Origin of the sequence: Hyphomicrobium sp. (genome assembly GCF_041674905.1) — a bacterium.
GTDB lineage: Bacteria > Pseudomonadota > Alphaproteobacteria > Rhizobiales > Hyphomicrobiaceae > Hyphomicrobium_B.
The window spans coordinates 1-55,977 of record NZ_JBAYUV010000021.1; the positions used below are offsets into that span (position 1 = coordinate 1).

The window sequence follows — 55,977 nt, forward strand, 5'->3', positions numbered from 1 at the left end:
GCGCCGACACCTTGAACACGCGTGAGAAGATCAAAATGAAAAGCCCGGCTGCGATCAGCGCGCCGTGGAAGCTCATGCCGCCTTTCCAGACTTTGACGATCTCGGCCGGGTTCGCGAAGTAGTAGTCGGGATCGTAGAGGAGCACCTGTCCGAGACGGCCGCCGATGATGACTGCGCCGGTGATGTAAAGCAGAAGATCGTCGACGCGCTCGAGCGTCATCGGCGGCTTGCCGTCGAACCAGAGCCTCGGCGTCGAGATCAGGCGGCGGATATAAAGCCAGCCGAGCACAAGTCCCGCGAGATACGCGATGCCGTACCATTTGATCGAGATCGGGCCATACTCGAACGCGATCGGATCGATGTTCGGGTAGGTCAGAAGGGCGAGGGGTGTCATCGATGCTCCAAAGTCAGGTCCGGCCCTTCGCGAGTTGGCCCGCCGAGGGTTGTTTGGGAAGGCACGGTTAATGTCAAGCAGCGCCAACCCCTGCCGCCGCCCTGAATATCCGCTCTCTTGCGGTCCGAACGCGCAATGGCCATAGTCGAAAAGAGCCCTGAACTCTTTGAGACCCGATTATGACCCAGACGACGAATAAATTGTTCGACGACTTTGCCAAGCTGATGACGGAAGCCGCTGGCGCCGCAGAGGGCGTCCGGCGCGAGACCGAGACCGTAATCAGGGGGCAGGCTGAGAAGTTCCTCCGCGACATGAATGTCGTGACGCGCGAGGATTTCGAGGCGGTGCGCGAAGTGGCGCAGAAGGCGCGCCAGGAGAATGAAGCGCTCGCCGTCCGCATCACGGCGCTTGAAGCCGTGCTCGCGAAGACGAAGACGGTCTGACGCATCCCGCCGACCGGCGCTCGGCGGCATCCACAGCTTAGACTGCGTTTTCTACAGTTCGCTGCGCGATACGCATTGCAGGCGCGCATATGCCTGCGCTTCGCCACTTTCACCGTGGACAAGGTTCGCGCGCCAAAGGCGTCAGCTTGCGACTCGTCATGGCGTCTGGTTTTGTCCGGCCCAGCGAAAACGGCGAATTTACTGATCCGACTGGGCCACCTTGGGGCCGCTTGTTTCGCGGAACTCATTTGTCTCGCGGCAGACTGGAGATCGATACACATGGCAGTTGCGGAACAGAAAACTGACCGCGTCTTGAATCCGATCGATCTCATCGAGCAGCTTGCGAACGGTCACGACTGGCCGCACGACCGCGCCAGCGATGAAGAAATGACTCTCATCGTCGCGGGAACCTGGGCCGACTATCACATCTCGATCAACTGGCGCGAAGACCTCGAGGCGTTGCATCTTGCCTGCGCCTTCGACTTCCGCGTTCCGGAAAACCGCCTGACGGAAATGTATCGGCTCGTGGCGCAGATCAACGAGCAACTATGGCTCGGCCATTTCGATCTCTGGACGCAGGAAGGGCTCGTGATGTTCCGCCACGCGCTGCTGCTGAACGGCGCGGTTGCGACGGTCGCCCAGTGCGAGGCCATGCTGAAAGCGGCGCTTGAAGGCTGCGAGCGCTATTACCAGGCCTTCCAGTTCGTCGTGTGGGCGGGTAAGGAGAGCCGTGAGGCCCTGGTTTCGACGATGTTCGAGACGCAGGGACAGGCTTAATCCGGGCGTTTCTCGCCCAAGGTATATCGAGTCATGTCTTTTAGGCTGGATGGCCCGGTTGTGCTCGCTGGCGCCGGCAAGATGGGCGCCGCGCTGCTGTCAGGCTGGATCGCACGCGGGCTTCAACCTCGCGACGTCATCGTTCAGGAACCCAATATCGCGGGCGATGTGGCCGAACTTCAGCGCACGCACGGCTTCAGCGTCGTTTCAAGCATTGAGGCCTTGTCGTCGCCCCCATCCGTGATCGTCGTTGCGGTCAAGCCGCAGGCGATGGACGCCGTGTTTCCAGAACTCGCAAAGCACGCTGGGCCACATACGGTCGTGATGTCGATTGCGGCGGGCAAGTCGATCGCCAGCTTCGAGCGCCATCTTTCACCGGGAATTGCCGTGGTCCGCGCCATGCCGAACACGCCGGCCGCCATTGGCCGCGGGATTACAGGCGCCGTCGGCAACGCTCACGTCACCGAAACGCAGAAAGATCTCTGTTCAAGCCTGCTGAAGGCGGCTGGCGACGTCGTCTGGCTGAACGACGAAGCGTTGATCGACGCCGTGACCGCTGTCTCGGGATCAGGTCCCGCATACGTCTTCCTGCTCGCCGAAACTCTGGCACGCGCTGGGGAGGCGGCGGGTCTCGACGCCAAAACGTCGATGCAACTCGCACGCGCGACCGTATCGGGCGCTGGCGAGCTATTGCATCGGTCGGAGACTGATCCGGCAACGCTCCGGCAGAACGTGACATCGCCCGGCGGCACGACGGCCGCAGCTTTGTCGGTCTTGATGCGAGAGAAGGGTGGTCTGCAGGATCTGCTGACCGAAGCCGTGCTGGCTGCAAAAAAACGAGGCCGCGAACTCGGAAGCTGACGGGGCTGGGTAGTCCGTCAAATCCGCGTTCGCGGCCGATATTTTCATCCCGAATGGGCTGGCGACCCACGGCGATCGGGATTTCGGATCCGGAGACTGCAGGCTTGGAGGACACCTTGCCGAAGTCGAATGAGGAAGTGTCGGAACCGATGTGCCGATAGTGTAATATCATAACATAACGGTCAATTCACAAGCCTGTGTACCGGCCGCAAAAGTTCGATAATCATCTGATATTTATGAATATTATTGCGGAAGCGAGATGATCGCCCTGAGTCCGCCTATCGAACTTTGACCGAGCGCGATTTCCCCGCCATGGCTCTTTGCGATGTCGCGCGCGATGGCAAGCCCAAGGCCGCTATTGCCTTCGTCCTGATTGCGCGCGTGATCCAGCCGGTAGAAGGGACGGAATACATTCTCGCGCTCCGACTCCGGTATGCCCGGACCGTTGTCGTCAACTTCGATGCGCACCCATTGTCCCTCGGTCGCGACGCGAATGATGATGTGATCGCCGAACCGCGCGGCATTGGTGACGAGGTTCGTAATCGCGCGCTTCAACGCTTGCCGCTTCAGCGGCAACACGATGTCGCCCTTGCTCTTGCGCACCTTGAGATCGATCGTCGCCGCGTAGATCGACGCCTCATCGACGATCTCTTGCAGCAGTTCCGGCAGATCGGTCGGCTTCGCTTCCTCGCCGCCGTCGCCCTTCGAGAAGGCGAGGTAGTCCTCGAGCATGTGCTGCATTTCGTTGACGTCGGTTGAGAGCGCGCGCGTCTCCGGCGTATCTTCGAGCAGCGCAAGTTCCAGCTTGAACCGCGTCAAGACTGTCCTGAGGTCATGACTGACGCCCGCAAGCATGGTCGTGCGTTGCTCGACGTGCTGTTTGATGCGGTCGCGCATTTGCAGAAACGCGACTGCCGCCTGACGAACTTCGCGTGCACCGCGAGGCGTGAAATCATCCGGGATCGAGCGGCCCTTGCCGAATGCGTCGGCGGCATCGGCGAGGCGAAGGATCGGGCGAATTTGGTTCCTGAGAAACAGGATCGCAACGGTCAGCAGGATGACCGACGATCCGACCATCCAGAGCAGGAAGATGTGCGAGTTCGAAGCATAGGTCTGGCTGCGCGTCGCAACGAACCGCAGGATGGCGTCGTCGCGCTTGACGCGGATTTCGACGTTCTGGGATTCCCCGACCGTATCGATCCAGAACGGCATCTGGACGTGCTTGCGCAATTCGTTGGAAAGCGCCTTGTCGAGTAAGCGGAAAAACGGCTTCGGTCCCGGCGGCGGCAGATCGCCGGGTGGCAAGATCTCCATTTTGAGGTTCAGCCGGTCGCGCGCGAGATCGACGATTTTCTGCGCGTTATCGGCTTTCGGCAGGTCGCTGTAGACATCGATCAACGCCGCGATATCGCGCGCTGTCGCTTCCGACAGGCGACGCGTCACAGCCTGCCAATGGCGTTCCATGAATGCGAACGCGATGACGCCTTCAAGGACAACGATCGGCGTGATGATGATGAGCAGCGCGCGCGCATACAGCCCTTTCGGCAGCATCTCGCCAGCGATGCTCGTGAGGCGTGCAACGTGGGGGTGCTCGCGAATACGCCGATACAGGGACTGACCCTTGCCGGACTCGCGCGTCGTTTCGTTGATAACCGCCATCGCCGTTTCAGTTTGCCTATGCTTTGGAGATGACGACGTTACTCACGCTTCAATCAGTATAAAGAATATAGCCTTTGCCGCGCACCGTTTGCAGGTAGACCGGGTTCGATGGGTCGGCCTCGATCTTGCGGCGTAGGCGGTTGATTTGCACGTCGATGGCGCGTTCGCTGCCCGTGCTGTCGTCGCTCGAGAGTTCATGCCGGGGAACGGCAACGCCGATGCGTTGCGCAAAGAGCCGCAACAGGTCGCGCTCGCGCTCGGTGAGTTTGATCGTCTCTTCGTCGCGCCTGAGTTCACCGCGCGTGGTGTTGAACACGCAGCCGCCCATGCGGATTTCGTCGCGCGTCGCGGTCGGCGTCTGGCCGCGACGTAGAATATTGCGCAGCCTGAGCAGCAGCTCGCGCGGCTCGAACGGCTTCGAGACGTAATCGTCGACGCCGGCCTCGAGACCTGAGATGCGGTCTTCCGCGTCGGCGAGAGCCGTCAGCATGCAGATTGGAACGGGCCGCGTCGCCTTGAGATCGCGCGCGAGCGTCAGGCCGCATTCACCCGGCATCATCACGTCGAGCAGCACCAGGTCGAATGTGAGCCCGCGCATGAACGAGCGGGCTGCGGCCGCATCCTGGGCCTCGGTCACGCGAAATCCATTGCTCTTTAAAAAGCGCCCGAGCAGGGCTCTAATCTTCTGGTCGTCGTCGACGACAAGAATGTGGGGGGCATTATCGGCAAGCAGTTCGGCGCGATCCTGCACAACTGCACCTCTCATTCGTGGCTTTCGGTTTCCCCCGCGATATCCGCGTGCGGGCCCTTGATCAAAACTTCAACGAGCGGGCGATCCTTTTCGGTAATCATAGCGAAAAGGAACTTGCGCGCGAGCTGATCCGCTCCAGGACCAAGCGCCGCGAGCGCTTCGGCAATGCGTTTGACCTGTATTTGTGTCAGTTTATCGGTCAAACGCGCGCCTTTCGCCGAGAGATATAGTCGCCGCTCCCGCCGGTCCTCGCTGCCGGCGCGCTGAATGACGAAGCCTTCGTCGACGAGCTGCTTCAGGACGCGCGCCAGAGACTGCTTGGTAATCTTCAGAATATCCAGCAATTCCGCGACTTTCAGGCCCGGATTGCGATGAATGAAATGCAGCACCCGATGATGTGCCCGTCCGAAGCCATACTGTTCCAGCATCGTGTCGGGATCGCGCGTGAAATCCCGGTAGGCGAAGTAGAACAATTCGACACAGGAAATGATCTCCGGGTCGATGGCTTGCGCCGTGCCGTCGGTACGTAAGCCGGTCGGGCTCTGCCCTTTTGCGCGCCGGGCGGCGACGCCCTCGGAATTTATGTCAGTCATGTTGACTTATTGGTCCCAATCGTATTCTATTTCAAGACAAATCGCGGGGTAGCAGCGGGTCTTGTGCCCTTGCGAGCGACGAGCCCAAGGACTAATCGTTCTCCCCACCGATCGGGTAGCAGCCGCACGCCACGAGGCCGCGGGACAGACAGTAGCGCCGCGATTTCGCCAAAAGATAATAACCAGCGAAGGACTCTGACGGGCATGGCCGACCTCATTCCGTATCACGACCGCGATGGGCTGATCTGGATGGACGGGGATCTGCAGCCTTGGCGCGACGTCAAGGTCCACGTCCTGACCCATGCCTTGCATTACGCCAGCGCCGTGTTCGAGGGCGAGCGTTGCTATGAGGGCGAAATCTTCAAGCTGACCGAGCATTCCGAGCGCCTCGTCGAGAGCGCCAAGATTCTCGATTTCGACATTCCGTATTCCGTCGCTGAAATCGATCAGGCGTGCCGCGATACGGTCGCAGCCAACAAACTGTCCGATTGCTATGTCCGGCCGCTCGCCTGGCGTGGCAGCGAGCAGATGGGCGTTTCCGCCCGCCAGACCAAGATTCATCTCATGATCGCGGCGTGGAATTGGGGATCGTATTTCCCGATGGAGCAGCGCCTCAAAGGCATTCGCATCACGCATGCGCAGTATCGCCGTCCCGATCCCGCCTGCGCTCCTGCCAAGGCCAAGGCCGCCGGCCTTTACATGATCTGCACGATCGAGAAGCACCGCGCCGAGCGTGCGGGCTATTCTGATGCGTTGATGCTCGACTATCGCGGCCGCGTTGCGGAGTGCACGGGCGCCAACGTCTTCCTGATCAAGGACGGCGTCATTCACACGCCCGAACCCGATTGCTTCCTAGACGGCATTACGCGGCGCACGGTCATCGACCTTGCGAAGGCGCGTGGCATCGAGGTGATCCATCGCGCCATCATGCCCGAGGAACTCGGCAGCTTCACAGAGTGCTTCATCACCGGCACGGCGGCGGAACTAACGCCGGTATCCGAGATTGGCGAGCATCACTACAAGCCCGGTAAAATCAGCGAAACCCTGCTCAACGATTACATGGACATCGTGAAACCGAAGAAGCGCGTGGCAGCGGAGTAACCACGCTCGCCTTTTCACGTGTGCCTATCTTGCGCCGAAGCCCGTATGGGCCGATGCTCGGAACACGTGTGCAACGGGCGGTGCTCGGATGTCGAAAGTCCTGTTCGCAATAACACTTGCCTTCGCGGCCGCGTCGTTCGGCGGCGAAGGTCTGCGCGCCCAGGAAGGACCGGGCGGCGCCATCAATCCAAATCGCGATTGTCAGACGATTCTTACATGCAACTTCCGTAAGGGCGGAAGCTGGCGCGGCTGCGTCTCGTCCTATTCCTGTCGCAAGTGCGAGTTCGTCCCCGCGCCGTGCTCCGTTGTCGGCGGCAAGAAACAACGATTGTGCCGTCAGCTGCAATGCGACTGGAACGGCACGTAAGAAACGACGGAATTAACGTGGATGGCGGACGAACTAACGGCGGTCACGCAGGATCAACGGCGCGCAAACGATCGCCAGAAACACCGCGATCGTAACACCGATAACAACGGTAGTGAGCGCCGATAGAGGACCGCTGATCCACATCGCGACGACATCGATCAGTACGCACCATATCACAGCCGGAACAATCGATGCGACCGCGAGCCCGACAAACTGCGCGCGACTGACCTGCTGCCGTTTCTGCGGCGCAAATCTCGCAACTGCACTCGTCACGACGGCTCGCATTTTTGCCTGTGCTCCATTTGCAGCCAGAGCCCTATCCCCGAAATAGCTTGAGTTTCTTAACTAAGCTAGGAATGCGCAATAAACGGCTGGTTAAAACTCACGAACAAATTGTTACGAGTTGTTGCCTCGATTGAGGAAAATCCAACGCAAATGCCGAATCCAAATGTCGAACGCTTAACGTTTTCCGGCCTTGGTTGTTCCCAAACAGAGGCGAATCACAAAGTTAGCCTAACGCAGTTTTTGCAATTCATCAGCTTGGGAACAATCAATGATCCCCGACATATTTGATGTTGCGATCATAGGAGCGGGTCACAACGGACTGACCAGCGCGGCCTATCTCGCCGCCTCGGGATTGAACGTTGTTGTTCTCGAACGCGCTGGCGTGGTCGGCGGCGCCGCCGCCACCGAAGAATTTGCTCCGGGATTTTCAAACTCGGTGGCGTCGTACACCGTCAGCCTTCTCAATCCGAAAGTCATCGCGGATCTCGATCTGCATCGGCATGGACTCGAAATCATCGAACGGCCGGCCGCGAATTTCTGGCCCGTCGACAGTACGCGGTCGCTGCTGGTGCCCTACGATCCCATCGCGCGCCGCAATGCATTCGCGTCTTTCTCATCGAGAGATGCGGACCGACTTGAGGCATACGATAACGAGCTGACGCGCGCAGTCGCCGTGCTGCGCGACCTCATCACGCGCACGCCGCCGAACGCCGGTGGCGGCATTCTCGAATTGATCAAGGCCGGAGGCATCGGCCGCCGGGTTCTCAATCTCTCGCTTGCCGATCAGCGTCTCTTGCTCGAACTTTTCACGGCGAGCGCGGCCGACTTTCTCGATCGCCGTTTCGAAAACGAGACGGTCAAAGCAGCCTTCGCATTCGACGGCATTGTCGGAGCCTATGCCGCGCCATCGACGCCAGGCACGGCCTACGTGCTGCTTCATCACTGCTTCGGCGAGGTGAACGGCAAGCCCGGACATTGGGGTCACGCGAAAGGCGGCATGGGCGCGATCACGCAAGCGATGGCCCGATCGGCGCAATCGCGCGGCGCGATCATTCGCGTCGGTGCGCCGGTCGAACGCGTGCTTGTCGAAAAGGGACGCGCGGCCGGTCTCGTGTTGAAGTCCGGCGAGATCGTGAGGGCGCGCGCGGTCGCGGCGAACGTCGGGCCGAAGCTTCTGTTCCGCGACCTCGTCGCAGCGACGGATATCGATCCCGAAACGCGCGAACGGTTTCTCGCGATCAAGACCGGCTCCGGAACGTTCCGCATGAACGTGGCGCTCGCGGAGCTGCCGGATTTCGCATGCAGGCCGGGAAAAGAGTTAGCGCCGCATCACGGCGCGGGCATCGTCATCGGCCCGACGATATCCTATCTCGAGCGCGCCTATCTCGATGCGCGCACGCATGGCTGGTCGCGCGAGCCCGTCGTCGAAATGATGATTTCTTCAGCGCTCGATTCGTCGCTCGCACCGGCCGGACGCCACGTCGCGAGCCTGTTCGTGCAGCACGTCGCGCCGCATCTTCCTGACGGCCGAAGCTGGTCGAATGCCCAGGAAAAGGAAGCCTTCGCCGATCTCGTCATCGAGACGGTGACGCGCCACGCATCGAATTTCAAATCCGCCGTTTTAGCTCGCCAGATATTGTCGCCGCTCGACCTCGAACAGCGCTTCGGCCTCGTCGACGGCGATATCTTTCATGGCCAGCTCGGTCTCGGGCAGCTCTTTTCGGCGCGCCCCGTTCTGGGCTATGGCAATTACCGGATGCCGCTCCCGGGGCTGTATCTGTGCGGTTCCGGCGCGCATCCGGGCGGCGGCGTCACCGGCGTTCCGGGCATGAATGCCGCGCGGGAAATTGTGAAAGACATGAAGCGCTGGCGCTCGAAAAGGTGACGACATGCACTGTGGAACATGCATGACGATTTTGAATGTCATCGATCTCGCCGCGAGCCGTCCGGCGGTCGTTGCGCGGGCCGAAGGAGCATAGCGTGCGCATTACGCCGGCGCTTGAGATCGACGAAGCCGAGATCGAGGAACGTTTCGTCCGCGCCTCTGGCCCCGGCGGCCAGAACGTCAACAAAGTTTCGACCGCCGTCGAGCTGCGCTTCGATTTCGCGGCCAATCGCTCGATTCCCGATTACGCGCGCGGCAAGCTGAAGCGTCTCGCCGGTCGACGCCTGACGACCGAAGGCATCGTCGTCATTCAGGCCGATCGTTTTCGAAGCCAGGATCAGAACCGGTCGGATGCGCGTGCGCGGCTGCAGGAGCTTATCGCCGAGGCGCTCGAACGCCCGAAACCGCGAATCAAAACCAGACCGTCGCGCGGCGCACGCGCGGAGCGCGTCAACACCAAAACCGCGCGCGGCAAGGTCAAGAAAATGCGAAGCCGAAAAGTCGACTTCGACTGAGCGAGGAGGGCGAACATCAAACATCCGTTCGCCAAAAGCATTTCGAATTTTAAGATTTGGTAGCGGGAGGCGGACTTGAACCGCCGACCTGCGGATTATGAGACCGCCGCTCTAACCACCTGAGCTATCCCGCCACGCTGTCCGTCACGCGGACATCGAGCGCCGTCTATAGGGAGCCTGCTATCGTCCTGTCAACACGGTGCATCGCGCACCAATGATCGCAAGCGAGATGGCCAGACGATCATTCCGGAATTGGAGAGGCCGGCGCCGGTTACTCGGCGGCAACCGGCTGTTCGGCGGCCGAAGCCAGCTTGCGGAAGCGCATCATCGTGAACAAGCCCAGCGGACGCAAGGACTTGCGATCCACCAATTCGAGGTCGTCACAGACCATCACGCGCGACACGTCGAACACCGAGTGCCAGCCGACCAGATCGGCGAACGGCGCCATCTGCCGCTCGACCCAGCCGCGGACGCCCTGCTCCTGGCTGAAATGATTGACGAGCATGACTTCCCCGCCTGGCTTGGTGACCCGCGACAGCTCCAGCATCACTTGCCGGGGATCGGGCACGACGGTGATGACATACATCGCAACGACGGAATCGAACGAATTGTCCGGGAAGCGAAGGCTACCGGCGTCCATCTCGTATAGGCCGGAGACATTGACGAGCTGCTCGTTCTTGACGCGCTCCCGGGCCTTGTCGAGCATCTCCGGAGCGAGATCGATGCCGACGATATCGAGATGCTTCTTGTACGAGGGAAGCGATAGCCCGGTTCCGACCCCGACCTCGAGCACCCGGCCCGAGCCGCCGTTGATGATCTCGACCGCGTGCCGGCGGCCGGCCGTCGAGACCGCGCCGAACGTGTAGTCGTAAACCGGCGCCCAGCGGCGATATGCATCGCGGACGGCGCCCTCATCGAGTTGAACGGCCTTTGGCTCGAACCGCCTCTTTGCAACACCGGCTTGAGCGCCAGCTGCGCGCCGAAAATCCGATCCGTTCTCGCCCACCGCTATCTCCATCACTGTGTAACGCGCGTACCGACTATCTCTGCGCCTCGGCCAGAGTATGGCTTTGTGCGCGATAGCCTTCTTGATTTGCGGCTTTCACCGTTTTTGCAATCCAGCCGCCGCCGAGCACGCGTGCCCCAGGCTCCTGGCTGGCATAGAACACGCAGGCTTGCCCGGTCGCAATACCTTCTTCTCCATCGTGCAACTCGACTTTGCCGCCACCGTCGGCAGCGGCCGTGACGAGCGCCGCGCGAAGCTTTTGCGAGGAGCGCATGCGAACGAAGAGTTCCAATCCGCTCGCGGCGCTTTCCGCGAACGATTTTTCTCCGAGCCAGTTGACGTCGCGCAAGATCAGTCCCGTCGTCGTCAGGGCCGAGCGCGGCCCAACCACGACTTCATTTTTAGCTGCATCGAGCCGCACGACATAAAGCGGCTCCGCTGCCGGGATCTTGATGCCGCGCCGCTGGCCGACCGTGTAGTGGACGATGCCCTCGTGACGGCCGAGCACGCGCCCGTCCAGATGCACGATGTTGCCCGCGTCGAGCGCGTTCGGCTTCAGGCGTTCGATGACGTCCGTGTAGCGTCCGGTCGGAACGAAGCAGATGTCCTGACTGTCGGATTTGTCGGCGACCGGAAGATTGAATGAGCGCGCCAGGTCACGAACCTCGGACTTTTCCAGCCCGCCGACCGGAAACCAGAGCGCCGCGAGCTGCGCCTTTGTGATGCCGAACAGGAAATAGCTCTGATCGCGATCGGTATCGACGGCGCGCGCCAGTTCCGGTCCGTGCTCCGTTTCGCGCCTTTGCACGTAATGTCCGGTGACTAGAACCTCGGCGCCCAGGTCCTTTGCGGTATCGAGCAGATCGCGGAACTTGATCTCGTTATTGCATGTGACGCACGGGATTGGCGTCTCGCCGTGCACGTAGCTCTCGGCAAACGATTCGATCACCTTCTGGGCGAATCGGGCTTCGTAATCGAGAACGTAATGCGGAATGCCGAGCGTCTCCGCGACGCGCCGCGCATCGTGGATGTCCTGGCCCGCGCAGCAGCTGCCTTTGCGGCCCGTCGCGCTCCCGTGATCGTAGAGTTGCAATGTCACGCCGATGACGTCGTGCCCGGCGGCCTTCATGATCGCGGCCGCGACCGAGCTGTCGACCCCGCCGGACATGGCGACGACGACACGCTTCTTGGCACTCGGGACGGCGGCTGGCGTCTGAAAATTGGTCATCGGAGGTGGCAAAAAACCCATCTTTGCTGACAAACGGCAATGCCAGGGCTGGAGCCAGGGTTATACCCCGGCGCGGGCGGGCATCAAAAGACCAAATATATTCAACGTGTTATTCTTGGTCTTGGCGGCAAAATTCGTCGGATCTCACCACGCTCCTTAATTCCATAGTTCATTAAATGGGTCTCCCGCAAGTCGCCCGCAAGCATTTACCCGATTGGCCCGTTATTCGCTGTTTGTCGTTTAGGGTTATCAGCGTGACTCAAAACGGAACGGGAAATTACGCTCCGAGGTTTAATTACGTTGAATTGGCACGACCATTTAACTACTGTTTACTCAAGGGCTTAGTGCTAATTTAATGGCAACCCGCTATAAGTATCCCCCGTGGTCAGAGAGTGTGTATCGAGTATCATGACCGAACAACAGATGAGAGCGCGCGGGCGCTACGTGATCGGCCCCGATGGGTCACCGCTCACGGTCGCCGATCTTCCCCCGCGGGACACAAAGCGATGGGTGATCCGTCGCAAGGCCGAAGTTGTCGCCGCCGTTCGCGGTGGTCTTCTCAGCATTGAGGAGGCATGCGAGCGATATACGTTGACCGTCGACGAGTTTCTGTCGTGGCAGCGTTCGATCGACAAGCATGGTCTCCCGGGTCTGCGCGCAACGCGTTTGCAGGACTATCGAGAGTAATCTCGACGCCGCCATCGGCGATGCGAGTGACTGATGCGTCGGTCGCTCCGTATGGTCGTGTCGATCAGTCCGCTGACGTTTTCTGCTGCGGACTTGCGGATGCTTTCGCTTGCGCGGGAACAGCCAAGTCTTTCGATTTCGAGTTGTCTTTCGCCTTAGCGTTGGGCTTCTTGCCGACTTTGGGCTTGGCCGCCGGAGCTGCTTCCGCGACGGGCTGCGGAGCCGACGGCGTCCAGCCGGCAACGGCCGACGAAGGACTGCAGCCGCTCTCCCCCTTGGTCCAGCGCGTGATGTCGCCCGTCATCGCGGTCGCGAAAGCGTCCGTCATTTTCATATTTTCAACCCTGACGGTCGCCGAAGCTTCGCCTGTCGGATCGATATCGACGAGGTAGGCCTTCGGGCCGCGCGGATTGGCCTGCGTCGCATCGCGGCGATGAATGAGAATTTGTGCCTTGCCGCCGCGTGAGGGTGGCGCCGCCGTCGCGTGATAGACGTAGTCGGTCTTGAGCGGCCCCCCGACCGTGAACCAGCATTTCATCGCACCGGTCGCGACGCGGGAATAGATGTCGGTCGCCGATCCGCCCTGGCCGCCGGTCTGATCGACGACGGTTCCGGTTTCTTGTGCTGCGCCCGGCGCGGAGGGCGGTCGCGTCGCCGCCGCCTCCGCCTCCGAGGCAGCTTCGACGGACGGAGCAGTCGGCAAGCTGAGCGTCGGCAATTTCGGCGCACTTCCGGCGCATCCCGATAGGATCAGGCCGGTAGCCAGCGCGAGCAGCGCCTTGGATGAGCAACTGTCTGCCATTGTGCTCCGCTTGATGACGCGCACGGAAGGCCCCGAGTGGGCAACGACCGAGAACCCGTTTGCCCGGCAAGAGCCCGTCCGGCAAGAGGGTTACCCACCGGCCAAACGGCGCGATCAGGAATGGACACAGGAAAAAGGCGGCGCCTTTCGGGCGCCGCCTGCTTTCAATTGTGTCTTTGATTCGCTCGCCGCGAGGCTTGCGGGCCGAATTCCCGTTCTAGCGGAGCGCGCTCAAGCCGAAAGGTCTTTCGCGGCGCCCGCGCGGATCGTGCTGACCGTCGATCTGCTGGCTGGCGCGGGAAAACTGTTCCATCGTGTCGTCGCGCTCGCGGACGGCGGAGGCAAGCTTCTCGCGAAGACCTTCCGTCGACTGCCGGAGGTTGTCGCGGCGAAGAGCTGCAGCCTTGGCAAACGTAGAATAGGAAAAATGTCCTCGGTCGCGAACACCGGTACGATCTTCCTCGAGCTGGATTTGACGCTCGAGATCGGATGCCATCTGGTCGAATTCGCGAATGATTCTCTCGAGGTCCTCGACCTTCCTCGATTTCTCCTCGACCTCACGGCGCTTGAGAAGAATGGTCGTCTCACGTGATTTCATCGTTCGATACCCTGCACACATTCGAACTTACGTGGCCGATCAATCAAAAAACGTGCCAAAGGCGCGAAAAGATTTCGTGGCCGAAGCAACATGAACATCAGCGGTAATCGCGGTGCGTTAACCGCGTTGCATCGCCTCGTTGCTACTTCAATACTAAGCATAACATGTTACGCTTAAGTTGCGGTAAAGCAACGCGTAACCTTTTCTGACGCAGCGTCCCGATAAGGGGCAGTTTTTCGCCACAAGCAATCTAGGGCGCGGCTGCGAATTCTGTTAGCTCTTGATTCGAACCGAATGCGGGTCGCAAGGCGGTCGAGAAACGAGCCGGAAGGGTGGGCGCCCTGATGGCAGGTTTTCGCGGCGGGATCTGTTACGCGGTCGAGAGGGGCGCAGTTCTAATTTTCTAATATTTTGGCGGGCCAGCTTTGGCGCGAACGGGCATTTGTGCCCGCGAAACGAGAAAGACGGGTCTGTCCGCGAGGGCCAACGGCGGTCACGGTCATGCTGTTAAGACACGGCGGAAACCAATCTGCAGAAATGGCTAACGCGGAATTAGGGTTTGTTAACCTCTCGTCGCTAACTTCCTAACGATCGCTTAGCTCGAACTGTAGTGCGTTTCTTTGGGCGAACAGCAGACATGGCGCGGAGTCATTGGATTAGGGCACCAGAGGAACGGTCATGAGGGTTCTACTCATAGAAGACGACAGCGCTACGGCGCAAAGCATCGAGTTGATGCTTCAATCTGAAGGTTTTAACGTTTACACGACCGACCTCGGGGAAGAGGGTGTCGATCTCGGTAAGCTTTACGACTACGATATTATTCTTCTCGATTTGAACTTGCCGGACATGAGCGGCTATGAGGTTCTGAAGACACTCCGTGTCTCAAAGGTCTCAACGCCGATTCTGATCCTGTCGGGCCTCGCCGGCATCGACGACAAGGTTCGCGGCCTCGGCTTCGGCGCCGACGACTATATGACGAAGCCGTTCCACAAGGACGAGCTCGTCGCCCGCATCCAGGCGATCGTCCGCCGTTCGAAGGGCCATGCCCAGTCGATCATCGAAACCGGCGATCTCCGCGTCAACCTCGACACCAAGACGGTCGACGTCAACGGCCAGCGCGTGCATCTGACGGGCAAGGAATACCAGATGCTGGAGCTTCTCTCGCTCCGCAAGGGTACGACGCTCACCAAGGAGATGTTCTTGAACCATCTCTACGGCGGCATGGACGAGCCGGAACTGAAGATCATCGACGTGTTCATCTGCAAGCTCAGAAAGAAACTGCAGACGGCGACCGGTGGCAAGCACTACATCGAGACGGTCTGGGGCCGTGGCTATGTGCTTCGCGATCCGGGTCACGAAGGTTCGGAAGCCGCATAAACTCCCCGCTGCCGTTCGCCTTTCTCCAGCTCTATCCACGCGTACAGGGGCCATGATGGCCCCTGTGGTGTTTCTGAAACCGGCAGCTCGCGCAGCCGCGGTTGTGTCCGCTCCTTACTTCAGAGGCGCAGCCTCTGGGGCGCTGGACCCGAAGCGATAGTTGACCGACAGGCGGCCAACCTGGATGTCCGGGTCGAACTTCGTCGACACGATTTCGTTGATCTCGGGAAGATCATTGGGAAGCAGTTTCACGGTTTCGGCGCCGAGGTCGATGTAGCGATATTCCGCCTTCAGCGACAACGAATCGTTCAGTCGCGTTTCGATACCACCGCCGATGAACCCGCCGCTCAGGCGTCGGCCGGAGATAAGGGTTGTTCCACCGACTCCGACGTCCTCGCCGTCGACACTGATGCCGATCGACACGTTCGTATCGTCCACTTCGACATTGGCGTAGCCGCCGCTGACGAACAGCATTGTATCTGGCCGTGCCAGGTAGCCGATGCGCCCGCCAACCATCAGCATGTTTTTCAATTGGGTTTTCGTGCTGCCGTGAAGTTCGGCGTCCTCGCCTATCGACAGCGAGAGGCTATTGCTCTGCTTTAAATGTGAATAATCGGCATCTCCAAACGCACCGATCACGAAGCTCGGGCTGATCTGATAATCATAGCCTGCAGTGGCGAAAAGAATGCCACCGTCGTGTCCGAATGGAATTCCTGCACTAAAGAGTGAGCCTGGATCGGGTTCGGATCGGTCGGCTAGCTCCAAAGTATTTTTGGCAACTCCGTACCCGGCGCCGACGCCCAGGTAGGCGCCGGTCCAGCTACTAGTGACCGGCGGGATCGAATCGTCCGGCGCTTCCGTCTTGCCGTCGCCGAAGCGGTAGTTGAGCGACACGCGTCCCGTTTGAATTTGCGGCTTGATCGAGCCGGTCACGAACTCGTTCGCGCCTGAGCCTGGTAAAATGTCGAGGCTCTCGGCCTGCAGGGATGTATAGCGATATTCCGCCTTGATGCTGAATCCGTTGGAGATCAGCGTTTCAACGCCGCCGCCGAGAAAATAGCCATTAAAGCTACCGACCCCAGCAAGCGTGCCGCCGCCCGAGCCACCGCCGAGATTGAGGTTGGCTTTGATGTCGCTTGATTCGGCGTGCGCGTATCCGAAGGTCGAAAAGAATAGCGTCGTGGGCGCGATGAGATAGCCGAGACGTCCGCCGATGGAGAGTTGGTTTTCGATCTTGAAGTCGATGCTGGCGTTAACTTCGCCAAGCTCGCTGCCCGCTCCAATTCGCGTGTCGATGTCGGAAAAATCGTAGTCGATGAAGGCGCCGACAATCAATGGACCGAAAAGGACATGATCGTAGCCGGCGCTGAGCGTAGCAAAGCCGCCCGATCCGCCGAAGCCGCTGATGCCGATGTTGGCATCGATGAAGGAAGAGATGGCGGGACCGGTGGCGAGGTTTAAATCGTTCTTCGCCATGCCGTAGCCGCCGCCGATACCTAATGACACGCCTTCCCAATCATTGGCGGAAGCGGGGGTCGCCAGGGACGATGCTGTGGCACTCGATACTATAAGAAGCCCTGCAAATATCTTTTTCACCGGTCCCATCCTTATAAAATTCATTATGCTCAATCAGTGATCTGATAGTCCGATTCGGAACCGGCGAACGGTCGTGATGTCGAGATTCTCCTGTACGTGGTTTTGTATTCACATCAGCCATTTGAACTAGACGGTGCATCTTTCGCTGCAGGAATGTCGGCGCTTGCGGTTTCGCCAACGGATGCTCTAAGACCGCAGTTCATCCTCAGGAGCCGCGATAGATGAGCGACGCGACCACCCCGCCTCAATCTCCGCTGAAGGCTGCGATCGTGCGCGTCACGCCGTTCGAGCAGAACTGCACGCTGATTTGGAACGAGGCGACAAAGCGCGGTGCCGTCGTCGATCCGGGCGGCGATCTCGACCGGATCTTTCGCGGCATCGACGAAGCCGAAATCGAGATCGAGAAGATTTTGCTGACCCACGGTCACATCGACCACGCCGGCGCCGCGGCTGAGCTACGCCAGGAACTCGGCGTCAAGATCGAGGGCCCTCACAGGGCCGATGCGCTCTTGCTCGATAATCTCGAGAAGCAGGGCGAAATGTACGGCATTCCCGACGTGCGCAACGTCAAGCCCGACCGTTGGCTCGATGATGGCGACGTCGTCACCGTCGCCGGTCACACGTTCAATATCTTCCATTGCCCGGGCCATTCGCCGGGATCGGTCGTGTTCTTCGATGCGGCGCAGCGATTCGCGCTTGTTGGCGACGTCCTGTTTCGCGGCTCGATCGGCCGCACGGACTTCCCCTACGGCGACCACGACGCGCTGATTGCGGCGATCAAGACCAAACTCTTGCCGCTCGGAGACGACATTGCCTTCATCTGCGGACACGGGCCGCCGGGGCAATTCGGTCAGGAACGGCTGACAAATCCATTCCTTGTTTGAGCTGGATCGGCCTAGAACGACCACTCCCAATGCAGGCATCCGAAGACGCCGCATTCGCGCGCCAGGGTGCCATAACCGCCGTTCGACAGCGTGTTGGTGCCGTCGCCGAAGATGTCGACGGTCTGCACGCGAAGCGTTTCCTCGCAGCTGCGGCGGCAGTCGACCCAGCCGCCGCGAGGCAGCCGCACCTGCCACCCAAGGCGACCCGGCCGGACGACGCTCCGGACGGACCCGTTGCCGTAATGGCTGTGCGCCGTGATGACTTCGCCCGGCTCGTAGTTCGTCCGCAGCCGCCGCGCGAGCGCATCCGCCGGCGTCGGCATCGCGGAGACGGCGAGCACAGAGGCAATCACGGGAACGGCGGCCCAAAGTCTCATGCGCATGATCGTCTATCCTTTGTTCGGGCGGACTGCCGGAGTGCCTGTGATGAACTCAGCTAAGAACTCAGCGCGACATTGAAATATTGATGCCCTTGAGCGACGGGCCGCTGGTCAGCACGGCGACCGAATGCGAGCCGCGGCCGACGGTCACCATCATGGAGCCCGCGATGCCGCCGCTGATCGCCAGATTGAGCTTGTTCGCTGACGCCCGTCCCGTGACCGCTCCGGACTGATTGTACGTCCGCTCTTCCCAGCTGCCGGTCACTGCGCCGCCCGCGTCAACCAGATTGGCGCGCAATTCCACCTTTGCCGACGCGTTGGCGCAGCGAATCGAAATTCCGAGATTATGGGGACCGCCCGTGTTCGTATAATAGCCCTTGCAGCGCAGGCTCTCTGTCTTGCCGCCGTCGAACTTCGCGACGCCCGAGCCATTCCAGGTGCCGACGAGTTCAGGAAATGGACCGTCCGCGGCATAGCTTGTCGACGTGGTGAGCGACAGAGCGCCAGCCATTGCCGCCGTCACGGCAAGCGCCTTCAGATAAGCGGAAAGACAGCCGGAAAAGTGATGATGGCGAAACACGAAGCCCTTCCTTCCTGCGTATCGCGAAACGGCGCGCATTATCATCTGACGCCCCGCATTTTGCGAGCCATATGGACAAACTTGAACGAGATGCACTGAAGTGTTGCCCTCGAACGACAGTCCAATACTGCACTGCACTCAATAAACGCTCAGGGTCACGTGTTGTGTCCGTGCTTATGGGAAGAACGCACGATCTCCGCAAGATATTACCCGAGTGCATGAGAACGGAACTCGTTTGCTCCCTGCAACAATGAGCAAATTGAACTCGCGATATCTCCCCAATACGGCCCACAAACAGTCGCGATCGACGACCAGTCTGCTGCTGTCGCCGAAGGTGCGCTGAAAAGCTCGAAATGCTCAGCCGACCAGCGACGGGGTTCTCGAAGAATCGGGCAAGCGCGGGGGTGCTTGAAGCCGGACAGGCTTGACGAGGGAGTCGAAAGTCTATGCGTCAGTCGTATCGCGTCGCCGTGTACTGCACGGTTGCAGCCGTTTCAAGTTTGACTGCGGGCCAGAACCAGGCTGCGGCCCCCGTCGATCCCTTGGCTGGCCTTGCCGGGCGCTGGGTCGGAATGGCGACGATGACGTCGACCTCCGGGCCTGCATCCAATTTCAAATGCGTCGTCACCTATGTCGCCCGACGCGGTGCGCCGGGTATGCGCCAGACGTTGCGCTGTGAAGACGGGGCAACCAATTTCAAACTTCACGCTGCAACCGACTTGACGGTCGAGGGCGAGAAGCTGACCGGCGCCTGGCAGGACAAGATCAACGATATCGGCGGCACGGTCGACGGCACCATCACGCCGACAGGATTCGACGTGCAACTCTCGGGACAGTTCTTCGCGGCGCATATGGCCGTCGCGGGGCAGGGCTGCGACCAGTCCGTCAGAGTCCTGCCGCAGAATTCCGACGTGTTCGTCGAACTGGCTGCGAATTTGAAAAAGTGCTGATCCGCGTGCGCCCCAGATAACTCAAAACGGCTCGATGACGCGCGTGACCGTCGGCGCGCTGCCCGAGTTCGGATCGTAGCGGAAATCCAGGATGAGATTGTAGGCATCCTCGGGCCACGGGTCGGGGTAGCTGCCTTGCGGCGCCCCAAGCAGCGCGGCGATGGCCGGTAGCTTGCCGTGATGCCAACAGATAACCAGCGTCTTCCCCTTGTATTCGGGGTTGGAAAAGATCTCGTTGGCAAGATTCTCGAAGTCGTCGTTCTCGTAATCGTGCTGAACTTTGAGGCCGACCGCATTCGCAAGCGGAGCGACGGTTTCCCGTGGCCGGTTCGAGTGCTTCGAATGCGCCGTTGCGATGATCACGTCCGGTTTCCCGAACGTCTGCGGAACGTACGTCGCAAGACGCTCGGCGCGCGCCATGCCGGCTTCCGACAGGTCTTCATTATAAGGGTCGTCGGTCTTGTCCGCGTGACGCATCAGGATGATGCGGCTCGGTCCGCCGTTGGCGTGATCGACAGCGGTGAAATTGGCGCCTGATTCCCGCGTGCGCTGGCACAGCGTGCAGCCGCCCTTGAGCACCGGCATGCCGAGTGTCAGCGAAACAACGAAGTTCGCTTCGGCTTCCGCAGCCCCCGGTGAAACCGCGCACGCGATCAGCGCAATCGTGAGGGATGTAAAGCCGAGTACCAAGCCACGTGACGACAGAAGCGTTTTCATGATCGTCTCCTCCGAAAGGAACGGATGATAACGCGCGGACGCCGTCTCCGCCGCGCAACGGCCCGTGTCGAAAATATTAATGAGGTCTTAACGATCCGTCGATAAAGAACCAAACGTGCCGGCGCGATGTGCGCGGCCTTTCATATCAGAATGCGCGCCACCATTTAATCGGCGCGTGCGCCCAAGAAAGAGTTCGATTTCGCGCGGCGCTATTGTTTCGTTCGGGAATGCGGCAGAGCGATGAAGCGCGCGGCGCCAGATACGGAGCTGTTGAGACGGCTGTCGGATATACCCGAAGTCGGGTTGAGCGGCTTTGCCGTGCGCGAAGGCTTGGCGGGCACCGGCGTCACCGTTCTGAAAGGCCGCGAATACTTTGGCAGCTGGCGGGCAACGTCCGAGGGCGAACTCGTCTGGACGTTCGCGGATCTCTCCGATGAGGGCCGCACCGTCACGTCCGTAGACGAGGCCCTGCGCTATACGCTGCTTTTGATTTTGGCGAGCGTTGCGAAAACTCACAACAACTCGCCAAAAGTTACCCGGACGGGCTGAGCGCGCCCTGCCGCTTCACGTGCAGCGCTATGCGGCGAGGACTGCGCGTTCGTGCCTGCCTTCTTCGACTTCTTCAATGATCTTTGCGACGAACGCCTCGAGATCGCCGGGGTTGCGGCTCGTGACGATGCCCTGATCGGCGACGACGGGCTCATCGACCCAGTTCGCCCCGGCATTGATCATGTCCGTCTTGATCGAGTCGTAGGACGTCGCGCGCCGCCCGCGAATAGCGTTCGCCTCGATCAAAAGCCACGGCGCATGGCAGATCGCCGCCACGACCTTTCCTTCGGCGAGGAAGGCTTTGATCAGCGCCAGCGCTTCCGGATTTTTCCGAAGCGTGTCGGGATTCATTTGTCCGCCGGGAAGTACGATCGCGTCGTAGAGCGACGTCGATGCCTCGGAGAGTTCAACGTCAACCGGCACAGGCTTTCCCCAATCGTGGTTCTGCCAGCCGACGATCGAGTCTTTTTTCTTTCGCTCTTTCGGCGCGGCGACGTGAACGAATTGCGCAACGGCTTTCAACTTTTCGCGCGGCACGTCCAGTTCGGATTGCTCAAACCCGTCCGTCGCGAGAATGAGAATTTTGGCGTTCTTGATTTTCGGCATGATCGCACTCCTTGACCGGAACTCAAGAAGCAACATCCGGCACTCAACGAGGTTCCGAAAAATGCCGATATGCGTACTTACGCGCAAAGCGTGAGCGTTTTGGCTTATTGGCCCGGACGGCCGGTTTTGCGCGGACGCCCGCGGCGGCCCTTCTTCTGTGCCGTATCGTCAAATTCGCGCGTCCGCGTGGGTGTCTGGACACGCGACGGCTTCTCTCCGGATTTCACCGGCAGCGAGGCGTGCGGTCCCATTTCGTCGAGCGTCGGCTTGTGCGGCCCTGCGATCTTCTCGCCGAACGCGCCAGCCTTGGCGCGGCTGTCGACAGCGGGGGCGCGCGCCGGCACCGGCCGATCCGTTCCCGGCCCCATGTCATCCAGCGACGGCTTTTTGATCCTTGATCCCGCGCCCGGCGGCCGGCTCGCGGAACGCGAGTCGACGGGCGCAGATGAAGAATCTCCCGCGCCCGGCGCATAACGAGAACCTGATTGCGCATACGTCGGCTGAACGGGCTCGTACTCGGTCCTGACGCGCGAGCCTGATCCGCTCTCCCCCTCTCCCCGCTTGCGCGGAGAGGGGGACGGACTGGGCATATTCGCCTTCGCGCCATACTTGCGCTCGCCCTTGAAACTCCCGGCGCGATCTTCGACCTCGCTTTGCCGTGCCAGCGGATCGTCCGAAATCGCCAGCTCCGTTTCGCGCAGCCGCTTGATCTCGTCGCGCAGCCGCGCCGCCGTTTCGAACTCGAGATCGGCCGCCGCGTCCTTCATCCGACGCTCCATGTCGGCGATGACGGCCTGCAGATTGTGCCCGAGCGATTGCACGTTTTCGCCATCGGCCAAGCCCGCATCGACGGTCACGTGATCCTGCTCGTAGACAGATTGCAGCACGTCGTGGATGTTGCGCTTGATGCTCTCCGGCGTGATGCCGTTGGCTTCGTTCCACGCCACCTGCTTCTCGCGACGCCGGTTCGTCTCCGCGATGGCGCGATCCATCGATCCGGTCATTTGATCCGCATAGAGAATGACCTTGCCGTCGACGTTGCGCGCCGCGCGCCCGATGGTCTGCACCAGCGACGTTTCGGAGCGCAGAAAACCTTCCTTATCGGCGTCGAGAATGGCGACGAGCGCGCACTCCGGAATGTCGAGACCTTCGCGCAGCAGGTTGATGCCGATGAGCACGTCGAAGGCGCCGAGACGCAAATCGCGGATGATTTCGATGCGCTCCAGCGTCTCGATGTCGGAGTGCATGTAGCGCACGCGCACGCCGCTTTCATGCATGTATTCGGTGAGATCCTCGGCCATGCGCTTGGTCAGCACCGTGACGAGCGTCCGATATCCTTTACGCGCGACCTGCCGGACTTCGTCGAGCAGATCGTCGACCTGCGTTTTTGCGGGGCGAATCTCGACGGCCGGATCGATGAGGCCTGTCGGCCGGATGACCTGCTCGGCGAACGCGCCGCCGGTCTGCTCCATCTCCCAGCTCGCAGGCGTTGCCGAGACGAACACCGATTGCGGACGCATCGCGTTCCATTCTTCAAAACGCAGCGGGCGATTGTCCATGCACGACGGCAGGCGGAATCCGTATTCCGCAAGCGTCGCCTTGCGCCGGAAGTCGCCACGGAACATGCCGCCGATCTGCGGCACGGTAACGTGACTTTCATCGGCGAAGACGAGCGCATTATCGGGCAGATATTCAAACAGCGTCGGCGGCGGATCGCCCGGATTGCGTCCCGTGAGATAGCGCGAATAGTTCTCGATGCCGGCGCACGAGCCCGTCGCCTCCATCATTTCCATGTCGAACGTGGTGCGCTGTTCGAGGCGCTGCGCTTCGAGCAGTTTGCCCGCATTATACAACTCATCGAGACGCTTCTTGAGCTCGATCTTGATCGATTTGATCGCCTGCTGCAGCGTCGGCTTCGGCGTGACGTAGTGGGAGTTGGCGTAGAGCTTGACCAGCGCCAGTTCGTCCGTCTTCGCGCCGGTCAGCGGATCGAACTCGATGATGCTTTCGACCTCATCGCCGAACAGCGAGAAACGCCACGCGCGATCTTCCAAATGCGCCGGAAAGACTTCGACCGTATCGCCGCGCGCGCGGAACGCGCCACGGACGAAGTTCTGGTCGTTGCGCCGGTAATGGAGCGCGACGAGATCGGCCAGCAGCTGGTCGCGAGACAGCTGTTCGCCGGCGCGCACGGTAAACGTCATCGCCGTATAGGTTTCGACCGATCCGATCCCGTAAATGCAGGAGACCGACGCGACGATGATGACGTCGTCGCGTTCGAGAAGCGACCGCGTTGCGGAATGGCGCATCCGGTCGATCTGCTCGTTGATCGACGCTTCCTTCTCGATGTAGGTGTCGGTGCGCGGCACGTAGGCTTCGGGCTGATAGTAGTCGTAGTATGAAACGAAATACTCGACGGCGTTGTCCGGAAAGAAGCTCTTGAACTCGCCGTAGAGCTGCGCCGCGAGCGTCTTGTTCGGCGCCAGGATCAGCGCCGGGCGCTGCGTCGCCTGAATGACGTGCGCCATCGTGAATGTCTTGCCCGAGCCCGTGACGCCGAGCAGCACCTGATTGTGCTCGTGCTTGCCGATGCCTTCGACGAGTTCCGCGATCGCTTGCGGCTGGTCGCCTTTCGGCTCGTATTCGGACTGAATCTTGAACTCGATCCCGCCTTCGCTTTTTTCCGGCCGCTCGGGGCGGTGCGGCATGAACATCGGCATGCCGCCGGACACGATCGGATGTGACGCCATCAACGGTTGGCGAGAGAGGAGTTCTTTCGCGCGCTCCGACCGCTCGTCGGGCCGCGTGAGCAAAGCCGTCAGGCTGTCGGTCAGGCTTTCGCCGCCCATCGGCGGACGCGGCCCCGACTGGCGCAAGGCGGGCAGGCTGGGAAGTCCGCTGCTCGTCGTCTTTCCGGAAAAATCAGCGGGCGCGAAATAGGCGTTCGTTTCGGCGAACCCCGGCGTCCCGGCCGAAGTTTCGGCGGGAGGCTGAATCGGCTTGCCCGACTTGCCGCGCGAGGATCGCGGTCGGGTCGATTTGCCGGAGGGTGTTTTCGGTGAAGATGCCACGCTGCAAATATAGAGACGGGAAGCCGGAGCATAAATGCTGTTTCGGAGCCACAGTGTCACGCGGGTCGCTTATTTTAACAGATATCTTATCCGAACGTCGAAGGCCGAGCCATCGTGACGAGCGCCAAAAGCTCCTTACGGAAGAGTAAGTACCATCGGCATGCGGCACGGTGATAGCCAATCAATCGCCGATCCGAAGTTTAAAAAGTTCAGTCCGGATTGGCCCAGCGGGGCCGGGGCAACCAAGTTGGCCGACAGACGTTGATCTACTGACATAATGGAGCACACACGATGACTTCTCTGAAATTGGTTGCCGCAGCGGCGGCTGCGATGATGATAATCGGCAGCGGCGTGGCTTCGGCGAAAGATGCCAAAAAGCCCGCGACCCCCGTCGTCCATTCCCCGGAATCGATCCAGTGCTCGAAAGATGCGGACGCGAAAGGTCTGCACGGCAAGGATCGCAAGAAATTCCGCGCCGAGTGCAAGAAAAACCTGACGAAGCAGACCAAAGACGCAAAGAAGTCTTGAGCTTCTCAGAAAGCAGAATTTGGAAACCCCGCCGCTTTTGGCGGGGTTTTTGTTTTCGCTCTCCTCATGACGCCGAGGTACGCTCCGCGCGCAAGCCTCTCAGCCAAGGACGCGCACATGCCCGACCTTAAGACGAAAAGGACCGCGCTCGTGACGGGCGCCAATCGCGGCATCGGATTTGCGATTGCGCATAAGCTCGCTGAATTGCGCATGTCCGTTCTCGCCGGAGTTCGCAACGAGGCGAATGCCATCGCAGCGGCAGCGGCGTTCGACAAACTCGGTATCGATGTCAAACCGGTGATCATCGACGTCGCCGACGCCGCCGCTTTGCCGTCCACGCTGGAAGCCATCGAACAGCGCCATGCGCCGATCGACATTCTCGTCAACAACGCCGCGATCCTGATCGACGGACCTGGCGGCTTCAATGCCAGCCTCTTCGACATGACGGACGACACGCTCCGACGCACGTGGGAAACGAACGTCCTCGCACCGGCCGCTATCATAAGAACGCTTCTGCCGGGCATGATCGCTCGCGGCTACGGCCGGGTGGTCAACGTGTCGTCGTTGGCAGGGCAGTTGGCAGGAATGAGTTCGGGGTTCCCTGCCTATCGCATTTCGAAAACGGCGTTGAATGCTTTGACCCGCATAGCCGCTGCGGAGGCTGGAAAAGGCAACATCAAGGTCAACGCCTGTTCGCCGGGCTGGGTCAGAACGGACATGGGCGGACCTGACGCGCCGCGTTCGCCCGAGAAAGGTGCCGAGACGGCGGTCTGGCTCGCGACACTGCCGCCGGACGGACCAACGGGCGGATTTTTCGAAGACAAGAAAGCCGTCCGGTGGTGAGCGGAACGGCTGTCGGTTCGTCAAAACAGATTGCTAGCGATTACAATGTCCGGCCGCCGCGGCTGCCGACGATCATCGCGTTGGCTCCGTCGATTTCCATGACGAAGCGGATCGGCCGCTCCTTCGGATTTTTAACATCTCGGGCCGTGACCAGAATGAAGCGCTCCGGTCCAGCGGACGTATCGATTTCGGTGATCTGCGGTGCGAAATCCGATACCGACGCAACCGCGAACGTGCGGCTATGGCCGTCGAGCGTCAGCGAAATCTGGTCACCGACGGACACCGCCTTGGTGATCGGCGAACTGTCGTCGCGGCGCATGGCCGACAGCCAATAGTCTTCCGAGCCCGAGACCGGAGTTATGGACGCGACGTCCTTGGCCGGCAATGAGGCTTGCGTGAGCGCGGTCGCGAAGCTCGTTCTCAAAACCCTCTCGCTGCTGGCGAAGAACGAGGTCGCGGCGACGACGGCGACCGTCGCACCAACGGTGAGGCCAAGCCAGAACGGCCGGATCTGTTGCCTCGTCATACTTCGCACCTCCAAGAGTCGTCGGACATTAAGCCGGTTGAGACGGAAAGGTTCGTTGAACAAAGCCTACAAACGGGAATGCGGCAATTCAATAGCCTCGCTGGTCGCGTCCTGCGGATAACGCTGCCTCGAAGCTGCGCCACGCATCCTTGGGTTAACATAGACGCGTCGCAAGTGCCTGAAAAAACTCAAGTTCAGCGCCGCCAGAAGCGACAGAGACAGGCCCCACAGGCCCCATGCGGCAGTACTGCTGGTTCTGCGAAATACGGCGTCGGGGCTCAGCGCCGAGCTGGTCGTCGCAATCTCGATGATCGGCGCCGGGCCGCTCTCGGCGATCGCCTTGATGGCGTGCGGGGCAAGCGGACGTTCCATCGCGCTGAAAGCGCCTGAAAACGCGCAGGCCTTGACTGGCGCGCTCGCGCCGACTGCGGTCAGCATGACGAAGACCAGCGCGGCGCCCAGGGCGTCGAAAACAGGCCGCAGCAGACGATGGCGACGCTTCGGGCGCCGGTCGTGGAGCCAGTCGCGGGCTGGCGAATTCCGATCGGCGATCTCGCTGGCAGCCATTGTTTCAAATCCCTCCGCTACAAATCGATTTGGTAATGACGAGCCGTTAAGGGGGAGTTGACCGATGGTTCTTGGCGCGCATGGGTCCGGAATGTGGCGCTCGCCGTGCAATTGCGCGCTCTGCGATTTCATCCGTCTTAAGTTGCGGGCGCGCATCACCAGCCAAAGAGATTAGACCGTGGCGAGGGCCTGCGGCGGTGGCGCAGGGACATTGGCAAAACGTCGGCTTGCGGTCGCGAATCATTGGAATTAGGGTCCGCGCCGTTCCTTTCGCAGTCGCGAAACGATCTATTCGCACCTCCTCCGAATGACAGGCGCATCATGGGCTTCATCGCCGACAGTTTGAATCGTATCCAGCCGTCCGCCACCATCGCCGTTTCGACGAAAGCTCGACAGCTTGCGGCGCAGGGACGGGACATCATCTCGTTATCGGCGGGTGAGCCGGACTTCGACACGCCTGAAAACATCAAGGAAGCCGCGAAGCGCGCGCTCGACGCGGGCAAGACCAAATACACCGACGTCGACGGCATTCCGGAACTCAAAGCGGCGATCGTCGCGAAGTTCAAGCGCGACAACAACCTCGATTATAAGCCGAGCCAGGTTTCCGTTGGGACCGGCGGCAAGCAGGTGCTCTACAACGCGCTGCTCGCGACGCTCAACCCCGGCGACGAAGTCGTGATCCCGGCGCCGTGCTGGGTCTCCTATGCCGACATCGTCCTGCTCGGCGGCGGCACGCCCGTTTTTGCGCCGACGACTTTGGAAGACGGATACCGGCTGAAGCCCGATGCGCTCGAAAAGGCGATTACGCCGAAGACGAAGTGGTTCATCTTCAATTCGCCGTCGAACCCGACCGGCACAGCCTATTCGGCCGACGACATCAAAGCCCTGACCGACGTTCTGCTTCGCCATGAGCACGTCTGGATCCTAACAGACGATATGTACGAGCACTTGCTCTACGACGGCCTGAAGTTCGCGACGCCCGCGGCCGTCGAGCCGCGCCTCTATGCGCGCACGCTGACGATGAACGGCCTGTCGAAAGCCTACTGCATGACCGGCTGGCGCCTCGGCTATGCGGCGGGACCGGAGCAGCTCATCAACGCGATGCGCAAATTGCAATCGCAGTCGACGTCAAATCCTTCTTCGATCACCCAGTGGGCCGGCGTCGAAGCCTTGAACGGGCCGCAGGACTTCATCGCGAAGAACAACAGGATATTCGTCGACCGCCGCGATCTGGTCGTAGGCATGCTCAACCAGGCGAGGGGCATCCAGTGCCCCAATCCGCAGGGCGCGTTCTACGTCTATCCGAGCATAAAGGCGCTGATCGGCAAGACGAGCAAAGGCGGCGTCAAGATTTCTGACGATGAAGCCTTCGTGACGGCGCTTCTGGAAGAAGAGGGCGTTGCGGTCGTCCACGGCGCGGCGTTCGAAGGCTCGCCGTCGTTCCGCGTGTCCTATGCAGCCTCGACCGAGGCGCTGAAAGAGTCGTGCACGAGAATCCAGCGCTTTTGCGGAAACCTTTCGTAGCGGCCGAGCTTGGCCGGATTATTCGGGTCGTTCACAAACAAAAAGCGCGCAAAAGACTTTGCGCGCATAACACGCTCTAATTTGGATGGCCTAGCTTAAGCCGCCGTCGCGCCGTTGCCGACAAAGCGACCGGTAAACCAATCCCAGGCGTGCGCGATATGTCCGGTCAGGGGCCGACCGTCAATATCCGGAACCACGGGGCGCCAGATCGCAATTGCGGTCGTGGGTTGCGCCTTGAACTCAAACACCGTCGGTTCTGCACCGAAGGCGTCGGGAAGTTCATCTTCGACTGCCATAACGTACCCGGCAGCGTTTGCCGCGGACATCAGTGTTTCGATACTCATAACCCAGCCTCGCATTCCTGAGCCAAATCCCTCCGGCTCTCTCCGCATTATGCGCTCGTACCCCTTAAAACGCGCCAAACGCGGATGAGTTCATGATGATGCAAGTTTAAAGTTATTCAAGTGATTTTTGCATTTTGAGACGAACCCTAGCGCCTTGAGCGAAAAGTAGTTTCGGCGATGCAATAAACAAATCAGCGCCTCTGGAGAACTACTGCACCGCAATATGAAAGTTTCACGAAACTGTGCGGCCGACCCCGGTTAAGACGGTTGTGCCACGCTGGCTTTCGAGCGAGCATGGCACTGCCGTATCCTTCCGAGGTGCGGGGTGCGGCCAAAGCGTGGGTCTGCGCCTCACAACGTCGGAGGCAATCATGACGAGTTCAGATGGCCCGAAGGGCAGAAATGGCGCTCAAGGAGCCAGGGGCGGGGTCCGAGGCGCACGTTGCGTCGCGCTGATCGGACCCTTCGCAAGCGGCAAGACCACTCTTCTCGAAGCTATTCTTGCACGCACCGGCGGCATCTCGCGTGCCGGCTCGATCGCAGCCAAATCGACGATTGGCGACAACACCCCGGAAGCCCGCGAGCACGCCATGAGCGTCGGCGTCAACGTCGCCGATGTCTCCTTCCTCGAAGATAAGTTCACTTTCATCGATTGCCCTGGATCGGTCGAATTTGCCCATGAAGGCGCCCTCGCCCTCCCGGCCTGCGATATGGCGGTCGTGGTGTGTGAAGCCGACCCGAAACGCGTCGCGGCCCTGCAGGTGATCCTGAAGCAGCTCGAAGACGCGCAAATTCCGCATCTGATTTTCTTGAACAAGATCGACGCCTCGCAAACGCCTTTGCGCGACATCATGCCGGGATTGCAGCCGGCAAGTTCGAAGCCGCTGGTCCTCCGCCAGATCCCGATCTGGGAAAACGGCATCGCGACGGGCTTCATCGATCTCGCGTCCGAGCGCGCCTACGTCTATCGCGAGCACGCCGAAAGCAAGATCGTCGAACTGCCTTCGGCGATTGCGTCGCGCGAGAAGGAAGCCCGCTTTGACATGCTGGAGAAGCTCGCCGACTACGATGACGAACTGATGGAACAGCTGCTCACCGACATCCCCCCGCCGAACGATCGCGTGTTCGACGATCTCGCGAAAGAGTTCAAGGACGGCATGATTTGCCCCGTTCTGCTCGGCTCCGCGCAGGAGGGGCATGGCATCATGCGGCTGCTGAAAGCGCTCCGGCACGAATGCCCCTTCGTCGAAGAGACGGCACGGCGGCACAAGCTCGAAAACGTCAAGTCGGCGGCCTACGTCTTCAAAAGCCTGCACACCAAGTCCGGCGGCAAGCTGTCGTTTGCACGCGTGCTCGCTGGAGACATTCCCGATAACGCCACGGTCACGGGCGGCGATGGCCAGGAGGTTCGCGTCGCCGGACTATTCACGGTCCGCGGCGAGGAAACGACGAAGTGCGGCGGCGCCAAAGCAGGCGATACCGTCGCGCTCGGACGGCTCGACGCTGTTCACTCAGGTGAGACGATCGGTGTCGGAAAGTCGGCGGTGACGCAAATTCCCATTCCGAAGCCGCCGCAGCCCGTCCTGGCGATCGGCCTCGGTCTCAAGGATCGGAAGGACGAAGTGAAGCTGTCCTCGGCCGCCGCCAAGCTCGTCGACGAGGACCCCTCGCTGACGGTCGAGCACAATGCCGACATGCATCAGATCCTGCTGCACGGGCAGGGCGAGATGCACTTGCGCGTCGCGCTCGAACGGCTGTTGCGCAAGTACGGCATCGAAGTCGTGCGTGAGAAACGCCGCGTCGGCTACAAGGAGACGATCCGCTCGGCAACCGAAATTCGCGGACGCCACAAGAAGCAGTCGGGGGGGCACGGGCAGTTCGGCGATGTGAAGCTCGACATCAAGCCGTTGCCGCGCTCGACCGGCATCACGTTCACGGAGAAGATCACCGGCGGTGCGATCCCGCGCAACTTCATTCCGTCGGTCGAGATCGGCGTGCGCGATTATTTGACGGAAGGCCCGCTCGGCTTCCCTGTCGTCGACGTCGCCGTGACGTTGACCGACGGCTCATACCACACGGTCGATTCCTCCGACATGGCGTTCCGGCAGGCTGGCCGCCTCGCGATGGCGGAAGGCATGCCCAAGTGCAATCCCGTTCTGCTCGAGCCGGTCATGGCCGTATCGATCGCGGTTCCATCCGAAGCGAACGCTCGCATCAACGGCATCATCTCGCAGCGGCGCGGGCAGATCCTCGGATTTGACGCGCGTTCGGGCTGGTTGGGATGGGACGTGATCGAGGCGCACATTCCGGAAGCGGAGATGGATAATCTGATTATCGATCTCAGATCCGCAACGGCGGGTGTCGGCTCATTCACGTTCGGCTTCGATCACCTGGCGGAAGTGTCGGGCAGATTGAAAGACCAGGTGCTGAGCGCGAGCCGCGCGGCCGCCGAATAACGCCAGAGTGCAACATGGACCAAATGCGGAAAGGGTGGCTATCGCCACCCTTTTTCGTTTGCGCGGAAGTTATGATGCCGGAGACCCGGCCTTCGGCTTTGCCCCGGGCGCAGGCGCAGGACCCGGCTTTGTAGGAGTTTTTGGGCCGTTGAAATAATCTTTCATGGTCTCGATGAAGAGCGGCGACAGACCGCGGCCCCCGTCATCGATGATCGACTTCATCTGGTCACGCATGCGCGGGTCCCAAAACGTATGGATGTGGCGCGCGATGCTCTCCGTTGCCTCGGGTTTTGGGTAGGGGGACCAAAAATCCGTGATCTGATTAGCCATCGTAATGAGAACTTCGTTTTCCATCTACCCACCGGATTGCATTGTCGACCAGCACAGGGCTGCGTCAGGAGTTGAAGACAACGGGCTTTCCCTTGGCGAGCGCCGCCAGGAAAAGGTTCGATTTGCGCGCCAGTTCGAGCGCCAGCGATGTCGGAGCGGAAACGGTCACGAGCGCGCCGATCCCAGCCGTCACCGTTTTTTGTACGAGTTCGAAGCTGCATCGGCTCGTCATCAATACGAAGCCGTCGCGGACATCGCGATCATCGCGCACCAGCGCTCCGATCAATTTATCGAGCGCGTTGTGACGTCCGACATCCTCGCGCACGAGCTTGATCTCACCATCGCGCGAAACCCACGCCGCGCCGTGTACGGAGCGATTGTGCTGGTTCATCGGCTGATGCTGGAACAGTGTCGCCGCCGCCAGTTCGATGGCCTCAGGCGCTGGCGTCCAGTGCCGGTCAAGCACGGGCAACGGTCGCACCGCCGACGCGATATCCTCGATGCCGCATAGACCACAGCCTGTCCTGCCTTCGATCGAACGGCGCGCCAGGCGTGAGACTTCAAGAGCTGTTTCAGGAACCGCGACGTCGACCGTGATGCCCTCGTCGCCTGGCATCTCAAGCACGCCCCGTATTTCTTTCGAATTCTTGAGAATGCCTTCGCCGACGAGAAACCCGAACGCGAAGTCGCGAAGGTCCGCCGGCGTCGCCATCATGACGGTGTAAGGCTCGGAATTGATCTGCAACGCCACCGGCGTTTCTTGCGGGAGTTGCCACGTGACGACCTGCACCGTCCCGGCGACAATGGCCTCGCCCAAGGCGGGGGACGAGCAAAAGGACTCGTCACCGCCTTGTCGAGAAATCACGTTCGCCATAACGCCCATTGCAGATGACTTCGAGACAGAGCCGCGGATTTACTCCGCAGGCTCCAGCTTCTTCTCCGTGCTGATACGTTTGTTTTCGACGTTGCGGGTATTCCACTCGGCCTGCCAATCGGATGGCTGGTTCGACGGTATGACCTGCACCGCGGTCACCTTGTATTCAGGGCAGTTGGTCGCCCAGTCGGACGCACTGGTCGTAATCAGGTTCGCACCTGTGCCCGGGTGATGGAACGTCGTGTAGACAACGCCTTGCGGCATACGCTCGGACACCTTCAGGCGAATGGACGTCGCGCCGGCGCGGCTCGTGAGCGACACGATCTGAGCGTCCTTGAGGCCGCGGATTTCCGCATCGTACGGGTGCATCTCGAGAACGTCTTCGGGATGCCATGCCATGTTATCGGTGCGCCGCGTCTGGGCGCCGACGTTATAGTGCGACAGGATACGGCCGGTCGTGAGGATGAGCGGGAACGTGTTGCTCGCCTTCTCGTCGGTCGCCATGTACGAGGTCAACATGAAGCGGCCCTTGCCGCGGACGAACTCTTCGATGTGCATGATCGGCGTGCCGGTCGGATGCTGATCGTTGCACGGCCACTGGATGGAGCCGAGCCTGTCGAGGCTCTCGTAGGAAATACCGGCGAACGACGGCGTCGTGCGTGCAATCTCGTCCATGACCTCGGACGCGGTTGCGTAGTACATCGGGAAGCCCATCGCGGTCGCGAGCTTTGCGACGATGGCCCACTCCGGCATGCCCTGCTTTTCCTGGAACACCTTGCGCACGCGGTTGACGCGGCGCTCGGCGTTGACGAACGTGCCGTCCTTTTCAAGGAACGACGTACCCGGCAGGAAGACGTGCGCGAACGCCGCTGTTTCGTTCAGGAAGAGATCCTGCACGACCACGATGTCCATCGCCTTCAGTGCCGCCTCGACGTGATGCGTGTCGGGATCGGACTGCGCGATATCCTCGCCATGAATGAACATGCCGCGATACGAACCGTCGATCGCCGCATCGAACATGTTCGGAATGCGCAGACCGGGTTCCGGATCAAGCTCGCGATTCCATTCCTTCTGATAGATGTCGCGCGCTTCCTGGTTCGAGACGTGACGATAGCCAGGGTATTCGTGCGGCGCCGAACCCATGTCGGACGAGCCCTGCACGTTGTTTTGACCGCGTAGCGGGTTCACGCCGACGCCATCGCGGCCCAGGTTGCCCGTCGCCATCGCGAGGTTGGCCAAAGCCATGACGGTCGTCGAACCCTGCGTGTGCTCGGTAACGCCGAGGCCATAATAGATCGCAGCGTTGCCGCCGGTCGCGTACAGCCGCGCGGCTTCGCGGATCATCTGAGCCGGTACGCGCGTGATGTGCTCGATCGCTTCCGGAGAATGCTCCGGCAGCTTGATGAACTCTTCCCAGCGATGGAAATCGGTCTTCTCGCAGCGCCGGTTGACAAACTTGCGGTCGATCAAATTTTCGGTTGCGATGACGTGGCAGATTGCGTTGACGACCGCGACGTTGGTGCCCGGCATCAACTGCAGATGGTAGTTGGCTTTGACGTGCGGAGAATCGACGAGTTCGATTTGCCGCGGATCGATGACGATCAGCTTAGCGCCCTCGCGGAGGCGCTTCTTCATGCGCGAGCCGAAGACCGGATGCGCGTCGGTTGGGTTGCAACCGATGACCAGCATGACATCCGTCTTATCCGTGCTCTTGAAATCCTGCGTGCCTGCGGCTTCGCCGAACGCGACTTTCAAGCCGAAGCCGGTCGGCGAGTGGCAGACGCGCGCGCAGGTATCGACGTTGTTGTTGTTGAACGCCGCGCGGACAAGCTTCTGCACCGAATAGATCTCTTCGAGCGTCGTGCGCGAAGACGTAACGGCGCCGATCGACCTGCGGCCGTGCTTGGCCTGCGTTTCCATGAAACGCTTGGCTGCGTAATTGATCGCTTCGTCGAACGTCACGACCTGCCACGGATCGGTGATCTTCTCACGGATCATCGGCGTCAGCATACGATCCTTATGCGTCGCATAGCTGAATGCGAAGCGGCCCTTGACGCAGGAGTGGCCTTCGTTGGCGCCGCCATCCTTGTAGGGCACCATGCGAACGAGTTCTTCGCCGCGCATCTCCGCCTTGAACGCGCATCCGACGCCGCAGTAGGCGCACGTCGTGATGATCGAGTGCTCCGGCTGTCCGATATCGACCACCGACTTCTCGATCAATGTCGCGGTCGGGCAGGCCTGCACGCAGGCGCCGCACGAAACGCATTCCGACGCCAGGAACTGTTCATCCATGCCGGCGGACACGTGCGAAGCGAAACCGCGCCCGTCGATCGTCAGCGCGAACGTGCCCTGCACTTCTTCGCAAGCCCTGACGCAGCGCGAGCAGACGATGCACTTCGACGGCTGGAACTGGAAGTAGGGGTTCGAGATGTCTTTTGGTTTGAAGCGATCGTTCACCGAACCATCGGCGCGGGTCGCGAATACGTGGTTCTCGCCGTCATAACCGTAGCGGACTTCACGCAGGCCGACCGCACCGGCCATGTCCTGCAGCTCGCAGTCGCCGTTCGCCGCACAGGTGAGGCAGTCGAGCGGATGGTCGGAGATGTAAAGCTCCATCACGCCGCGGCGCAGTTTCGCCAGGCGATCGTTCTGCGTCGAAACCTTGATACCCGGCGCAACCGGCGTCGTGCACGACGCGGGCGTGCCGCGGCGGCCTTCGATTTCGCAAAGGCAGAGCCGGCACGACCCGAATGGATCGAGGTTGTCCGTCGCGCAAAGCTTCGGGATCTGAATGCCGAGTTGCATCGCGGCGTTCATGATCGACGTCCCTTCCGGAACGCTGATCTCAAGGCCATCGATCTCGAGCGTGACCATCTTGGTCGTCTCATGAACTTCCGGTGTTTTAGTGCCGTAGTCCGTCTCTTTGATGAGCGTCATCGGCTTTATATGCTGGTTCATAATCCGTCCTCGTCGAGGTCGTTGAAGCGTGAAGTTTATTCAGCAGCGTCAGCAAGAAATTTGTTTGGCGCCGGCTTATGAAAATCATCCGGAAAACCGCGTAAAGCGCTTCGCACGGGGTACGGCGTAAGGCCACCCAACGCGCATAGCGAACCGTCAGTCATTGTTTCGCATAGATCTTCGAGAAGCGCGATGTTCCTATCGCGGTCGATATCGGCGATGATGCGATCCATCACCTCGACGCCGCGTGTTGAACCGATGCGGCATGGCGTGCACTTACCGCAGCTTTCGATCGCGCAGAATTCCATCGCGAAGCGGGCCATTTTCGCCATGTCGACCGTATCGTCGAACACGACGAGACCGCCATGACCGACCATCGCGTCGACTTTGGCGAATTCCTCGTAGTCCATCGGCACGTCGAACTTTGACTCCGGCAGATACGCACCGAGCGGACCACCGATCTGCACGGCGCGCACAGGCCGCCCGCTGTAGGTGCCACCGCCCCAATCTTCGATCAGCTGCCGCGTCGTGACGCCGAAGGCTTTCTCGACGAGGCCGCCGCACTTAATATTGCCGGCGATCTGGAACGCCAGCGTGCCGCGCGAACGGCCGATGCCGTAATTCTTGTAGAACTCGCCACCCTTGGCGAGAATGATCGGGACAGCCGAGAAGCTCATCACGTTATTGATGATCGTCGGCTTGCCGAACAGGCCCTCGATCGCAGGGATCGGCGGCTTATAACGCACGAGTCCGCGCTTGCCCTCGATGCTCTCGAGCATCGACGTTTCTTCGCCGCAAACATAGGCTCCGGCGCCCATGCGCACGACGAGGTCAAACGAATACCCCGACCCTTGGATGTTGTCGCCGAGCCAGTTCGCGGCCCGCGCGATTTCGATCGCCTGACGCAGGTTATGGACCGAATGCGGGTATTCGGAGCGAACGTAGATATAGCCCTTCGTAGCGCCTCCGGCGACGGCCGCGATCGTCATGCCCTCAATGAGGCAGAAGGGGTCGCCCTCCATCAGCATACGGTCGGCGAACGTGCCACTGTCGCCTTCGTCGGCGTTGCACGCGACGTACTTTTGATCTGCGGCAAGGTCGTGAACGGTTTTCCATTTAATACCTGTCGGAAAGCCCGCGCCGCCGCGTCCGCGCAGTCCCGACGTCGTCACCTCGGTAACGATATCGACCGGCTTCATCGCGAGGGCCTTCGTCAGGCCGTCGTAACCGCCATGCTTGCGGTAGTCTTCGATCGAAAACGGATCGGTGATGCCGCAACGCGCGAACGTCAGCCGCTCCTGGTTCTTGAAATACGGAATCTCTTCCGTCAGCCCGTGGCCGAGCTTGTGCTCTTTCCCTTCAAGAAACCCGGATTCGAAGAGACCCGCGACGTCCTTCACCGTGACTGGTCCGTACGCGACGCGTCCTTTCGGCGTCTCGACCTCAACGAGAGGCTCAAGATAAAGCATGCCTCGCGACCCGTTACGGATCACGCGAACGTCAAGCTTGCGCTTGCTGGCTTCGTTCACGATGGCGTCTGCGACTTCGTCGGCGCCCATCGACAATGCTGCGGCATCCAGAGGGACGAATATCGTGCTCATTCCGCAGCCTCCTTCTCAAGGCCAGCGATGATCTCGTCAAAACGCTTTGAATCGACCCTGCCGTAAAGTTTTTCCCCTACCATAACGGCTGGCGAGAGAGCGCAGTTCCCGAGGCAGAAAACCTGCTCGATCGTAACCGCGCCGTCGGCCGTCGTTCCCCCGAGGGGAACGTTAAGCTTGGATTCCGCGTGCTGGCAGAGTTCGTCCGTTCCCATCGCCTGGCAAGCTTCGGCCCGGCAAATCTTAACGACGTGCTTGCCGACGGGATGACGGTGAAACTCGTGATAGAAGGTCAGGACGCCATAGATCTCGGCCCGCGAGCGGTTAAGGACCTTCGCGATAATTGGCAAAGTTTCTTCCGGGACATAGCCCAGGTCGTGCTGCATCTCGTGGAAAATCTCGAGCAGCTCATCAGGCTTGTTGCCGTGCCGGGCGCAGATAGCCGCCGCCGCAATCTGCACGGGCGTCGTGGGCTGAATTTCGGGCTTGTGAAGCCCTTTAGGTGAACGTCCAACTTTTTTCGCCATGTGGCGCGCTTCCTCGGACGGCCCGACGGCAATTCTCGGCCGAACTTGTTATTTAGATGCGCACTTTGCCGCATTTTTCTAGTGTTTTATTTTATGGCTCGGATCAAATTGGTATCTCCGATCCAGTCATAGGCGGCAACAATGATGCACTGCGAAAACTAATGGTAGGCCCATAGTTTAAGTAATCTTCTGGTTGGCCAATTGCACCGCAGCAAGGCCATGCGTCGAAAACGACGCGGCAGCTTCGCGAAAGGCCCGGATCAAAGGGGCGACGGGATCGCGGTCGGCGGTGATCATGCCGACGCTCTGAGCGATGTTAGGGGAGGTTAACGGGATCGCGTGAACATCAGGATCTTCACCGAATATGCCGACGATATATTCCGGCATTATGCTCGCGAGACCCATCAATTTTACGCTGGAATAGAGGTTGACGACCGAATTCGTCTCCAGCGCTGGTTCCGGACGGCTTTCGGCCGTGCGAAAAGCTCGGTCGATAATCCGGCGGTTCTGCATGTTCGTGGTCGGCAGCCCAAGAGGCAGCTTCGATGCCTCGCCCCAGCTGACGATCGGCTGTCCGGCGAGCGGATGCCCGGCTGGCACGAAAAGGCTGTAGCGCTCCGTGTAAAGGGGCGTCGCGATCAGGCCGTTGATTGGCTCATTGTCGAGGTAAGTTATACCCGCGTCGAGCGAGTAATCGTCAAGCCCGCGCAGGATTTCTTCCGAACTCATCGACATCACGGTAAAGTCGATGTGCGGGTGCAACTTTCTAACGGCCTGTGTCAGATATGGGATCATCGGGAGTGCCGACGGAATGGCCCCCAACGCCAGCCGCCCGGTCAGTCCGAAATCGCTGGTCGCGAGGTGCGCCAGCTCCTGGTGCATCGATGCCCAGTTGTTCAGGATGAGCTGAGCCCACTTGAGGACGCGGGCGCCTTCCTGCGTCAGCCCCTGATAGCGCTGGCCGCGCTCGACGATCGGGACGCCGAGTTCAAGCTCAAGCTGCCGGATGCGACCCGAGAGCGTCGGTTGCGTGACGTTGCAGGCGCTGGCGGCGCGTGTGAAGTGTTTTTCGCGCGCCAGCGCGACGAGGTACTGAAGCTGTCGAATATCCATAAATGCTCTCTAAGAGTGAGAGAGCCGCGACCATCATGGTTTCCCCAGCGGAAAGCAATTGCGCGGTTTCAGCACGCCATGCCGTCGCCATCGAAAACATGCCCCGACAGGCTCCGTCCTTTGTGCGATGCGAGATAAAGCGCAAGGGTCGCGACGTCGGGTTCGTTCGTCAGAACGGCGCCGTCGTTGAACCCGCTGTCTCCGACGACGCAAGGTCCGACAGCGTTGACGCGGATGCCCTGACCGGCCCAGCTCCGCGCTTCATTCGCCGTCATCGAAGCGAGCGCGGTGCGCGCATACCCCGCGACCGCGGAATCCCGCGCGCTCGTGGGATGGGGCATCTTCAGGACGTTAAGAATGAGGCCTTCGCTCAAAATGAGGCACATGCGATTGGCGATGATGCGCGTCAGTTGCGCGAGCGGCGAAAGCTTCCCGGTTATGAGCCTTTCGAGATCGCTGTCGCGCTTCACGACCGCAAGCTCATCCATGGAAATCGAAGCCATGTTGATAGCTGCGTCGAGCCCGCCATAGGCCTGCGCCGATGTTTGCGCAAAGGCAGCGGCGTTGTCGGCGCTGGAGATGTTCTGCGTATGCAGGCGAATGTCGCCGGCCGTCTGCGTCAGGACGGCTGCAAGTTCGATCAGTTCAGGGGAAAGCTCGGCGGTATGAACGATCAGCCGCGCCTGGAGATCGGCGAAAGACCGCGCGATGTCGATGCCCGATGTCGCCGTAAGACCTGTAATGAGGATGCGCGCCTGCGCGAACTCACTCGTGACATACCCGTCGCTACTCGTACTGACACGATCCATGTACATGGCGCTTGATCCCCTGCTCAACAGATAACGCAATACCGGCGAACGCGAGAGGCGCTGTCGGTCGTACGATACCACGGCGATTCGCCTAACGAGACCTAAACAGCGCCCCGATTCGGGTGCGCAGGCGACAGGTCAAGGGCGGATTTGCGGCTTTGCACCGAGACTCGCAAGCTGCACCCCGATCCTGATGTGTGACTGACGTGCGCCGCACGCGGTGGGAATCGAGCCGAACGTGGCTTAGTCTATTGAAACTTGGTGATAGGTCCCGTGCGCTGCATTGCATCTCGCTTCCCGAGCCTGCGAAGCTTGTTAGAGACGAATCGATGGGCGGCCTGAAGACCATGAGAAGACAAGACGAAACGAAGCTTTCGGCAGCACCTGCAACCCCAGGTGCGCCGGGCGTTCCTGGGGCGCTAGGCGCGCCAAGTACGCCGGGTGCGGAAGCCGCGTCGAAACCCGATGCCACGGCAGAACCGAAAAAACAGGCAGGCCCGCGAGATGGCTTCGTGCTCTTGAGCATCGCGGTTGTGGCCTGCGCGGTCTCGACGATGCTTTACGCGCAGTTCGGATTGCCGCTGGGCATGGCCATCGGCGCGGGCGTCGGCGCCTGGATGCTGTTCATGCTGATCCACAAGCAGGTGCAGAAGTCGGCCCAGATCAATGAACTGAAAGCAGAGCTGGCGCGTGCCCGCTTTCAAAGTGCAAAGCCGCAACGTCCCACCGCGCTTCGCGGCATGAAACTTTCGCCCGCGACGAGTGCAGGCGGCGAACAGCGTCAGCTGGATTTCCCATCCGCGACGACAGCTTCTGAAGCTGCGAAGTCGGCGGCCGCAGCCGTTGCGCGATCTGCGCCATTAGGGGCCGGACCGGCAGTCGCGCCGCAGCGGCCCGCTGCCAACTCCGACGTCGCCTCCGCGCCGATCCACGGCCGTATGTCCGTTCCGCCGCTTCGCGGCGCCATGCCAGCCGCTGAACAAGCGGCGGGCGAAACATCGTTAAACGATACTTCAATTGATCTGACGGGAATGCGTCTCCCGCCATCGGGCAGCGCCGCGCCCTCGTTGGGCATCGATGCTGCGCGCGAAGAACGTCCGGCGGGCGGCGTCGAGATGATCCGCGATCAGTGGTCGTTCCGCCCGCGCTCCGAAGCCCCTGCGCAGGGTGCGTCGGCAGTAGCGCGCGGCGCGACCACGGTCGAAGGTGATCTCGAACTCGTGCAGCGCAAGATCCGCGAGCTTGCCGATGAGGTGAACTTCGTCGAGGCAGCACGGCCGTCAGCGAAGCCGCTGCGCCCTGACATGCGTTCGACGCCGACGACCGACGCAATCGAGCATTCGATTGGCGCGCTCAAGGCGGCTGCAACCACGATGCGCGAGCGGCCGGGCGGTCTTGGTGAATTCATCCCGAAATCCGCGATGCCTGAGCCGGCCTCAACGCCCTCTCACAAGACTTCTTCGCCCCAGCCCGCGTCGTTGCCGGACCTCGGCGAACTCGTCATTCCGGCGACGGCCGAGCGCATCGCTGGCGCCGACCACAGTCCGAAAAAACCCGAGCCCGAAGCAGCGTCGCACCATGAACCGCATCATCATGAATTGCCGCTTCCCGAGCGTCCGTTGATCGACTTCGGCATGAACAGCGCGCCACCTGCCGCGCCCCCGCCGCACGGACGGGAGCTTGCGCAGGCCATCGAAAGCTCTGCGGTCGACGTATTTCTCGCGCCGATCGTGACGTTGTCCGAGCACGCCGTGAACCATTACGAAATGACCGTCGCGCCGCGTTCGCCGGACGGCACTCGCCTCGACGCGCGGGAAGACGAGTTCGCGCTCGTCGGTCCGGACCTCGCGGCGAAGTTTGACAGCGAGCGGCTTCAGCGCGCCGCCGCACTGTCGCTGCGTATGGAAGCGCGCGACAAGGACGGCTCGCTGCTGGTTGAAATCATGGGCAGTTCGCTGTCTGAGCGCGCGTTCCTCGAAACGATTGCGCAGGTGTACGGGGCCCGCCCGAAGGTTGCGACGCAACTCGTCGTGCTGCTGACGCAGCGCGCCATCGATGCGTTCACGCCCTCGGTCTGGCAGGCCATTCGCGACATGCACGCCTATGGCTTCCGCTTTGCGCTCGACGGCATCGAGCACATGCGCACCGATTTCGCGGCTCTGGCGGTGGCGGGCTTCGGTTTCATCCGTCTGCCGTCGCACGTCGTCTTCGACGGCTTCACCGCGCCAGATCGCTTTGTCGCGGCCGACGAAATCTACCAGCGTGCGAGGCTGGCGGGTCTGTCGATCGTCGCAACCGGCATCGCCGATGCGAAAACGCAGAAGCGCCTGCTGGAGATCGGCGTCGACCTCGGACAGGGCGCGCTGTTCGGCGTTCCGCGCCAAGTGATGTTGACTGGCCCGTCCAATCAGTCCGCCGCCGCTTAAGACGTGATCGAGCGGACGGCGCATCGCAGTGCCGTCCGTCACGCAACTCCGCGCCGATGACAGGTCGATCTCGGGACGCTATAGGGCACTGCGCGAGCCGGCGTCCGGCGCGCGGAGGCTCCTGGATCATCAATGAACGCAATTCCAGTTCTGCAATCGATCGCGCCGCTCGCTGTAACGGCGGATCTTTGGTTCGTCGATATCTGGGGTGTCATGCACGACGGCGTGCGCCCCTATGCGTCGTCCGTCGCCGCGTGCGAAGCATTCAGGCGGCAAGGCGGCACGATCCTGCTCGTCACCAACTCGCCGCGCCCGCGCGAAAGCGTTGCCCTTCAGCTCGACGGCATCGGCGTCGCGCGCTCCGCTTATGACGGCATCGTCAGTTCCGGCGATGTCTCGCGCAGCCTCATCGAGGAATGGGCGGGCGAGCCGATCCTCCACATCGGACCGGAACGGGACTTGCCGGTGTTTGCCAATCTGCAGGCAACGCCTGGAGCCGGCGTCGCGGACGCGGCGGTCGCCGTCTGCACCGGCTTGTACGATGACGAGAAGGAGACGCCCGCCGATTATGCGCACATGCTCGCAAACCTCAAATCCCGCGACGTGCCGATGATCTGCGCCAATCCGGATCAAAAGGTCGAACGCGGCGGACGCCTGATCTATTGCGCGGGCGCGATTGCGCGCGCCTACGAAGCGCTGGGCGGTAACGTCAGTTACGCCGGCAAGCCGTTTCAGCCGATCTACGATCTGGCGCTGGAACTCGGCGGCGACACGCGCGGCAAGCCGGTCGCGAAAGACCGCGTGCTCGCGATTGGGGACGGCGTCTCAACCGATATCGCGGGCGCCGCCAATTTCGGCATTCGCTCTGTCTTTATTGCGAGCGGCGTTGACGTGAAAACCGGCGAGGACATCGGCGACGCCGCTGCGCGCCTGTTCGCATCGGCCTCGTCACAACCCATCGCCGTCATGAACAGTTTTTCTTGGTAGATCGCATCGCCCGACGGGCACAGCGCGGGCACGCCCAAGGCGAAGGGCTAACGCTCGGCTGCTCCGTCATTTTCCGTCATGGCCGCGCAGACAGCCATCCACGACAAAGTCATCCTCACAAAATTTGTCTGATCCCGCGTTGCCGCGCATGAGAGCGTTTTGACGACCTAACGTGGATGGCCGCCGTCGCGGCCATGACGTGAGAAGAACGACGTATGATGGGTCTCTCGTCACGCTGCAGCTGTGAGAATGCGTCAAGGCTTTTGCCAATAGCCAGCCGCCTCTCCATTGTCATGGCCGCGACGGCGGCCATCCACGACACCTAAATGGTCAGCACGATCTTGCCGATGTGCTCGCTCGACTCTATGCGCGCGTGAGCGTCCGCCGCGCGCGCCAGCGGAAACGTGCTGTCGACCGGGATCTTGATCTGTCCCGACGCGACGAGGGGAATGACTTTCTCTTCCAGAGCACGCGCGATGCCACCCTTCACGTCGTTCGAGCGGATGCGCAGCGTCGAGCCGGTGATCGTCAGCCGCTTCAGCATCACGCGGATGAAGTCGATCGTCGCTGTCGAACCCTTCTGATACGCGATGTTGACGAGACGCCCGTCGTCGGCCAGCGCGCGGATGTTCTTGTCGATGTAGTCGCCGCCGACCATGTCGAGGATGACGTCGACGCCACGCTTGCCCGTTTCGGCTTTGACGACTTCCGAAAAATCTTGGCTCCGGTAATTGATCGCAATGTCCGCGCCGAGCGCGCGTGCGGCGGCGCACTTCTCGTCCGATCCGACCGTCGTGATGACGCGCGCGCCAAAGGCTTTCGCAAGCTGGATGGCGGTCACGCCGATACCGCTCGTGCCGCCGTGAACTAGAAACGTCTCGCTCGCTTTAAGCGCACCGCGCTCGAAGACGTTGTGCCAGACCGTGAAGAACGTCTCCGGGATCGCCGCCGCGTCAGTGAAGGACAGCGTGTCGGGCTTGCGAATGCAGCAGACCGCGGGCGCGGCGGCGTATTCCGCATAGCCGCCGCCTGGCGTCAGCGCGAGCACGCTGTCGCCCACCGAAAACCTATCGACGCCGTTACCGAGAGCGGCAACGACACCCGCAACCTCGAGGCCCGGAAGCTCGGAATGCCCTTTCGGCGCTGGGTAATTTCCCTGCCGTTGCAGCACGTCCGGCCGGTTGACGCCTGCTGCCGCAACTTTGATCAGCACCTCGCCCGCGCCCGGCGCCGGTACGGGAACGTCGCGCAATTGCAGCACGTCCGGTCCGCCTTTTCCTTCGATGACAAGGGCTTTCATGGAGGTTGGAAGGCTCATTGGGTGATCTTTCATTGTGTGCGTGCGCGAGCAATGCACCCTCGCATCGCCCCCTGCAAGGCGGGCCAACGCGTCACGAAGGCTCGGCGCGCCTCGACCGCGCGGGCAAGCTTGGCTACTCTCCATGCAGGATGAAGCGCAGCGCGGAGGTGGCGCCAGTGGACCTTGATGACCTGATGCCGGCAAAGAAGCCGAGTGGCGTTGTGATCGGTGAAAACCTATCGGCGCTGTCCGTCGCGGAACTCGAAATGCGGATCACCGATCTTCAGTCTGAAATCGAGCGCGTGCGGGTCGAGCTCGACAAGAAGCGCAAGCATGAAGCCGCGGCGCAGGCGCTTTTTAAATCATGAAGCGAGAGTTAAACGGTTCCATCGAATGCCGAGTATCGCGCTTAATAAAATGCGCGTGCTCGCGACGTCACAGCCTCTCCGCATTTCTAAAGATCGCATTGCCGTATCGCAACGTCCGCTTAACCCGAACTTAAGCATATCGAGGCACAGTCAGCGTCGATCCGGGCCATCTGGATTGAAGCGGCCCCTCGGCCGCTTGTTTGACGCCTCCTGTTGACTTTCGAGCTGCCCATCAAAATGGGCGGCTCTTTTTTTGCATTGTCCACAGGGTCGAAAAAAGTGCCCCGTTTTGGGCGTTCTTATTAACTATGGTGCCCTACTGTCAGTTCGTGATAGCAACAGCGGACGGGTAAGCGTTTGTATCGTTGAGGGTCATGAGTAACGTATTCAGCGTCGACGGCGCGCGGCAAAGCGGCGCCATAACGGTCTCGTTCGGAGAGCGCTTTCAGTGCTCCGAGCAGTTTGACCATATCTTCCGCGAAGGCATGGCGCTGGTCGAGCGCACGGCGAGCTATCTCGACGGTCCGGGCCGCAAGGAAGCAAAGAATCTGAACGGTCCTGCGGGCGTGCTCTATGCGACCGAGAGCATGCGGCTGACGACCCGTCTCCTCGATCTCGCCTCGTGGCTTCTTATCCGCCGCGCCTTGCGCGAGGGGGAGATCACGGACGAAGAGGCGCAGAAGAAGCGCCGACGCGTGAAGCTCCAGGCCTTCGGCCGTCCCTCGCACGTGAAGGGTTTCCCCGATCTGCCGAACGGCCTCAAAGGTCTGATCGAGGAAAGCTTTGCTCTCCACGATCGCATCTCTCAACTCGACCGCGCGATGTCGAAGCCGGACGATAGCGATGCATTGACCGGCGCCGCTAATCCCGTTGCCCAGCAGGTCGGGCTGCTTGAGCGCGCCTTCGCGAGCAAGCTCAGCTAAGCGCTGACAACTTCCAGATTTAAAAAGGCCCGGTCATCGAACCGGGCCTTTTTATTGCGAAACTCTAATCCTGCTCGCGATGCGGCGATCAGAACATGCCCTCGAACTTCTTCTTGAAGCGCGACAGACGGCCACCGCGGTCCATCAGCTTCTGGTCGCCGCCCGTCCAGGCCGGGTGCGTGTTCGGGTCGATGTCGAGGGTCAGCTTGTCGCCCTCTTTGCCGTAGGTCGAGTAGGTGGTGAATTCCGACCCGTCGGTCATCACGACTTTGATCTGATGATAATCAGGGTGGAGATCGGCGTCTTTCTTCATGGCGGTAGTCCGTCTTGAAAATGCGTTGCTGGCGGCGAAGCTCCGAGAAAGCTCCGGCCCTTTAGATTGCAAAGGGACTGAATTGGCTGCTGTGTACCCGGAAAGAGGGCACCGCACAAGGCCGGAAAGTCGCACTCTGGACGCGCCCGGAACGGGCGGCAGCGGCCCATTGTCTCTTGAGCCGGGGCTTAGCCTCGGGCATGGTCCGGAGCGGCTTTAAGGGTTGAAACGCCTATGTTTCCCCGAGCATTGGAATAAAAAAGCCGATGGGCAGCGAAACGACTAATTTGGGCCGCGGGGAGACGTCGTCGGGCGAGGCAGCCTCGCAAGGCCGCGCGTCGCTAAAACCGCTCCTCGCTCTGAAGCCTCTGATTCTGGCGCACAAAGGCGCGCTCTGGGGCGCAATTATCGCGGTCGTCCTGTCGGCGGTTGCGATGCTGGCGGTGCCAATGGCCGTCCGCCGCATGATCGATAGCGGTTTCGCCGCGCACGATTCAGAGCTGATCAACAGCTACTTCCTGACGCTGATCGCCATCGGCCTGCTGCTCGCGATCGCGAGCCCCGCGCGCTACTATTTCGTCAACTGGATCGGCGAACGCGTGGTTGCCGATCTGCGCACCAAGGTTTTTGCGCAGCTTTCGACGCTCGGACCGGCCTATTTCGACGTCAACCACTCCGGCGAAATCATGAGCCGCCTGACGGCGGACACGACGCAGATCAAAGCCGTCGCCGGGTCGTCGCTGAGCCAGGCTGCGCGCAATTTCATCATGCTGATCGGCGCGCTCGTGATGATGTTCGTCTCGAGCGGCAAGCTTTCATTGCTCGTGTTGATTGCGATCCCGGTCATCGTTCTGCCGCTGGTCGGTTTCGGCCGCCTCGTTCGCCGCCTGTCGCGGACGGCGCAGGACACGCTTGGCGACGCCTCGGCCTATGCCGCCGAAAATCTCGCCGCGCATCGCACGATGCTGGCCTACGTCAATGAGCAGGCCGTCACGGCGCGCTTCAGCAGCGCCGTCGAGCGCGCCTTCGATGCCGCCCGCCAGCGGATGCGTGCACGCGCCGCGCTGACCGGCGTCGCGATCTTTTTGACGGTCGCGAGCATCACGGGCGTGCTCTGGTATGGCGCGTCCGACGTCATCGCCGGCAACATGACGGCGGGACGCCTCGGCCAGTTCGTTCTCTACGCGCTGTTCGCGGCGGGCGCGCTCGCCGAACTCTCGGAAGTTTGGGGCGAGATCACCCAGGCCGCTGGCGCCGCCGAACGGCTTTCGGAAATGCTGGCGACGATCCCGGAAATCCGCGCGCCCGAAAAGCCTGTGCCGCTTCCAGAGCCGCCGCTCGGCACCGTCGCCTTCGAGAACGTGACGTTCTCCTATCCGACCCGCCGGGACGAAAAGGCTCTCGACGGCGTTTCGTTCAACGTCAGGCCTGGCGAGACGATCGCTCTGGTCGGGCCGTCCGGCTCGGGCAAGACGACGATCTTCAATCTGCTGCTGCGTTTCTATGATCCGAGTGCCGGAGCCGTCGACGTCGACGGCGTCAACGTCGCCAGCACTGATCTTGCCGACCTTCGCCGGAGGCTCGCTCTCGTCCCGCAGGACGTCGCATTGTTTGCCGACACCGTCGCCGAAAATATTCGTTACGGCACGCCCGGTGCGACGCTGGCGGAAATTCGCCAGGCAGCGATCGCCGCGCAGGCCGACGAATTCATCAGCGCGCTGCCCGGCGGCTACGACTGCAAGCTCGGCGAGCGCGGCGCGCTGCTGTCGGGCGGCCAGCGTCAGCGCATCGCCATTGCCCGCGCCATTTTGAAGAATGCCCCGATCCTGCTCCTCGACGAAGCGACGAGCGCGCTCGATGCCGAAAGCGAGCACGCCGTGCAGCACGCTCTCGACGGACTGGTGACGGATCGCACGACGCTGGTGATCGCCCACCGCCTCGCAACCGTGCAGAAGGCCGACCGCATCCTCGTCATGGAAAAAGGCCGCATCGTCGAAGCCGGAACGCACGCCGAGCTTGTTCGCCGGAACGGCACATACGCGCGCCTCGCCGAGCTTCAGTTCGGCCGCGAAGCCGCCGAATAACTTCGCCGCGCGTCGTCGGCAGAGCTTAACTACAGATTAATGCCTGTCGTGCTGGAATGGTCGCATGAGAGGATTGCTCGCCATCGTCATTCTCTTCGCCGCCTTTGCCTACGATATGTCGTACAATGGCGGGCAGGGCGTGGATTGGATTCTGACGACGCTCGGCGTTCAGTAAACCCGCGCAGCGCGATCCTGGCCGTCTCTCATCGCAGCGGCACGTGTAGCCACAGGGTGAAATTCTCAGCGGCTGGTCAGCTTCAGCTCGATACGCCGGTTGCGCTGGTAAGCCTCTTCCGAGTTGCCGGCATCAACCGGTTGAAATTCGCCATAGCCCGCCGCGACCAGCCGATCGGCCGCAACGCCGCGCAACACCAGATATTTGACGACGGAAGCCGCGCGCGCCGTCGATAGTTCCCAGTTCGACGGATATTGCGGGTTCGAAATCGGACGCGCATCGGTGTGGCCGTTGATCTGCAACGCCCAGTCGATGTCGCCCGGAATTTCCTTTTGTAGTTCGAGGATCGCCTCCGCGATCTGATCCATCGCCGACATGCCTTCCGGCGTCAGCGTCGCCGAGCCCGAGGAAAACAGAACTTCCGATTCAAAGACGAAGCGGTCGCCGACAACGCGAATGTCCTTGCGATCCTTCAGCAGCTCCCGCAGTCGCCCGAAGAAGTCCGAGCGATAGCGCTTCAGCTCCTGCACCTGCTGCGCCAGAGCCGCGTTGAGGCGCGCGCCGAGATCCTTGATCGTCTTGTCGCTTTCGGTGCCCTTCTTGTCGGCCGCGTCGAGCGCATCGCTCAAGCCCGCGATCTGCCGCCGCAGCGCGATGAGCTGCTGATTCAAAAGATCGACTTTCGACAGCGCTTCATCCGAAATGTTTTTTTGCGACTGAAGATCCGAGCTCAGCCCCGAAATCTTGCCCTCCGCCGCCTTCGCCCGCTCGTCGGCTCCAAGTCCGACGCCGGTCAGCTTGTCGTTCTCCGTCTTCAGGCTCGACAGTGTTGCCTGCAGCGCCGCCAGCTCGTCTTGCGAGGATTGCGCCTTGCCCTTTTCGAGCGACAGCATCGATGTCAGTTCGCTGATCTGCCGCGTCAGGCGCTTTAGCGCCGAATCTTTTCCCGACGCTTCCTCGGCGGAAAAATACTGCGCGATCATGAAGATCGACATCAGAAGCGTGACGACGAGCAGCAGCGTCGAAAGCACGTCGACGTAGGCTGGCCAGAACTCGCCGTATTCTCCGCCGCGGCGGGAGCGTCCGCGCGCCATCGTCTTAGTCTCCGCGCTTCATTGCGTCTGCGAGATTCTTCAGCATGCTCGCAACTTCCGCCTGCTGTTGCGCCTGTTCGTCGACCCATTCGCGAACGACTTTCTGCTCGGAGCGCATCTGCGTCACGAGTTGATTGACGCCGCGCGCGAGGTCGCGAACCTCTTCCGGATTGGCGGCCTGCGGCTGGCCCAGCATGCGCGGCGGAACGACGGGCTGCTCGCCGAGACGGGCCGTGAAATCTTCCAGCGCCTTCTGCATGTCGACGACCGCGCCGAGAAGCTGGCGGTTGACGTAATCGCTCGAGCCCAACGCGGTGCCACCCGGCGTCAGCTCGGTGATGCCCGACAGCCATTCTTCGAGTTCGTTATAGAAACGGTTGTGCGCGTGACTGGCCTGCAGTTCGAGGAAGCCCAGAATGAGCGAGCCCGAAAGCCCGAGCAGCGACGACGAAAACGCGGTGCCCATGCCCTTCAGAGGAGCGGAAAGTCCCGCCTTCAGATCGCTGAAGAGCTGAACGTTATCGGACGCTTTCGTGTCGAGCGTATCGATGGCGTGGCCGACCGACTGGATCGTCTCGAGCAGGCCCCAGAAGGTTCCGAGCAGCCCGAGGAACACGAGCAGCCCGACCATGTACCTGCCGGTATCGCGCGCTTCGTCCAGACGCGAGCCGATCGAATCCATGAACGAGCGCATCGCCGCTGTCGACAGCGAGATCGTTCCGGTCCGGTCGCGCAGCATGGTCGCCATCGGCGCGAGCAGCACGGGCTTGGCGCTGATCGAGAGGCCGGGATCGGCGATGCGGAAGGCGTTGACCCAGCGAATTTCGGGATAGAGCCGGAAGACCTGGCGATAGGCGTAAATGATGCCGAGCAGCAACGCGCCGACGATCAGCCCGTTGAGTCCCGGATTGTTCAGGAACGAATGCTTCAGCTGATCGAACAGAATGGCGGCCAGAAAGCCGACAAGCGTCAAGAATATCGTCATGCGCAGCAAAAAGACACCTGGCGGTGTCAAACGGCGCGAAACCGGTGCGAGTGCCGCGGTATCGCCCGGGCGTATCTTGGCCATTGGTGGTCTCCCCGAACGTCCCCCGCGGTCTAACACCAAACCTTAGCGCATGCCTCTCCCATCGAAAACCGGCAACATCATGCCGAAACCGCGTCGCGTTCGCGTCTCAGCTCACGGCTTATTAAAAAGTATTGCACCGAACGCCTTATGAAGCGTCGGGTTCGCGGCAAGAATATCTCCGTTATCCAGGAATTTATCGCTTCCGCTGAGATCGCTGACGATTCCTCCCGCTTCCCGCATCATGACGATCCCGGCCGCGATATCCCAGGGCTGCAGGCCGTGCTCCCAGTAGGCGTCGAAGCGGCCCGCCGCCACGAATGCGAGATCGAGAGCGGCCGATCCTGACCGCCGGATGCCCGCAACTTCCTGCATCATCGTTCCCATCTCTTTCAGGAACCGGGAATGGTTGGCACGGCCCCGGTGCGGAATGCCGGTCGTGACGAGCGAGTCCCCCAGCGTTTTGCGCGATGCGACGCGCAGGCGCCGGTCGTTCATGTAGGCGCCCTTGCCCTTTTCCGCGGTAAAAAGCTCGTCGCTGGCGGGATTATAGATGACGCCCGCGATCAACTGTCCCTCGCGTTCGAGCGCGATCGAAATGGCGAACAGCGGATTGGAGTGCAGGAAGTTCGTCGTACCGTCGAGCGGATCGACGATCCAGCGATGCGTTTTGTCGGCGCCTTCGATTTCGCCGCGCTCTTCCATCAGGAATCCGTATCCCGGCCGCGCTTTCGACAGTTCCTTGAAAATGATGTCTTCCGCTTTGTGGTCGGCGACCGACACGAAATTCGCCGGTCCCTTGATCGAAACCTGCAGCTGCTCGACCTCGCCGAAGTCGCGGGCGAGGCTGCGTCCGGCCTTGCGGGCTGCCGTAATCATGACGTTGAGAGTGGGCGATACGTTGCTCATCGGGATGAAGGTCCGGGCGCGAGGCGCAAAATGGCGGGCAAAGGGGGGCTCTAGCCCCTCTCCCAACAACAAGCAAGGCTTGCAAGGGCTTGGAGGTTTACGCGGACGCCGCGAGCGGCGTTAAGGCGCGGAACCCACCTGAATGTGGTCGTGCCAGGCCGAAGCCGCCGCTTCGGCTCTCTGCCGCTGCGCCTTCGGCAGCTTGGCGACCATCGTGTCGAGCTCTTTGTCTTCAAAGCCGTTTTTCTTCGCGATCAGACGCCATGTGGCCGCTTCGACCGGGTCTTTCTCAACCTTGATGCCGTCGCGATAGAGATAGGCCATGCGGTTCTGTGCGCCCGGAACGCCTTTGTCGGCCGCCGCCTTCATCAGCACCGCGATCTTCGACTCATCCTTCGAAAGGCCGAAGCCCTGTAACAGTTTGACCGCGTAGTCGTATTGCGCCGGTGTCAGCCCTTGCTCGGCCGCGCGTGACAGCCAGCGCGCCGCTTCGAGCGCATTGGCTTCGGTGCCGGTGCCCGTCTGATAGAGTTCGGCGAGATCGTATTGCGCCTCGGGGACGCCTTTCTCCGCCGCGTATCGGATGTGTTGAAACGCCCGGATCGGGCTCTGCGGTTTGCCATCCCCCTTGAGGAACAGCATTCCGAGATTGTAGTTGGCTTCGGCGTTTCCCGTGAGTGCCGCTTTTTCGAAAAGCTCGGCTGCGACCTTGCGATCCTTCTTGATGCCGCGACCTTCCGCGAGAGCGATCGCCGCCGCGAACGATCCCTGCACGTCGCCAAGCTGCGACGCTTTCATGTAGTAATCGTAGGCTTTCCGCTCGTCCTTCTGAACGCCGAGACCTTCGCCGTAGATACGCCCGATGAGCGTGTTGGCCTGCGCTTCGCCGCGCTGTGCCGCTTCCTCCGCGAGCTTCAACGCCGTCAGATACTGGCCCTGATCGAACGCCATGTAGGCGGCATTATCGCCGGTCGCGGGAACCAGCGACGGGATCGCTTTCTTGATGCCTGTCGCCCCGGAATCCTGTGCGGCTGCAGGCGAAGGCGCCCTCGGCGGCGGCAGAGGTGAAGTGGAAGGCGTTGATTTCGGCACTGACGTTTCACGCGCGGACCATGAGCTGGTCTCGGCCGCGAGCGGACCTGCCAGGGTGAGCAGCAGCGCCGTCGCCCCAAAACGTCGAATGAGTTTGCCGTTACGCTTCACCTGACGTCCTCGTGTGCCGAAACCGCTTCGCCGTAGGCCCGGATGCGGGCCAAGACCTCTGAAACCGATTGGTCCGCCGTGATCGTAACGCCGACGAAGTCCGCTCCGGCACCAGCAAGGGCGCGCGCATGATCGGCATCTGCAACATCGAGCGCCACGCACGGAATCTCGAACACCTCGCTCCACCACGCGACCAAGTCGAGCTGCCGTCGCGCGGCGCGGGCGCGATCCTCGACATGCGCAGGAATTCCGAATGCAACATAGTCGCTGTCCGCTTCGCCGATCTGCATGGCGTCGTCACGCGTTCGGCCCGCGTCCGCCCCGACGATCAATTCCCGGCCAGCGGCCTGTCGAACGCTTCTGAAGCTTTCGACGACATCGGCGCTCCAGAAGACGTGAACGCCATCAGCGCCGAGATCGCGGGCATGAGCCACGTCACCGAGAAGAACGGCGACGCCCTGCTTTTGGGCTATGGCCGTCAGCTCGCGAACCGTTTCCAGATCGTAAGCTGCGCCACCTTCCGTTCGAATCAAAAGGCTCGCGACCGGCGCCGCTTCGAGTGCCGCCGACAACACGGCGCGAGACGTCGCCAATGGTCCCGACACCACATAATCCAGATAGAGCTTTGTCTCGCTCGCCACGCCCGGTTCTCCGCATTTGAGATCGCTCTTCGAAGCCGATTGCGGCGGAAACAAGAACGACTTTTATTGCCTAGGACTTCTCGTTACACTCAAATAGGGTTTTCCGGGACACAGCACTGTTTTTTCGCCGGATTTTTCATGGGCCACGGTTTACCAGTCCATGCGAACGGGCCATGTTCCGCTTAAGCCCCATTTTTTCGGCGTTTTTCCGCCAACATGAGGGCTCACCAACTGTCAGACGGATACCTGACGTCGGCGTGCTTCTCGCCTAACGGAGCCATTTGGGAATGAACAAGCTTTCCGCTCTGCGCGCTCTTAGCTTTGGCGTTTTGGCGTTCTGTTCGGCAGGCGGCGCAGCATCGCTCGCCGCCGAAACGGGGTCCGAAACGTCAGGGAGCGGCGCGACGACGACGTATTTTCCGCCGTCGAACGGTTCGTCGGCTTCTGTCCCGCAGACGACGAGCGCGCTTCCAGAATCCGCCAGGTCGTCGGCGCCCGTAACGGAGTCGGCTCCGGCCGCTGCTGTCACCCCGTCCGAAACGGCTCCTGCAACTGAAGCGCAGCCTGCGCCCGCGACGGCCGCCGTAACGCCGCCTGTAGAAACGCCAGCTGCGTCCGCTCCGACCGAATCCGCTACCGCACCGGCCTCGGCAACTCCTGCGCAACCGGAAGCTCAGCCGTCAACGCCGCCGGCTGCCGCCGCAGCGGCTCCCGAGACCCTTGTCAGCCCCGTCGTCGAAGCTGCGCGCCGAAAACTCGCGGACAAATCGCTCGTCGGCAGGGACAACGTCTCGTCGGACATCGCCGCTGCCGCCGACTACTACAACGCCCGCAAGGAGCCGTTGTGGGTCCACGACGGCAGCTTCAACGAAAAAGCCAAATCAGTGATCTCCGAGCTTCGGAAGGCGGACGATTGGGGCCTCGAGTCTTCCGATTTCGTTGTTCCCAATCTCGCAAGCAGCGCCGATGTCGAAGCGCAAGGAACAGCGGAAGCGCAACTGACGCTTTCGGCCTTGAAGTATGCGCGTTTTGCGCGTGGCGGCCGTCTCGATCCCATATCGCTCAGCAACATTCTCGACATGAAGCCGCCGGTGAAAGATCCCAAGGCCGTGGTGCGGGAACTCGCCGATGCCTCGCATCCCGGCACGGTCCTGCGCGGCCTCAATCCGCGTCATGACGGCTTCGAGAAGCTACGCCAGGAACTGCTCAAAGCGCGCGGCGCGACCGTCGAGGAAGAGCCAACGACCGATCCCGCCGAAGAGGTCAAGCTGCCGCGTGGTAAGGTGCTGCGCCTTGGCGTTCGCGACGATCAGGTGGCGCTGCTCCGCCAGCGTCTCAAGGTTCCGTCGGCTGATGCCGACAGCAACGATCTCTACGATGACGCCTTGCTCGACGCGGTGAAGGATTATCAGCGCGCCAACGGTTTGGCCGCTGACGGTCTCGTCGGCAACGGCGTGCGCAATGCGTTGAATGGTGGCGGCAAGTCGAAAAGGATCGATCCGACACGCAACGTCGATCGCTTGATTGCCAACATGGAGCGTTGGCGCTGGCTGCCGGAGAACCTCGGCTCGTTCTACGTGATGAACAACATCCCCGAGTTCACCAGCGAAATTTGGAAGGGCAAGGATCGCGTTCTCAGTCAGAGAATGATCGTCGGCCAGCCGTCGTGGCCGACGCCGGTCCTCACCGCCAACCTGCAATACGTCATCTTCCGGCCGAGCTGGGGCATGCCCGATGGCATCAAGGCCAAAGAGCTTGCGCCCCGCTTGAGGAAAGCATCGAACTCCGGCTTTGATTTCTTCGACCAGCTTTTCGGTGGTGGCGGTGGTGGCGGCAGCGGCGGCGCGCGCGTCCTCGAGGCTTATAAGCTGCAGGTGTCGTATAACGGCCGCCCGGTCGATCCCAATTCGGTCAACTGGAACACGGCGGATCTCAGAAGCTACAGCTTCGTTCAGCCGCCGGGACCCGATAACCCCCTCGGCATGGTCAAGTTCCGCTTTCCGAACCGCCACGACGTTTACATGCACGATACGCCCGAGCGCAGCCTGTTCGGGCAGTCCAGTCGCGCGTTAAGCCACGGCTGCTTGCGCGTCGGCGAACCGCGCCGCACCGCGGAAGTCATCTTGCAGGAAGACAAGGGCTATTCGCCGGAAAAGGTCGGAGAGCTTTGGAACGGCGGCGCCGACGTGACGCTCAGCAAACCCGTTCCGGTCTACCTTGTGTATTTCACGGCGCGCGTTGACGAGAGCGGCCAGCTCCGGACCTACGGCGATCTCTATGGCAACGACAATCGGGTCATGTCGGCGCTGCGCGGACACCCGGTCCGTTACAATGCCCCCGAGGCCATCGATCCGACAGAAGCCGATCAACCCGGCGCCATCAGCGACGGTTCGGATTCCATGAGTGATGCGCCGCCTGTTGCCCGCAACAGCCGCAACAACAAGAAGACCGCGTCCACTAAGAAAAATCCGATTACGCCGGCGGCGACACTTCAGGACGCGCTCTCGAGCATCTTCCTGAACTAAGCCCGTTCGCCGGAACGTTTGATAAGAAAAAGGGCGGCTCCGAGCCGCCCTTTTGATTTTGCAAGACGTATCGCGGTGAAAGGCGCGTTCGTTACGCGGCCTTCTCCTGCGCCTGGCTCCATTTGCCGAGCGCCGCCAGCCCGTTCATCTTCGCGCGATGCGTGAACGCACGTTGACCCGCCGCGACGTTCTCGGACTTGCCGCCCCACGTCTTGATCGCCGCCGCCTGCAATGCCCGGCCATAAGAGAACGTCAGCGCCCAAGGCAACGGACCCGACGCGTTCATCAGCGACAGATGCTC

At 61.1% G+C, this 55,977-nt stretch carries 55 protein-coding genes and 1 tRNA gene (1 of these 56 only partly in view); 22 read left to right on the forward strand and 34 right to left on the reverse strand.

Annotated elements, in window-relative coordinates; all coding sequences use genetic code 11:
• Positions 1-394 (reverse strand): prolipoprotein diacylglyceryl transferase (locus tag WC026_RS09995; protein ID WP_372710774.1); only part of this gene is annotated, 394 nt, incomplete at its 3' end.
• 179 nt (positions 395-573) lie between these two features.
• On the opposite strand from WC026_RS09995, the gene WC026_RS10000 reads away from it, so the two are divergent.
• From WC026_RS10000 to proC, 3 genes are all read left to right on the forward strand, one after another.
• The gene (locus tag WC026_RS10000) at positions 574-837 is read left to right on the forward strand and encodes an accessory factor UbiK family protein (RefSeq protein ID WP_372710775.1); all 264 of its coding nucleotides are present in this window, start codon (positions 574-576) and stop codon (positions 835-837) included.
• A 279-nt stretch (positions 838-1,116) separates the two neighbouring features.
• Positions 1,117-1,614, forward strand: coding sequence for a YbjN domain-containing protein (locus WC026_RS10005; protein ID WP_372710776.1), 498 nt, complete (start codon positions 1,117-1,119; stop codon positions 1,612-1,614).
• Between the two features lie 33 nt (positions 1,615-1,647).
• Positions 1,648-2,475: a pyrroline-5-carboxylate reductase gene (gene proC / locus WC026_RS10010; RefSeq protein WP_372710777.1), complete on the forward strand. Its 828-nt coding sequence runs from the start codon at positions 1,648-1,650 to the stop codon at positions 2,473-2,475.
• Between the two features lie 243 nt (positions 2,476-2,718).
• Here the strand turns inward: proC and WC026_RS10015 are convergent, their stop codons facing one another.
• From WC026_RS10015 to WC026_RS10025, 3 genes are read right to left on the reverse strand one after another with little or no spacing between them, the layout of a single operon-like run.
• The gene (locus WC026_RS10015) at positions 2,719-4,134 is read right to left on the reverse strand and encodes an ATP-binding protein (protein WP_372710778.1); all 1,416 of its coding nucleotides are present in this window, start codon (positions 4,132-4,134) and stop codon (positions 2,719-2,721) included.
• Positions 4,135-4,183: 49 nt separating this feature from the next.
• On the reverse strand, positions 4,184-4,900 hold the full coding sequence (locus tag WC026_RS10020; RefSeq protein ID WP_372710779.1) for a response regulator: 717 nt from the start codon (positions 4,898-4,900) through the stop codon (positions 4,184-4,186).
• Positions 4,897-5,478 (reverse strand): MarR family winged helix-turn-helix transcriptional regulator, encoded by a 582-nt coding sequence (locus tag WC026_RS10025; RefSeq protein ID WP_372710780.1) that lies wholly within the window; start codon positions 5,476-5,478, stop codon positions 4,897-4,899. Before WC026_RS10025 ends, WC026_RS10020 begins: the two co-directional genes overlap by 4 nt.
• 204 nt (positions 5,479-5,682) lie before the next feature.
• Here WC026_RS10025 and WC026_RS10030 point away from each other — a divergent pair, with 204 nt between their 5' ends.
• Positions 5,683-6,579 carry a branched-chain amino acid aminotransferase gene (locus WC026_RS10030; protein WP_372710781.1) on the forward strand — a complete coding sequence of 299 codons (897 nt, stop codon included), beginning with the start codon at positions 5,683-5,685 and terminating at the stop codon, positions 6,577-6,579.
• Positions 6,580-6,667: 88 nt separating this feature from the next.
• Positions 6,668-6,946 (forward strand): hypothetical protein, encoded by a 279-nt coding sequence (locus WC026_RS10035; RefSeq protein ID WP_372710782.1) that lies wholly within the window; start codon positions 6,668-6,670, stop codon positions 6,944-6,946.
• Positions 6,947-6,979: 33 nt separating this feature from the next.
• On the opposite strand, the gene WC026_RS10040 is transcribed toward WC026_RS10035, so the two are convergent.
• Positions 6,980-7,231 carry a hypothetical protein gene (locus tag WC026_RS10040; protein WP_372710784.1) on the reverse strand — a complete coding sequence of 84 codons (252 nt, stop codon included), beginning with the start codon at positions 7,229-7,231 and terminating at the stop codon, positions 6,980-6,982.
• 268 nt (positions 7,232-7,499) lie between these two features.
• Here WC026_RS10040 and WC026_RS10045 point away from each other — a divergent pair, with 268 nt between their 5' ends.
• Positions 7,500-9,116, forward strand: a complete 1,617-nt coding sequence (locus WC026_RS10045) for a phytoene desaturase family protein (RefSeq protein WP_372710785.1) — start codon at positions 7,500-7,502, stop codon at positions 9,114-9,116.
• 95 nt (positions 9,117-9,211) lie between these two features.
• On the forward strand, positions 9,212-9,631 hold the full coding sequence (gene arfB, locus WC026_RS10050; RefSeq protein WP_372710786.1) for an alternative ribosome rescue aminoacyl-tRNA hydrolase ArfB: 420 nt from the start codon (positions 9,212-9,214) through the stop codon (positions 9,629-9,631).
• Between the two features lie 57 nt (positions 9,632-9,688).
• Here the strand turns inward: arfB and WC026_RS10055 are convergent.
• From WC026_RS10055 to mnmA, 3 genes are all read right to left on the reverse strand, one after another.
• A tRNA-Met gene (locus tag WC026_RS10055) sits at positions 9,689-9,765 on the reverse strand.
• Positions 9,766-9,902: 137 nt separating this feature from the next.
• Positions 9,903-10,637 (reverse strand): class I SAM-dependent methyltransferase, encoded by a 735-nt coding sequence (locus WC026_RS10060; RefSeq protein ID WP_372710788.1) that lies wholly within the window; start codon positions 10,635-10,637, stop codon positions 9,903-9,905.
• A gap of 34 nt (positions 10,638-10,671) precedes the next feature.
• Positions 10,672-11,865 (reverse strand): tRNA 2-thiouridine(34) synthase MnmA, encoded by a 1,194-nt coding sequence (gene mnmA / locus WC026_RS10065; RefSeq protein ID WP_372710789.1) that lies wholly within the window; start codon positions 11,863-11,865, stop codon positions 10,672-10,674.
• A gap of 408 nt (positions 11,866-12,273) precedes the next feature.
• Between mnmA and WC026_RS10070 the strand changes: the two genes are divergently transcribed.
• Positions 12,274-12,552 carry a DUF1153 domain-containing protein gene (locus tag WC026_RS10070; protein ID WP_013216444.1) on the forward strand — a complete coding sequence of 93 codons (279 nt, stop codon included), beginning with the start codon at positions 12,274-12,276 and terminating at the stop codon, positions 12,550-12,552.
• Between the two features lie 64 nt (positions 12,553-12,616).
• Here the strand turns inward: WC026_RS10070 and WC026_RS10075 are convergent, their stop codons facing one another.
• Positions 12,617-13,354, reverse strand: coding sequence for a hypothetical protein (locus WC026_RS10075; protein WP_372710790.1), 738 nt, complete (start codon positions 13,352-13,354; stop codon positions 12,617-12,619).
• A gap of 217 nt (positions 13,355-13,571) precedes the next feature.
• A complete protein-coding gene (locus WC026_RS10080; RefSeq protein WP_372710791.1) occupies positions 13,572-13,952 on the reverse strand; it encodes a flagellar export protein FliJ in 381 nt (126 codons plus the stop codon).
• Between the two features lie 678 nt (positions 13,953-14,630).
• On the opposite strand from WC026_RS10080, the gene ctrA reads away from it, so the two are divergent.
• The gene (gene ctrA / locus WC026_RS10085) at positions 14,631-15,329 is read left to right on the forward strand and encodes a response regulator transcription factor CtrA (RefSeq protein WP_013216441.1); all 699 of its coding nucleotides are present in this window, start codon (positions 14,631-14,633) and stop codon (positions 15,327-15,329) included.
• Between the two features lie 114 nt (positions 15,330-15,443).
• Here ctrA and WC026_RS10090 read toward each other — a convergent pair whose 3' ends face one another.
• Complete coding sequence (locus tag WC026_RS10090; RefSeq protein ID WP_372710792.1) at positions 15,444-16,925, reverse strand: outer membrane protein; 1,482 nt, start codon at positions 16,923-16,925, stop codon at positions 15,444-15,446.
• 221 nt (positions 16,926-17,146) lie between these two features.
• Between WC026_RS10090 and WC026_RS10095 the strand changes: the two genes are divergently transcribed.
• Positions 17,147-17,809 (forward strand): MBL fold metallo-hydrolase, encoded by a 663-nt coding sequence (locus WC026_RS10095; RefSeq protein WP_372710793.1) that lies wholly within the window; start codon positions 17,147-17,149, stop codon positions 17,807-17,809.
• Positions 17,810-17,820: 11 nt separating this feature from the next.
• Here WC026_RS10095 and WC026_RS10100 read toward each other — a convergent pair whose 3' ends face one another.
• A complete protein-coding gene (locus WC026_RS10100) occupies positions 17,821-18,192 on the reverse strand; it encodes a hypothetical protein (protein ID WP_372710794.1) in 372 nt (123 codons plus the stop codon).
• A gap of 61 nt (positions 18,193-18,253) precedes the next feature.
• Positions 18,254-18,814: a hypothetical protein gene (locus WC026_RS10105; RefSeq protein ID WP_372710795.1), complete on the reverse strand. Its 561-nt coding sequence runs from the start codon at positions 18,812-18,814 to the stop codon at positions 18,254-18,256.
• A gap of 401 nt (positions 18,815-19,215) precedes the next feature.
• Between WC026_RS10105 and WC026_RS10110 the strand changes: the two genes are divergently transcribed.
• The gene (locus WC026_RS10110) at positions 19,216-19,719 is read left to right on the forward strand and encodes a hypothetical protein (protein ID WP_372710796.1); all 504 of its coding nucleotides are present in this window, start codon (positions 19,216-19,218) and stop codon (positions 19,717-19,719) included.
• Positions 19,720-19,740: 21 nt separating this feature from the next.
• On the opposite strand, the gene WC026_RS10115 is transcribed toward WC026_RS10110, so the two are convergent.
• A complete protein-coding gene (locus tag WC026_RS10115) occupies positions 19,741-20,436 on the reverse strand; it encodes a histidine phosphatase family protein (protein ID WP_372710798.1) in 696 nt (231 codons plus the stop codon).
• A gap of 240 nt (positions 20,437-20,676) precedes the next feature.
• Here WC026_RS10115 and WC026_RS10120 point away from each other — a divergent pair, with 240 nt between their 5' ends.
• A complete protein-coding gene (locus tag WC026_RS10120; protein ID WP_372710799.1) occupies positions 20,677-20,985 on the forward strand; it encodes a hypothetical protein in 309 nt (102 codons plus the stop codon).
• 27 nt (positions 20,986-21,012) lie between these two features.
• Here the strand turns inward: WC026_RS10120 and WC026_RS10125 are convergent, their stop codons facing one another.
• Positions 21,013-21,591 carry a type 1 glutamine amidotransferase domain-containing protein gene (locus WC026_RS10125; protein WP_372710800.1) on the reverse strand — a complete coding sequence of 193 codons (579 nt, stop codon included), beginning with the start codon at positions 21,589-21,591 and terminating at the stop codon, positions 21,013-21,015.
• Positions 21,592-21,695: 104 nt separating this feature from the next.
• A complete protein-coding gene (gene uvrB, locus WC026_RS10130; protein ID WP_372710830.1) occupies positions 21,696-24,440 on the reverse strand; it encodes an excinuclease ABC subunit UvrB in 2,745 nt (914 codons plus the stop codon).
• Between the two features lie 513 nt (positions 24,441-24,953).
• Here uvrB and WC026_RS10135 point away from each other — a divergent pair.
• Entirely contained in the window at positions 24,954-25,190 is a 237-nt protein-coding gene (locus WC026_RS10135) for a PsiF family protein (RefSeq protein WP_372710801.1), read from the forward strand.
• 117 nt (positions 25,191-25,307) lie between these two features.
• Positions 25,308-26,033 carry an SDR family NAD(P)-dependent oxidoreductase gene (locus WC026_RS10140; RefSeq protein ID WP_372710802.1) on the forward strand — a complete coding sequence of 242 codons (726 nt, stop codon included), beginning with the start codon at positions 25,308-25,310 and terminating at the stop codon, positions 26,031-26,033.
• Between the two features lie 40 nt (positions 26,034-26,073).
• Here WC026_RS10140 and WC026_RS10145 read toward each other — a convergent pair whose 3' ends face one another.
• Both WC026_RS10145 and WC026_RS10150 read right to left on the reverse strand, forming a co-directional pair.
• The gene (locus WC026_RS10145) at positions 26,074-26,559 is read right to left on the reverse strand and encodes a hypothetical protein (protein ID WP_372710803.1); all 486 of its coding nucleotides are present in this window, start codon (positions 26,557-26,559) and stop codon (positions 26,074-26,076) included.
• A 66-nt stretch (positions 26,560-26,625) separates the two neighbouring features.
• Positions 26,626-27,282, reverse strand: coding sequence for a hypothetical protein (locus WC026_RS10150; RefSeq protein ID WP_372710804.1), 657 nt, complete (start codon positions 27,280-27,282; stop codon positions 26,626-26,628).
• A gap of 165 nt (positions 27,283-27,447) precedes the next feature.
• Between WC026_RS10150 and WC026_RS10155 the strand changes: the two genes are divergently transcribed.
• On the forward strand, positions 27,448-28,650 hold the full coding sequence (locus WC026_RS10155; protein ID WP_372710805.1) for a pyridoxal phosphate-dependent aminotransferase: 1,203 nt from the start codon (positions 27,448-27,450) through the stop codon (positions 28,648-28,650).
• A 95-nt stretch (positions 28,651-28,745) separates the two neighbouring features.
• Here WC026_RS10155 and WC026_RS10160 read toward each other — a convergent pair whose 3' ends face one another.
• Positions 28,746-28,994 carry a hypothetical protein gene (locus WC026_RS10160; RefSeq protein WP_372710806.1) on the reverse strand — a complete coding sequence of 83 codons (249 nt, stop codon included), beginning with the start codon at positions 28,992-28,994 and terminating at the stop codon, positions 28,746-28,748.
• A 371-nt stretch (positions 28,995-29,365) separates the two neighbouring features.
• Between WC026_RS10160 and WC026_RS10165 the strand changes: the two genes are divergently transcribed.
• Positions 29,366-31,450, forward strand: coding sequence for an elongation factor G (locus WC026_RS10165; protein WP_372710807.1), 2,085 nt, complete (start codon positions 29,366-29,368; stop codon positions 31,448-31,450).
• 69 nt (positions 31,451-31,519) lie between these two features.
• Here the strand turns inward: WC026_RS10165 and WC026_RS10170 are convergent, their stop codons facing one another.
• The 7 genes from WC026_RS10170 to WC026_RS10200 all read right to left on the reverse strand — a co-directional run bounded on the left by WC026_RS10170 (position 31,520) and on the right by WC026_RS10200 (position 39,668).
• Positions 31,520-31,780, reverse strand: a complete 261-nt coding sequence (locus WC026_RS10170) for a formate dehydrogenase subunit delta (protein WP_372710808.1) — start codon at positions 31,778-31,780, stop codon at positions 31,520-31,522.
• A gap of 64 nt (positions 31,781-31,844) precedes the next feature.
• Positions 31,845-32,663: a formate dehydrogenase accessory sulfurtransferase FdhD gene (gene fdhD / locus WC026_RS10175; RefSeq protein WP_372710809.1), complete on the reverse strand. Its 819-nt coding sequence runs from the start codon at positions 32,661-32,663 to the stop codon at positions 31,845-31,847.
• 30 nt (positions 32,664-32,693) lie between these two features.
• A complete protein-coding gene (gene fdhF, locus WC026_RS10180; protein WP_372710831.1) occupies positions 32,694-35,591 on the reverse strand; it encodes a formate dehydrogenase subunit alpha in 2,898 nt (965 codons plus the stop codon).
• 56 nt (positions 35,592-35,647) lie between these two features.
• Positions 35,648-37,213, reverse strand: coding sequence for a formate dehydrogenase beta subunit (locus tag WC026_RS10185; RefSeq protein WP_372710810.1), 1,566 nt, complete (start codon positions 37,211-37,213; stop codon positions 35,648-35,650).
• Complete coding sequence (locus tag WC026_RS10190) at positions 37,210-37,740, reverse strand: formate dehydrogenase subunit gamma (protein WP_372710811.1); 531 nt, start codon at positions 37,738-37,740, stop codon at positions 37,210-37,212. Before WC026_RS10190 ends, WC026_RS10185 begins: the two co-directional genes overlap by 4 nt.
• Positions 37,741-37,917: 177 nt before the next feature.
• Positions 37,918-38,853: a LysR family transcriptional regulator gene (locus WC026_RS10195; protein ID WP_372710812.1), complete on the reverse strand. Its 936-nt coding sequence runs from the start codon at positions 38,851-38,853 to the stop codon at positions 37,918-37,920.
• 68 nt (positions 38,854-38,921) lie between these two features.
• On the reverse strand, positions 38,922-39,668 hold the full coding sequence (locus WC026_RS10200; RefSeq protein WP_372710814.1) for an SDR family oxidoreductase: 747 nt from the start codon (positions 39,666-39,668) through the stop codon (positions 38,922-38,924).
• Positions 39,669-40,009: 341 nt separating this feature from the next.
• Here WC026_RS10200 and WC026_RS10205 point away from each other — a divergent pair, with 341 nt between their 5' ends.
• A complete protein-coding gene (locus WC026_RS10205) occupies positions 40,010-42,088 on the forward strand; it encodes an EAL domain-containing protein (protein WP_372710815.1) in 2,079 nt (692 codons plus the stop codon).
• A 132-nt stretch (positions 42,089-42,220) separates the two neighbouring features.
• Complete coding sequence (locus tag WC026_RS10210; RefSeq protein ID WP_372710816.1) at positions 42,221-43,075, forward strand: TIGR01459 family HAD-type hydrolase; 855 nt, start codon at positions 42,221-42,223, stop codon at positions 43,073-43,075.
• A 322-nt stretch (positions 43,076-43,397) separates the two neighbouring features.
• Here the strand turns inward: WC026_RS10210 and WC026_RS10215 are convergent, their stop codons facing one another.
• The gene (locus WC026_RS10215) at positions 43,398-44,393 is read right to left on the reverse strand and encodes an NAD(P)H-quinone oxidoreductase (RefSeq protein ID WP_372710817.1); all 996 of its coding nucleotides are present in this window, start codon (positions 44,391-44,393) and stop codon (positions 43,398-43,400) included.
• 158 nt (positions 44,394-44,551) lie between these two features.
• Here WC026_RS10215 and WC026_RS10220 point away from each other — a divergent pair, with 158 nt between their 5' ends.
• Entirely contained in the window at positions 44,552-44,743 is a 192-nt protein-coding gene (locus tag WC026_RS10220; RefSeq protein ID WP_372710818.1) for a DUF1192 domain-containing protein, read from the forward strand.
• 374 nt (positions 44,744-45,117) lie between these two features.
• On the forward strand, positions 45,118-45,666 hold the full coding sequence (locus WC026_RS10225; protein ID WP_372710819.1) for a DUF1465 family protein: 549 nt from the start codon (positions 45,118-45,120) through the stop codon (positions 45,664-45,666).
• 88 nt (positions 45,667-45,754) lie between these two features.
• Here WC026_RS10225 and rpmE read toward each other — a convergent pair whose 3' ends face one another.
• Positions 45,755-45,979 (reverse strand): 50S ribosomal protein L31, encoded by a 225-nt coding sequence (rpmE, locus tag WC026_RS10230; RefSeq protein ID WP_372710820.1) that lies wholly within the window; start codon positions 45,977-45,979, stop codon positions 45,755-45,757.
• A 266-nt stretch (positions 45,980-46,245) separates the two neighbouring features.
• Between rpmE and WC026_RS10235 the strand changes: the two genes are divergently transcribed.
• A complete protein-coding gene (locus WC026_RS10235) occupies positions 46,246-48,063 on the forward strand; it encodes an ABC transporter transmembrane domain-containing protein (RefSeq protein WP_372710821.1) in 1,818 nt (605 codons plus the stop codon).
• Positions 48,064-48,303: 240 nt separating this feature from the next.
• Here WC026_RS10235 and WC026_RS10240 read toward each other — a convergent pair whose 3' ends face one another.
• From WC026_RS10240 to WC026_RS10260, 5 genes are all read right to left on the reverse strand, one after another.
• A complete protein-coding gene (locus WC026_RS10240) occupies positions 48,304-49,332 on the reverse strand; it encodes a peptidoglycan -binding protein (protein WP_372710822.1) in 1,029 nt (342 codons plus the stop codon).
• 4 nt (positions 49,333-49,336) lie between these two features.
• Entirely contained in the window at positions 49,337-50,401 is a 1,065-nt protein-coding gene (locus WC026_RS10245) for a flagellar motor protein MotA (RefSeq protein WP_372710823.1), read from the reverse strand.
• Between the two features lie 111 nt (positions 50,402-50,512).
• Complete coding sequence (locus WC026_RS10250; protein WP_372710824.1) at positions 50,513-51,307, reverse strand: inositol monophosphatase family protein; 795 nt, start codon at positions 51,305-51,307, stop codon at positions 50,513-50,515.
• Between the two features lie 120 nt (positions 51,308-51,427).
• Positions 51,428-52,510 (reverse strand): tetratricopeptide repeat protein, encoded by a 1,083-nt coding sequence (locus WC026_RS10255; RefSeq protein WP_372710825.1) that lies wholly within the window; start codon positions 52,508-52,510, stop codon positions 51,428-51,430.
• A complete protein-coding gene (locus WC026_RS10260; RefSeq protein WP_372710826.1) occupies positions 52,507-53,151 on the reverse strand; it encodes a thiamine phosphate synthase in 645 nt (214 codons plus the stop codon). Before WC026_RS10260 ends, WC026_RS10255 begins: the two co-directional genes overlap by 4 nt.
• A gap of 287 nt (positions 53,152-53,438) precedes the next feature.
• On the opposite strand from WC026_RS10260, the gene WC026_RS10265 reads away from it, so the two are divergent.
• A complete protein-coding gene (locus WC026_RS10265; protein ID WP_372710827.1) occupies positions 53,439-55,676 on the forward strand; it encodes a L,D-transpeptidase family protein in 2,238 nt (745 codons plus the stop codon).
• Between the two features lie 91 nt (positions 55,677-55,767).
• Here the strand turns inward: WC026_RS10265 and WC026_RS10270 are convergent, their stop codons facing one another.
• Positions 55,768-55,977 carry the final stretch of a class I fructose-bisphosphate aldolase gene (locus tag WC026_RS10270; protein ID WP_372710828.1) on the reverse strand. It continues 825 nt past the right edge of the window, so 210 of the gene's 1,035 nt are visible here — the last part of the coding sequence; its start codon lies off the right edge, out of view; it ends in the stop codon at positions 55,768-55,770.

What these genes read in the sequence shown, in the direction of transcription:
- WC026_RS10000 (WP_372710775.1), top strand. Translation starts at nt 574, where the DNA reads ATGACCCAGACGACGAATAAATTGTTCGACGACTTTGCCAAGCTGATG.
- WC026_RS10005 (WP_372710776.1), top strand. Translation starts at nt 1,117, where the DNA reads ATGGCAGTTGCGGAACAGAAAACTGACCGCGTCTTGAATCCGATCGAT.
- proC (WP_372710777.1), top strand. Translation starts at nt 1,648, where the DNA reads ATGTCTTTTAGGCTGGATGGCCCGGTTGTGCTCGCTGGCGCCGGCAAG.
- WC026_RS10015 (WP_372710778.1), bottom strand. Translation starts at nt 4,134, where the DNA reads ATGGCGGTTATCAACGAAACGACGCGCGAGTCCGGCAAGGGTCAGTCC.
- WC026_RS10020 (WP_372710779.1), bottom strand. Translation starts at nt 4,900, where the DNA reads ATGAGAGGTGCAGTTGTGCAGGATCGCGCCGAACTGCTTGCCGATAAT.
- WC026_RS10025 (WP_372710780.1), bottom strand. Translation starts at nt 5,478, where the DNA reads ATGACTGACATAAATTCCGAGGGCGTCGCCGCCCGGCGCGCAAAAGGG.
- WC026_RS10030 (WP_372710781.1), top strand. Translation starts at nt 5,683, where the DNA reads ATGGCCGACCTCATTCCGTATCACGACCGCGATGGGCTGATCTGGATG.
- WC026_RS10035 (WP_372710782.1), top strand. Translation starts at nt 6,668, where the DNA reads ATGTCGAAAGTCCTGTTCGCAATAACACTTGCCTTCGCGGCCGCGTCG.
- WC026_RS10040 (WP_372710784.1), bottom strand. Translation starts at nt 7,231, where the DNA reads ATGCGAGCCGTCGTGACGAGTGCAGTTGCGAGATTTGCGCCGCAGAAA.
- WC026_RS10045 (WP_372710785.1), top strand. Translation starts at nt 7,500, where the DNA reads ATGATCCCCGACATATTTGATGTTGCGATCATAGGAGCGGGTCACAAC.
- mnmA (WP_372710789.1), bottom strand. Translation starts at nt 11,865, where the DNA reads ATGACCAATTTTCAGACGCCAGCCGCCGTCCCGAGTGCCAAGAAGCGT.
- WC026_RS10070 (WP_013216444.1), top strand. Translation starts at nt 12,274, where the DNA reads ATGACCGAACAACAGATGAGAGCGCGCGGGCGCTACGTGATCGGCCCC.
- WC026_RS10075 (WP_372710790.1), bottom strand. Translation starts at nt 13,354, where the DNA reads ATGGCAGACAGTTGCTCATCCAAGGCGCTGCTCGCGCTGGCTACCGGC.
- WC026_RS10080 (WP_372710791.1), bottom strand. Translation starts at nt 13,952, where the DNA reads ATGAAATCACGTGAGACGACCATTCTTCTCAAGCGCCGTGAGGTCGAG.
- ctrA (WP_013216441.1), top strand. Translation starts at nt 14,631, where the DNA reads ATGAGGGTTCTACTCATAGAAGACGACAGCGCTACGGCGCAAAGCATC.
- WC026_RS10095 (WP_372710793.1), top strand. Translation starts at nt 17,147, where the DNA reads ATGAGCGACGCGACCACCCCGCCTCAATCTCCGCTGAAGGCTGCGATC.
- WC026_RS10100 (WP_372710794.1), bottom strand. Translation starts at nt 18,192, where the DNA reads ATGCGCATGAGACTTTGGGCCGCCGTTCCCGTGATTGCCTCTGTGCTC.
- WC026_RS10105 (WP_372710795.1), bottom strand. Translation starts at nt 18,814, where the DNA reads ATGATAATGCGCGCCGTTTCGCGATACGCAGGAAGGAAGGGCTTCGTG.
- WC026_RS10110 (WP_372710796.1), top strand. Translation starts at nt 19,216, where the DNA reads ATGCGTCAGTCGTATCGCGTCGCCGTGTACTGCACGGTTGCAGCCGTT.
- WC026_RS10115 (WP_372710798.1), bottom strand. Translation starts at nt 20,436, where the DNA reads ATGAAAACGCTTCTGTCGTCACGTGGCTTGGTACTCGGCTTTACATCC.
- WC026_RS10120 (WP_372710799.1), top strand. Translation starts at nt 20,677, where the DNA reads ATGAAGCGCGCGGCGCCAGATACGGAGCTGTTGAGACGGCTGTCGGAT.
- WC026_RS10125 (WP_372710800.1), bottom strand. Translation starts at nt 21,591, where the DNA reads ATGCCGAAAATCAAGAACGCCAAAATTCTCATTCTCGCGACGGACGGG.
- uvrB (WP_372710830.1), bottom strand. Translation starts at nt 24,440, where the DNA reads ATGGGCGGCGAAAGCCTGACCGACAGCCTGACGGCTTTGCTCACGCGG.
- WC026_RS10135 (WP_372710801.1), top strand. Translation starts at nt 24,954, where the DNA reads ATGACTTCTCTGAAATTGGTTGCCGCAGCGGCGGCTGCGATGATGATA.
- WC026_RS10140 (WP_372710802.1), top strand. Translation starts at nt 25,308, where the DNA reads ATGCCCGACCTTAAGACGAAAAGGACCGCGCTCGTGACGGGCGCCAAT.
- WC026_RS10145 (WP_372710803.1), bottom strand. Translation starts at nt 26,559, where the DNA reads ATGACGAGGCAACAGATCCGGCCGTTCTGGCTTGGCCTCACCGTTGGT.
- WC026_RS10150 (WP_372710804.1), bottom strand. Translation starts at nt 27,282, where the DNA reads ATGCGCGCCCGCAACTTAAGACGGATGAAATCGCAGAGCGCGCAATTG.
- WC026_RS10155 (WP_372710805.1), top strand. Translation starts at nt 27,448, where the DNA reads ATGGGCTTCATCGCCGACAGTTTGAATCGTATCCAGCCGTCCGCCACC.
- WC026_RS10160 (WP_372710806.1), bottom strand. Translation starts at nt 28,994, where the DNA reads ATGAGTATCGAAACACTGATGTCCGCGGCAAACGCTGCCGGGTACGTT.
- WC026_RS10165 (WP_372710807.1), top strand. Translation starts at nt 29,366, where the DNA reads ATGACGAGTTCAGATGGCCCGAAGGGCAGAAATGGCGCTCAAGGAGCC.
- WC026_RS10170 (WP_372710808.1), bottom strand. Translation starts at nt 31,780, where the DNA reads ATGGCTAATCAGATCACGGATTTTTGGTCCCCCTACCCAAAACCCGAG.
- fdhD (WP_372710809.1), bottom strand. Translation starts at nt 32,663, where the DNA reads ATGGGCGTTATGGCGAACGTGATTTCTCGACAAGGCGGTGACGAGTCC.
- fdhF (WP_372710831.1), bottom strand. Translation starts at nt 35,591, where the DNA reads ATGACGCTCATCAAAGAGACGGACTACGGCACTAAAACACCGGAAGTT.
- WC026_RS10185 (WP_372710810.1), bottom strand. Translation starts at nt 37,213, where the DNA reads ATGAGCACGATATTCGTCCCTCTGGATGCCGCAGCATTGTCGATGGGC.
- WC026_RS10190 (WP_372710811.1), bottom strand. Translation starts at nt 37,740, where the DNA reads ATGGCGAAAAAAGTTGGACGTTCACCTAAAGGGCTTCACAAGCCCGAA.
- WC026_RS10195 (WP_372710812.1), bottom strand. Translation starts at nt 38,853, where the DNA reads ATGGATATTCGACAGCTTCAGTACCTCGTCGCGCTGGCGCGCGAAAAA.
- WC026_RS10200 (WP_372710814.1), bottom strand. Translation starts at nt 39,668, where the DNA reads ATGTACATGGATCGTGTCAGTACGAGTAGCGACGGGTATGTCACGAGT.
- WC026_RS10205 (WP_372710815.1), top strand. Translation starts at nt 40,010, where the DNA reads ATGAGAAGACAAGACGAAACGAAGCTTTCGGCAGCACCTGCAACCCCA.
- WC026_RS10210 (WP_372710816.1), top strand. Translation starts at nt 42,221, where the DNA reads ATGAACGCAATTCCAGTTCTGCAATCGATCGCGCCGCTCGCTGTAACG.
- WC026_RS10215 (WP_372710817.1), bottom strand. Translation starts at nt 44,393, where the DNA reads ATGAGCCTTCCAACCTCCATGAAAGCCCTTGTCATCGAAGGAAAAGGC.
- WC026_RS10225 (WP_372710819.1), top strand. Translation starts at nt 45,118, where the DNA reads ATGAGTAACGTATTCAGCGTCGACGGCGCGCGGCAAAGCGGCGCCATA.
- rpmE (WP_372710820.1), bottom strand. Translation starts at nt 45,979, where the DNA reads ATGAAGAAAGACGCCGATCTCCACCCTGATTATCATCAGATCAAAGTC.
- WC026_RS10235 (WP_372710821.1), top strand. Translation starts at nt 46,246, where the DNA reads ATGGGCAGCGAAACGACTAATTTGGGCCGCGGGGAGACGTCGTCGGGC.
- WC026_RS10240 (WP_372710822.1), bottom strand. Translation starts at nt 49,332, where the DNA reads ATGGCGCGCGGACGCTCCCGCCGCGGCGGAGAATACGGCGAGTTCTGG.
- WC026_RS10245 (WP_372710823.1), bottom strand. Translation starts at nt 50,401, where the DNA reads ATGGCCAAGATACGCCCGGGCGATACCGCGGCACTCGCACCGGTTTCG.
- WC026_RS10250 (WP_372710824.1), bottom strand. Translation starts at nt 51,307, where the DNA reads ATGAGCAACGTATCGCCCACTCTCAACGTCATGATTACGGCAGCCCGC.
- WC026_RS10265 (WP_372710827.1), top strand. Translation starts at nt 53,439, where the DNA reads ATGAACAAGCTTTCCGCTCTGCGCGCTCTTAGCTTTGGCGTTTTGGCG.